This is a genomic window from Algoriphagus pacificus (genome assembly GCF_017254845.1).
In the GTDB taxonomy this organism is placed as follows: domain Bacteria; phylum Bacteroidota; class Bacteroidia; order Cytophagales; family Cyclobacteriaceae; genus Algoriphagus; species Algoriphagus pacificus.
The window spans coordinates 57,672-115,342 of the sequence record NZ_JAFKCU010000008.1; the positions used below are offsets into that span (position 1 = coordinate 57,672).

The following is a 57,671-nucleotide window of genomic DNA, read 5'->3' on the forward strand; positions in this document are numbered from 1 at the left end:
TAAAGACTATATCCGTATGACCTTAGCGATGTTTCGGGGAGATTTGGAGGAGCAAAGAGATTCCAAAATATGGAGGGGAGATAGCTGTGTGATTCATAATCTGGATAAAATCGAGTTCCAGATTGATGGAGAAATGATGGGGAAACCAGAAAAAATCTCAGCTGAAATTGAGAAGCATGCATTTCAGTTTATCACCTCAAAGACCTACGCTGCCTGTCAGTCAACTTAAATCCAATCCGTTTGTCATTCAAATGGTTTTTAGAACCTAGGATTTGCATATCTTACTTTTTTAATCCCAATAGCAAGATGAAAAAGTACCTCCAAGTTGCAATCCTAGGTTTATTATTTTATTCCTGTTCACCAAGTGAAAAATCAGAAATTACGAAAGTGGCAGAGCCTGAATCCGAATGGATAGAGATGTTCAATGGACAAAATCTCGAAGGCTGGATTCCTAAAATTCAACACCATGAAACAGGAGATAATTACGCCAATACTTTTCGCGTAGTTGATGGAATCATCGAGGTGAATTATGATGATTACAACGAGGGTTTCAATGATCGTTATGGCCATTTATTTTATGAAAAGCCCTTTTCATCTTTCCACATGACCTGGGAATATAGATTCACAGATCAATGGCTGGAAGATGCAGCAAGTTATACTTACAGAAACAGCGGGGTGATGTTCCATTCCCAAGATCCAAATACGATTCTGAAGGAGCAGGATTGGCCGATCTCAGTGGAGTGGCAAATGCTTGCAGAAGAGAAAGAAGGAGTTGCCAGACCAACAGGAAATATGTGTTCTCCCGGAACAGATGTGTTTTTTGAAGGAGAAAAAGATCCAAGACATTGCATCAATTCAACTTCCCCAACTTTCAAATGGGATGAGTGGGTTCGTGCAGATTTGATCGTTTTTCAGGATTCATTAGTGCTTCACTTGGTCAATGGCGATACAGTTTTGCGCTATACCAAACCTCAAATTGGTGGAGGTACGGCAACTCGATTTGATCCTGCAATTAAAATTGATGGAACTCCGCTAACGGAAGGATTCATCGGTCTTCAGAGTGAAGGGCAAGGAGTTTTATTCCGTGATCTAAGAATTAAAGAACTCTAAGAGTCAGATTTATTCCATTTGGTTTTTTCTCGTTAAATTGATGCCTGCGTCAATTTTTCAATTTAAAACACTGATTTCATGGAATCTAAAAATGGCTTTTTAAAAATGACAATGGCAGAGTTTGGAGCTTGGATCCAAACCCAGCGAATTGCCAGAACCATTCTCACTATTCAGCAGCATCACACCTGGAGTCCCAGCTATGTGCATTTCAATGGAAGAAACCATTTTGATAGGCAAGTAGCGATGAAAAACCATCATGTGCGAAACAATGGCTGGAGTGATATTGGACAGCATTTTACTACTTTCCCAGATGGAACAATTGTAACCGGAAGATCTTTGGAGGCTACGCCAGCTTGTATTTTCGGAGCTAATCGAGATTCTATTTGCATAGAACATTTGGGCAATTTTGACCATGGGGGAGACCAGATGACGAATGAGCATAGGGATACCATCGTAAAAATGACGGCCGCTTTGTGTCAGAAATTCAGATTACCAGTCAACAGCTTTAGCATCATTTACCACCATTGGTTTGAGTTAAGCACAGGAAAACGAAACAATGGCTCGGGTGGGAATAAAACTTGTCCGGGAACCAATTTCTTTGGAGGAAACAAGGTTACTGACTTTCAGACTTTTTTCCTTCCTCTGGTAAATCAGGAATTGGGTGGACAGGTAAATTCTCCTAGTCCTCCAGCGGCAATCCAAAAATACATGGCTGTTACAGCTGATTCTTTAAATATCCGGATGGATCCTTCAGGGTCAGCTCCGAAAACTCAAGATCGAGAACCAGCTCAATTGGGAGCAATTTTGAGAATCTATGATGAAGCCAATGGCTGGTTAAAAATTTCCAACAGCCAATCGCATTGGGTTTATGGAAAGTATACCGTTGAGGTATTTCGAGCCACTGTCAATGCGAATGTCCTAAGGGTAAGGAGTGGTCCGGGGACACAATATGAAATTGTAGATAATTTGATGCAATCCGAGGAAGTCTTTATTTCCAAGGAAAGCAATGGTTGGTGCAAGATAAGTCTTGAAGAAAAATGGCTTAGTAAATCCTTTTTGGATTTTGACTAATAAAAAAGCGGAGCATTTGCTCCGCTTTTCATTTAATCGTTATCCTAGTTTTGCCAGGCTTTCTTCCAAAGCCTTGATTTTAGCTTCGGCATCAGCTTGTTTCTTTCGTTCCATTTCTATCACTTTTTCGGGAGCTCCAGCCACAAATCGCTCGTTGCTGAGTTTCTTCATCACCGAGTTTAAGAAGCCTTTTGTGTAGTCCAGTTCTTTCTGGATATTCTCCTTTTCCTCTTCCACATTGATGGCATCTCCCATCGGAACAAAGCATTCGTCTGCTTTTACCACAAAGCTGATTGCATTTTCTACTTTATCTCCGAAACTCAAGGAAGACAAATTGGCTAGTTTGTTTAAAACTGTCTCAAATCGTTTATAGAGTTGGTTTTGAGAGGTTTTAATGGTGAGGTCCAGCGCTTCTTTTGGAGACATTCCCTTCGAAGCACGTAAGTTTCTTACCTGCGAAACCACTTCAAAAACTTGAGATGCTTCTTCAATTATTTTTGCATCAAAAGATTTTGCCTCTGGCCATGATGCCAAAATCAGCGATTCTTCAACTGATCTTTCTTTGATTTGATGCCAAAGTTCCTCGGAAATAAATGGCATAAACGGATGAAGGATCTTCAGAATATCTTCAAATAGCGCAATGGTCTTATCGTAAGTAGCCTGATCAATTGGATGCTGATATTCTGGCTTGATCATTTCAAGATACCAAGAACAGAAATCTCCCCAAACCAACTTATAAGTAGTCATCAAAGCATCTGATATCCTGAATTTGTCGAAGTGTTCATTGATCTCTACCAGCGCTTGATTAAATCGGTTTTCAAACCATTCTATACTTGAGGCATTTGCTGATCCGTCCAAAGTCGGGTCAATTTCCCAACCTTTTACCAGTCTGAATGCATTCCATATTTTATTGGCAAAGTTTCTTCCTTGTTCAACTAGTTTGTCATCGTAAGGAAGATCATTTCCAGCAGGAGAGGAGAAGAGCATGCCTGTTCTGACTCCATCTGCTCCATTTTGTGCGATCAAATCTAATGGATCGGGAGAATTGCCCAGAGATTTGGACATTTTTCTACCCAATTTATCACGGACAATCCCTGTGAGATACACATTTTTGAATGGCTTTTCACCCATGTATTCATATCCAGCGATGATCATTCTAGCTACCCAGAAGAATAGAATTTCAGGAGCAGTCACCAGATCATTGGTTGGGTAATAATACTTCAGATCTTCGTTTGGCTTACCAGTGGTAAATACATCGGTATCAAAAACCGAAATCGGCCACAACCAAGAGCTAAACCAGGTGTCCAAAACATCCTCTTCCTGATTCAGATCAGACAGTTGGTAATTTTGTCCATAAGTTTTGTTGGCGATTTCCAGTGCTTCTTCTGCAGTTTTAGCAACTACATATTCGCCATTTGGCAAGAAATAGGCAGGAATTCTATGTCCCCACCAAAGCTGACGGGAAATACACCAATCGCGTACATTTTCCATCCAAGAACGATACATGTTCTTGAATTTTGGTGGATATAGCTGAATCACATCATCCATTACCGAGCTTAAAGCTGGCTTAGTGATTTCATCCATTTTCAAGAACCACTGCATGGAAAGCTTAGGTTCGATCACTGCATCCGTTCTTTCGGAATGACCTACATTGGATTTATAATCTTCGATTTTTTCTAGTTGATCGATTTCATTCAGTTTTTTGCCAATCATTTTTCTGGCAACAAATCGATCTTCGCCAACTAGAATCTGGGCTTTTTCATTGAGCGTTCCGTCATCGTTTAAGATGTCGATTACCTCCAATTTATGTTTCAGCCCTAGTTCGTAGTCATTGATATCGTGAGCTGGAGTTACTTTGAGACAACCGGTACCGAATTCCATATCCACGTATTCATCTTCGATGATTGGAATAGGACGATTGATCAAAGGAACGATAGCTTTCTTTCCCTTTAGATGAGTAAATCGAGGGTCATTTGGATTGACACAAATCGCCACATCGGCCATGATTGTTTCAGGTCGTGTCGTAGCAATCGTCAAAAACTCATTTTCAGTTCCTTCGATTTGATACTTGATATAGTAGAGTTTGGATTGGATCTCTTTGGTAATTACCTCGTCATCAGACAAGGCTGTTTTACCTTGAGGATCCCAGTTGACCATACGGATTCCGCGATAAATTTTACCTTTTTTGTGCAAGTCCACAAAAACAGAGATCACGGCATCACTCAGACCTTCGTCCATGGTAAAGGCCGTACGATCCCAATCGCAGGAAGCTCCTAGCTTTTTCAGTTGCTCCAGGATGATTCCTCCGTATTTCTCTTTCCATTCCCAGGCATGCTTTAAAAACTCCTCACGGGTAATTGATTTCTTATCAATTCCCTGTTCCTTCAGCATATTTACAACTTTCGTTTCCGTAGCAATGGAAGCGTGGTCAGTTCCAGGTACCCAGCAGGCGTTTTTACCTTGCATTCTGGCGCGACGGATCAAAACATCCTGAATTGTATTGTTTAGCATATGTCCCATGTGCAAGACCCCTGTGACGTTTGGTGGAGGGATTACTATGGTGTAAGGCTCTTTATTCGGATCAACTTTCGAAGAAAAAAGCTTGTGCTCCATCCAGTAAGCGTACCACTTGGCTTCGGCTGAGGCTGGATCGTATTTACTTGCAATAGACATAATCGGGAAATTATTTGAGGGGCAAAAATAGTGGATTTATACCTTTTAGCCTGTTTAAAAATGAATAAATGTCAAGGCGAATTTCCAAGGTAGAACCAGAAATCACTGGTTGAGCCACTTTAATTCTAATTTTTTTTACTTCAAGAAAAAGATTCCTCTCGGCTTATAAGGATAAGGATATCAAAAGGATGAAGATCGGGAAAAACAATCCAAAAGGTTCATAGGTTTTAAAATCCTTTACATTTCATCATTAAACCCTAAATTTGCCCACTGAAAGATTTTTACACATGAGCGACAGCACAACCAACACCTTGAGTACTTGGGTGGAAGTTCCCAAAAATTCTGATTTCACTATTTACAATCTTCCTTTTGGGGTTTTCAAAAACAAGAGACTGAGTCCTAGAACTGGAATAGCGATAGGAGATAAGATTGTTGATCTAAGTGTTTTGGATCAGGAAGGCTTTTTCTCTGATTTGTTTTTGCCAGAGGGGATCTTCTTGAATGAAGCCCTCAATGAATTGATTTCTTTGGGAAAAGTCCAGACAAAAAAGATTCGGGAGAGGGTTCAGGATTTGCTTTTGGCAGATAATGAAAAGCTACGTGATCACTCTGCCCGAGGAAAGGTAATGGTCAATCGGAAGGAAGCAGAAATGCTTTTGCCAGTGAAAATCGGGGATTACACAGATTTTTATAGCTCTATGGAGCATGCCACCAACGTAGGCAAGATGTTTCGTGATCCGGAAAATGCCTTATTGCCAAACTGGAAACATTTACCTGTTGGCTATCATGGGAGAGCCTCCAGCATTATACCTTCAGGAGTACCCATCCACAGACCTAAAGGTCAATTCAAAACTCCTGATATGGAAACTCCTGGCTTTGGACCATCCAAAAAGATGGATTTTGAATTGGAACTTGCTTTCATAACCGGGAAATCTACCAAGCTGGGAGATTCAGTTTCAACTGCTGATGCAGAGGATTATATCTTCGGTTTTGTGCTTTTCAACGACTGGTCAGCAAGAGATATCCAAGCTTGGGAATACGTTCCTTTGGGACCTTTCCTTGGCAAAAGCTTTGCCTCATCTATTTCTCCATGGGTGGTGACTTTGGAAGCTTTGGAATATTTCAAAACAGAGGGTCCGGTTCAGGAACCTGAGGTTTTGCCGTATTTGCAATGTGAGAAAGCCTATAGTTTCGATATCAATTTAGAGGTTTATATTCAGCCTGAGGACAAAAAAGCATCCAAGGTTTGCCAGTCAAACTTTAAATACATGTACTGGAATGTGGCTCAGCAACTAGCCCATCATACTGTAAATGGCTGCAATATTAATGTGGGCGATTTGATGGCTTCCGGGACAATCTCTGGTAAAACGGAAGATTCATTTGGATCAATGCTTGAGCTTTCTTGGAACGGAAAGAATCTTGTAAAATTGGAGACAGGAGAGGAGCGAACTTTCTTGGAAGATGGAGATACCGTGATAATGAAAGGCTATTCAGAAAAGGATGGATTCCGTGTAGGATTTGGAGAAGTTAAAGGACAATTGCTTCCAGCGAAGTAAAATTTATAATTATAATTCAAAAAAGGCTTTCAATAATCATATTGGAAGCCTTTTCTGTTTTCATTATTATTTTTTTTATCTAATTATTATTACTTTGTAAGTAATTGATGATCAGATATTTGATCAATAGGTATCAGCTTATGCTTTTCGGTTCCCAAATCGGGATAGTAACCATTCTACTTTCATTTTTATCAGAGGACTCCTAATGCCCTCCAAATTTTTATTTACCCTTAATACCATGGCAAAACTTAGAAACTTGTCGATTACTACTCCATTGCTTTTTGCTTTTCCTTTGAAAAGTGAATGGGCAATGACACCCATCGATCCAGCAGCCTCAATTAATTCAGGTGCTTGGGAAGATGCAGGCTCACTCAAATTCTCCAGAGGATTTGTGATGGCAAAAAACGATGCAAATTTCCTTTATCTGGCACTTGATGTGGTCTATGATACTGGAAATGATTCCGGGACTAACGATTATTTTTGGTTGAGTTTTGATTCAAACAGGGATAGAGCTATCACCAGCAATGTTGATGTCAACTATGCCAATTTTGTAAATCAGCCAAACAAGCTTGGAATCCAAAAATACTTGGGTCCAGGGCAATGGACAGGAATCACTGTTCCTCCAAAATCAGAAGTGGTCCAGGAGTTTGGTCCCAGCCCAAATTCAGAAACCAGCCATAGGATCTGGAAACTCAAGATTGAATTGAAGGAAATCAATGTGGCTCTTTCTTGGCCACTCAGCACACCTTATACGTATTTTGGTTTTAGAGTTAGATCCAGTAATCCAGCATTTACGACAGATTTTCCAGTAAATTTTCACAAGGATTTTACTAAGCTTAGACAGCTGATTCTTTCTAGAAAACCAAGTATTCCAAGTGCGGATTTGGGACCTCTGGTTGGTAGTATAGGATTGATTCCTACTACCAAAATCAATGCTTCCGGACGTGCAAGTACAGATCCAGGCTACTATGTGCATGTTGAAAATGCAGCTTTTGGAGGAACCCTAAATCTGATTGGGAATCGGACAAAATTGCAACAACTTTGGGCAGCTGGAAATAAAAAGTACAAAGTGGAAATGGCGCCTCCTGGAGGCTCTTACTCCAAATTGATTAGTAATTGGTCAAATTACAGATGGACTGGAAGTACCTATGCTTTGGAGTCATTCGCAGCCTCGTCCTATGGGTATTACCAAATGGCCAATCCTGGAACAGACTATTCGATTGATGATTTGTTGATTCAATTTCCTACCACAGCTTTGCTTCCTGGTTTGTATAAAATTAAAGTGACTTTCTATGTTGGCTCGAGTTATACAAGTGTTGCGGCAACTCAAGAATTGGGAATTTATATCGATAATCATGTGCCAGCAACAAACATTGAAAGTGTGAAACATGGAAGTAGTGAAGTTTCTGCATGCGCTATTGAGACTATTGGGGCAGCTCCTGATGGATTGAATTTCAGGATTACTGCAAATGACCCTGAAGGAAACCTAAGAGGGATAAGCTTCTATGCCACTTATGGCGCAGGACTTTCAACTTCTATTTATTCTGAAGCATATGACTTGTCTAAAGGGAATTGGATGGGGTATACTAATAAACTGATTCCTATTTCAGGAAATTGGCGACCACCCCAATCTTGCGCTTTCAGCTTTATTCTTGTAGCGACAGCCCGGACAACCAATGGATATTCATACATAGGTAAAAATCAAATTCATAGAAATCTGACCTTGCTTTTAGGATAAAAAGCATTTTGCGAAAAGCCATTTCTGATTCAGAAATGGCTTTTTTTAATTATAAATTCGGCGGGAGTCTATGAAGCGTTCCCTGTTCGTAGCCGTAGGCTATTTTTATCAAAGTAGGTTCGCTGTACATCCTTCCCAAAAACTGAATCCCGGCTGGCAATCCTTCATAGCCAAAACCCATAGGGACAGTAAATGCAGGCTGGCCAGTATGTGGTGCGATCATCTGGTTGTTATCACCGCCATAATCTTCCATATAGTGGTTAATTCTTGCTGGCTTTTTATTCCAGCTAGGATAAATGATTGCATCCAGATTTAATGAATCCATCGCTGCTTCAATTGCCTCACGAAATGCGATTCTATTTGGATCTTCATAGGCGTTTAAGCAAGGATTTTGGATTTCAGCATTAGCAGAGGATTCCAGTCTAACTCTGGAAAAATCAGAATTTGTTCCAATCCTTATCACATCTTCCAAGGTTTGGAGCGTGTCTCGTTTTACGTAAGTAGCAAGAAATTCTTCTAAATCGGTTCGAAACATTGGACACCACTGATTTCGTCTCAGTTCTGCAAAGTTTGGAACGACAAATGGATCGATAATCTCTGCACCCAAAGAATCTAAATCAGCAATTGCCTTTTCAAAAAGTGACTTGATTTCTGGCTCAACTTCGAAATCACTGAGCTCTCTCAAAACCCCAATTCTCATTCCTTCAAGTCCATTTTTTTGTAAATACTGCTGATAGTTTTCAGTTGTTTTCCCTTCTGAATAAGCCGTAATTGGATCTTTTGGATCAACTCCGGCCATTACTTCCAGCATACGGGTAGCGTCTTCGACAGTTCGACACATTGGCCCCACCACATCATTTCTTAAATATAGAGGAACGATTCCTTCCCTGCTGATTAAACCTAAAGTCGTCCTGAAACCCACCAAAGAATTATGAGAAGAAGGACCGCGAATGGAATTTCCGGTGTCGGTTCCCAAACCTCCTAAACCGAAGTTTGCCGCAATAGCTGCACCTGTTCCACCACTGGATCCTGCTGGGACTCGGTCGAGATTGTATGGATTATGGGTGATTCCCCCCGTAGAACTCTCACTATGCATCGGTGAAAAAGCCCATTCAGCCATGTTAGATTTTGCCAAAACAATTGCTCCAGCTTCTTCAAGCTTTTTTATGATAAAGGCATTTTCCTCTGGGTAAAAATCCTGTAAAGCAAAAGAACCCGCTGTGGTAGGTAATCCTACGGTATTGATATTGTCTTTGACGATGATCGGAACACCATGAAGTGGCCTCAAAACTTTGGTGTTTTGGTATTCTTCATCCAGTTTTTTAGCGATAGCTATTGCTTCTGGATTGATAATCGTGATAGAATTGATCAGGCTATCATTTGCTCGAATTGAGGAAATATATGCCTCTACCAAGTCCTGACTGTTATATTTTCCTTTTTGATAGGCCTGGTGAAATTGAGCGATTGTCAACTCCTGCAAATCAATGGATTCCTTTGGTTTTGGCTTGTTACATGCCCAAAACAGCAATGCGAAAAGCAGGTAGGACAGGGATATGGCGGTATTTTTCATTGGTAGGGTGAATATTGAACCGAAATTATCGGAAGATACGATCTAAAGACCTTTGTGCCTATTGGAATTATCAGGTTTTTAATCCAAAAACAAGGGTTGGAACAGAATGTGGTTTATTGATAGTTTAAACAAATGCACTCTGAGGCGTTTATTATAATAGAACCAAAACAACCAACTATGGACTATACAGTAAAAATCAAATCGATAAAAGTTTTAACCCACGATGTGAAAAGCTATGTTGTTGAAAAACCAAAGGGCTATTCCTTTGTCCCTGGGCAAGCTACCGAGGTAGCAATCAATAAAAACGAATGGAGAGGAGAAAAGCGTCCTTTTACTTTTACGGCATTGCCTGACGCGGATCATTTGGAGTTTGTCATCAAATCCTACAGCGATCATGATGGCGTTACGAATCAATTAGATCAATTGGAAGAGGGAGACGAGCTTATTTTAGGGGATGCTTGGGGAGCAATTCAGTATCATGGCAAAGGTGCATTTATCGCAGGTGGAGCGGGAGTTACTCCATTTGTAGGGATTTTCAGACATTTGGAAGCCAAAGGTGAGGTGCCAGGAAACAAATTGTTTTTTGCAAATAAAACCAGCAAGGACGTGATTCTGGAGGATTATTTCCAACGAATCCTAGGGAATGAATTCGTTTCGATTTTGGAAAAAGAAGAGAAAGCCGGACATGAATATGGGAGAATAGACAAAGCTTTCTTAAAAGAGCATATTTCTGATTTCTCACAGGAATTCTATGTCTGCGGACCAGATCCTATGGTAAAAACAATCAGTAAAAGTCTTGAAGAACTGGGAGCAAATCCTGACGCAATCATTTTTGAGAAGTAAAAAACCAAAAAAGGGAGCTGATCAGATAGATCAACTCCCTTTTTTAGTTTTAGCAATCGGCTTATTTAAATCCGATTTCTTTTAAGCCATCGTGGCTGATTTTAATTGCTTCCATTGGGTCAAGACCGAAAGTCTGATCTTGTTCCACTAGGTAGAATTCCATTCCAGACTTTTCCTTTTCAGCAAGAATTCTTTTGAAATCAATGCTTCCAGTGTTTACTGGTGCAAAATTTCCCTCAGCATTCATGTCTTTAACGTGCCAAGCTTTGAATCTTCCTGGATATTTTTCGAAGTAAGTCAATGGATCAACTTCCGCTTTTGTTACCCAAAATAAATCCATTTGAAAGTTCACAAATTCAGGATTACACTTTTCAAGAAGAATATCTTCTATGATAGTACCATCAGCCATCGGCTTGAATTCAAAATCATGGTTATGATAAAGAAGTTTAATACCTGCGCTGTTACATTTTTCACCCAAAGTATCCATGATTGCTACTAACTCATCAGCGGTGCCTTTCATTCCCATGCCATCTTTACCAAAAGTAAACATGCCCATTGGAGGAACAGGGATTACAAAATATTCAATACCAGCAGCTTTTACATCAGCGATCAACTGATCTGCATTTTCCATGGTTACCATGCCCATGTGGGCACTTTTTGCGGTCATTCCCAAAGACTCTAAATAAGCTTTGAATTCAGCAGGTGTCATTCCATAGAATTTTCCGTCTTCATAATTTGCGGCTTCTACATAAGCATATCCTGCTTCAGCAACAGCTTGAAGGGTAGCTTTTGGATCGCTCGCCATAGAGTCCCGAACGGTGTAAAGCGCCAATCCACCAAATGATGAAGGCTCTACAACTGCTTCTTCTACCACCTCAACAGTTTCTTCAGTTTTGGTTCCGCAAGAGCTGAATCCAATACCAAGAAGGAGTAAAAGGGATAGATTTAATGTGATTTTTTTCATAGGGGTTGTATTAATTGAGTTTGAAAGATACCAATTCTTGAGATATTTTTAAGGAATGAATGATTATTGTGTCTTTTTGAAGTAATAGTTAAATGTTTCTAGGTTTTACCTTTTTATTTTTCCTGAAATACATAATCCAATTGCTGGACTTTTGGATCCTTTTCAGGAGTTAGAGTAAAGAAAACAAGTATGTCGCCTTTTTCTCCAATCAGCTTGAAGGTTCCTCTCAATTGATTTTGTGGTTCTAATTCCGTTGTGGAATTGATTTTTCCTGCCTGATCCAGAACTTTCATCAAACCTGCAGTCCGATGGTCTTTATCCTGATCCAAAAAGAAGTTTTCTGCGAAAATTCCTACCTCAAAACCTGCTGTTTCCTGCATGAAAATTTTCGCTACTTGCTCTTTTCTTGTTTCCAAAATAGTAGAAACAGGTAAAGTTCTCGGCTGGATTCCTAACTCGTTAAACAAGATTTTCTCTATTTCCTTAAGAGGCCAAGGTGTGGTATAGGTTAGGTTGCAAAACGCCATGATCCCAACTCCATATTCAGGATAAAAGACATAATTACTTCCAAATCCAGGGAGTGCACCTCCATGTGAAACCCATTTTCTATTATTACAGTCTTGATAAATACCCAATCCATAACCATATCCAGCCATTCTTGGACAGGGTTCGTCGTTATAGTTTGTAGCATTTGGATAAAGTCTTGGGAACTGAGGTGTGTGCATTTCCCTTAAAGAACTTCTTTTGATAGGGCCTGATTCTTCTTCACTTCTTGGAGGCCAGGCGGAAAGATGAAAGCTGACGTATTTGCTGAAATCTTCAATGCTTGTAATCAAACCTCCCATGGACCCGAAAGCTCCGTCATGCAGCATGGGTTCAAGTTTCCATTCCTCATCTTCCCATCGGTAACCAATCACAAGTTCGCCAGTTGGTACTTCATCAATTTCCCAATAACTATGCGTCATTCCCAGAGGGCTAAGGATCTCATCTTTGATATATGCTTGGTAGGGTTTTCCTGAAACTTGCTCGATAATGTATCCCAGCATAGCAAAGCCGGTATTGCTGTACTCATAATAAAGTGAGGGCGGATTGGAAAGTGAAAGTCCATCGCTCATCAAGTCCAGCAGCATTTGATTAGGTTCATCCAGCTGCCTGTCGCCCCAAGGATTATCCTCTGGAAACCCTGCTGTCATCGTGATCAAATTTTCAATGTCGATAATTGGGGAATCTTTTGTGAGATAGGTAGTTTGATCAAATTCTGGAATATATTTCGAAACCGGGTCATGAAGTGAAAGCTTTCCTTCATCCCTCAATTTTAGGATAGCCATGGCCGTAAAACTTTTGCTCATGGAAGCAATCCGATATGCAGCTGTAGTTGTGGCAGGTGTTTCACTTGATACCTCTAAAAACCCGACAGCATCCGAGACGACCAACTCGTTGTCAACAACGATCCCGTAGGCAATACCAGGAATGTTATTTTGCTTTGCATAATCTTCCATTAGTTTTTGAAGCTGCGGAGCAATTCCTTCAATTTTCTCCTTTCGCTGATCATTTTTGAAAATTGGAGGCTGATAAGTTGAAGAAAAAGAAGTTGTGCTTTTTTCCTCATACGAACTTTCTTCTGGTTTTGAAGTGCAGGAAAAAAGAATCAAAAAAATGAAAACAGGCCGAAGAAGTAGGGAAATGACTTTCATATAGTTGGAGTGGATGTTCAATGAATTTAAAACAAAAACCCTGATTTTATTTCCAAGAAAGAGAAACTCTAGGCTTAAGAATAACGGGCCAAAACTTTTTTGACCAAAGAGCCGATCGTCAAACCTTGTCCAATAATTGAGAAGACTACGATGACATAGGTTACAGTCAGGAATAATTCCCGCTCCATTTGTGGCTCCAGAGATAGTGCCAAAGCAATGGAAATTCCTCCTCTGATTCCGCCCCAGGTCATCAATAAATTGGTTTTCGGGATGAAGTCCAGCTTTTTCTCAAAGATAGTCACTGGTCCAGCCAAGGAAAGATACCTAGCGATCAGAGAAACCGGAATAGCGATCAAACCAAAAATCAGATATTCTTCCTTGGCAGAAATAATCAGAAGCTCCAAGCCAATTAAAACAAATAAAACCGCATTGAGGAGAACGTCAATCAGTTCCCAGAATTTGTCTACATAATTTTGGGTGGTTTCTGACCATGCGATTTTTGGCGATTTGTTTCCGATGAAAATCCCTGCTACCACTACCGCTAAGGGTCCGGAAACATGGATTTTGTGTGCCAAAATGGATAAGCCCATAACCAAGGCAAGAGTAATCATTACTTCTGTTTCGTAATGGTCGATTACCTTCATCAGTTGAAATGTCAACCAACCAGTAACTAACCCAAGTGTTATTCCACCCACGACCTCTTCTAGGAACAAAAGGCCAATTTCACCCGGACTAATGGCATCCAATCCCTGTTGGGCAATTTTGAAAATGACCAGAAAAACTACCACACCGACCCCATCATTGAAAAGGGATTCTCCTACGATTTTCACCTCCAATTTTTTGGGTGCATTCGCATCTTTCAAGATTCCTAAAACAGCAATTGGATCGGTTGGGGAAATCAAAGCACCAAACAAAAGGCAATAGATGTAATTGATTTCATGCCCAAAAGCCATAAATACCCCATACATCATCGATCCAACCAAAAAGGTGGACAAAACCACTCCAATGGTTGCAAAAGTTGCTATCGGAGCTTTTAAAGTCTTCAAGGTATCAAGCTTCGTGTGCAGTGCGCCTGCAAAAAGAAGAAAGCTCAGCATCACATCAAGCAAAGCCGTTTCAAAATCAATGGATTGAATCAATAGCTCAGCTTCTTCAATGAAAAAGGGATTGATCTTTCCGAGAATCGTTATTCCAACTGTGAAAGCGATTGCGATAATCATCAATCCAATCGTAAATGGCAGCTTCAAAAATTTGGTATTGATGAATGCAAAAGCTGCAGATAAAACAATAAGAATGGTGATAATGGTAAAAATATTCATTGCGGAATTTTAATATTCAGGACATGTTTTGAATCCAAATTTTTGCTTATTCCTCCTCAGGAATTGCCATGGTGTGATTTCCCACTAAGTAGCATTTGCCAGCTATCTCCACATAGGTTCTCATAAAATGATAGCGAGTAGGAGTGGGGCCTCTGTCCACGACAGTAAACCCTGTCACTATTGCTGTATTTCCGACAATAGCCACTTTTACCTCACTTTGAGTTCTTGACCTGGTATTGCTGCTTCCTTGTTCCTCCTGTCTTTTCATACGCTTTACCATATCTTCTTTAGAATCTATCATGGAAGCATGGTTGTGTACCCATACAAATTCCTCTGAAAGCAAATCTTCAAAGAAAGCTGCTTTAGGATGAAGATTTGTCTCTTCCCATTTTGCATCAAGGGCTTTGATGTTTTCAGCTGTCATACAAGATTGCTGTGCCTGGGAAGCAAGAGAGAAGGTCAGAAAGAAAAGAAATAAAAGGATGTAAGGTTTCATTTTAATCATGGGGATTTAAGCAATTATTGATCGTTTAATTTAAGGATTTAATAAAGATTGTAAGCCATCAAGTCTAAAAGCATCTGTCAAAAACTTGAATTTTCGATGAACCTGGAATTCGGAAAAGGCTTAAATTAAAAAATCCTGCCGCATCTGAGTTGCGACAGGAAATCTTCTGAGACGGGTTTAAAATTCTTCTTTTATTGAAAGCTAAAAGCTATTGGGAAAATGAAAATTACGATTAATCCCCAGATGAAATAGATTGGGATAAACTTGGCAACCGCCACACCGACTTCAGCCAAATCACTCTTTTTTGAAACTGTTTTAAACAACCGATATGTCACGAGTACCAGATGTATCAAGATCAAAATATTGGCAACCAACACAGCTAGTCGATTTGGTGTAAATCCCCATTCTGATATTCTGAAAATAATTGCAGATAGTGCGATTCCATTGACGATGATAGACACTAAGGAAAGAAAAAATAGAACCCAGATATCTAATGTGATTTTACCTTTCTCTGAATTTTCTGCAATTGAGAAGAAAATCAAAGCCATTACTCCTATCAAAAGCAGGTTGAAAATCAGTAAAAACTCACGGTCATTGTAAGGGTCTTTTCCGGAATAAATAATTGCTCCTATGTATAAAACCAACATGATCAATACTGCTGGGCTGAATAGCTTAGCAACGATAGGAGTGACTTTATTGACTAACTGAGGATTGGTCTGGGTCAGGAATGTTGCCAAAATTGGAACGGACGGCAGGCCAAAAACAAGGATGTACTTTTCGAAAATCGGTTCCATGTTGATTCCAATCAATTCAAATAATCCAAAGGTGATTGCCATCAACAGAGCACCAGCTATTCCAAGAACAACACACATCACAGCTGCATCCCCATTGAATCTCAAAAACTCCAAACGAGGGTTTAAGCTCCTGAAATTATTTCCCGAAAAAGAAATGCCTAAAATGGCCCAAAGAAGCAAAGGCAAGTGGATGCAAGCCAAAGCGATAGAGTCGCTGTCGGAATTATCAGGAAGCACATTGATATAGGTGATACAAATACTGATTATTCCTGCCAAGATTCCTATTGCTTGTCTTGAAAGAGCATTTTTCCAGGCGAAATAGGCGATAAGCACAGGGAAAACCACAAATCCTATGTTTCTGGGAAGAAAGAAATCTGGAGAAATGGAAAAAATATCTGGAATCTTGCCGATCATTCCGGCTATGAAGCAGCCAATTGCCACGTAGATCAATTCATTTTTTGAGCCCCAAGAAATGGATGGGCTTTCGTAGCTGAGTCTGGCATTCCAGAATTCAATGGCAGGGTTTGACGTTTGCTCCTTTTTGATCTCTAATAGAGATTCTTTGAACTGGGATTTATTGGATCGGTAAAGCTTTTCCAAAAAAGCAGGATCGTCTAAGTGGGTTAATATTTCTTCTTTCATGATGGAAGGGTTTAAGGATGTTTTATGGTTAATTTGAAGCTTGTGTATTGAGTTTTGAGTTTTCATAATCTTCCAAACAGTCGTCCAGAGAGCCGCCTTGGACGTGGATGCATTCGCAGAAAGTGAATCCCGCAGCTTCATTTTCTGTACCCACAAATTGCTTTTGGCAGGATTCAAGTGAATTTTGAGGCATTACCTCATGGCCGAAAAGGGAGTATAGAACAACAAATACCATGGTGGATAAAACCCCGCCAGCGAATAAAAAAGGGAATTTTAGGCTGTATTTCTCTGGCTTTGGCAAGCTTACCTCTTTGGAATAACGGTTAAAAGGTAAGATGTACCTCAGTTTGTCATAATGCCAAGAAAGGATGTAAAGGTTTGCCAAGACCATCAGAGGAGAAGTGATATAAGAACCCACAAATCTCACTGCAAAAGATAAGATCCAGATGTTAACAATGATAGGTAAATAGAGCAATGCTCCCATTAAAACAGTTCTTGGGAACAGCAATAAAATAGCTGCCAAAACCTGCGCAATGCCAATAAATGTGTAGTAGTATCCGGTATGGTGAAGTGCTTCCAGATAAGCGCCCATCGGGTGAATTACAGATAAGCCGCTGGCAAACCGTTCGCCTAAAATTTTCACCATTCCGGCCACGATAAACGCGTAGGCTAATAGTATCCTGCAAAAAAGCTGCAATAACCAATACCATCGGTTCTGCTTGATTGTGAAGTAATAGGCTTCTAATTTTTGTGTAAAGTTTGAAGTAGTCATGAGATTTGATTTGTAATAGCCTCAAATGGAATTTGCTTAATCCCAGAGCCCTATCAGGCTGAAGGCAAACACGGCACTAAGCCAGATCGCGACGAAGTATAAGAGTGTGCTGAAAAGGATAGCTCCAAATTTTTTGGAACCAGAGGGAAACCAAACAAATCCCATCAGGTAAAAAAACAAACCTCCAAATACACCGCCTAAAGGGATGAAAATCAATGGGACCCACATCCAGGATTCAAATAATTCGCTTTTGACTAGAATGAGAAACATCAACCAGGAAAAGGGAATACTCGCTCCAATAATCCCTGCGACTAATGCAGATTTGGCTTGGAAGCCTTTTAAGAATTCAATGTTTGTTTTCATGTTTATTTTAATTGAAAGTACTTTGAGATTCAAAGTAGATGCTTAAATTTTTTTAGGTCTTATTTTCTTTTATCAAATTTTCTAGGAATTCCAGATGGTTCTGAAAAGCTTTTTTACCCGTCGAAGTAGCAGAGTAAGTGGTCAATGGTTTTCTGCCCACAAAGCTTTTAATGACCTCTATGTATTCCTGCTTTTCAAGGTTTTTTAAATGCGAAGCCAAGTTCCCATCAGTCACATCGAGCATTTCTTTGAAGGAATTGAAATCATATTCCTCATTGACCATCAGGATGGACATGACCCGAAGTCGGACCACATTTTCAAACGCTTTGTCGTAATTCCCCTTCACCTTATCGGTCGTATTTATAGTACATCATGGATCCGTAGATGACATGTAGAATCCCAAATCCTCCAGCCCAAAACAGCAATCCGAACTGAGGGAAAAATGCTGCCAAAACCCCTAAGCCCAATTGTGAAAAGCCTAGTTTCTTAATTTCTCCCAAAGTGAAATGTGAGGCACTGACCAATCCCAAGCCGTAGAAACATAACATGGCTGCAGGAATTAATTGAAAAGTATGCTCATGAACCAATGCGAAACAAAATAAACCACCGAGTAGGACAGGAATAAATAATGCCTGCCAAAATCGCTTGCTTGCTGATGTCCAGAATTTTTGGGAGGCTTTTGCACTTTTTTGTTTGCTCATGGTCCAAGCTGAAATCAATGCCAGTCCAAGGATCACCAGTGCCAAAGCGAGAATTCGCCAAATCAATTGAGAATCCGATAATTCATTAGCAGGGTCTCCCCATTCAGAAAGAGGAAAATAAATCCAATACCAAGCGATACCCGCTCCAATGATGGCATAGATTCCCGCCAAAACTCCAGATAACCCACTCAATGATAGAAAGCGTGTGCTCCGCTCCATCATGGATTTGATCTCAGCTAATTCTTGTTCCGGTTTTTTCATTTTAAAAGTACTTTGAGATACAAAGTAAATTCAAAGAATCGAAATTGCCATACGAAGAAAAATATTTTTTAATCTTTCTAAGAAATCCAGCTCCATTCAAATTATTCGAGGCATTCCTTTCCACTTCCATTTTATCTCATTTAGAATTACCTAAATTGGAGCTTTAACAGGACGAATCACTCATTCAATATCCATGAACTCAAAGCCTCTTTTAGCCCTATTGCTTTTTTTACTTTTTAGTCTGACTGCATTTTCACAAAATAAAATAATAACAGGTGGTTGGGTTTATGACAGCTCAACAAAAAGCTTCAAAAAGAATACTGGAGTTTATTTAGTCAATGGACTTTTTGGGACAGGCTCAGAGAATGTCATGAATTGGGAAGTAATGTCTTTGACAGATGCCGACTATATTTTGCCAGGTTTGATTGATTTGCACGCACACTATCGGGTCAGTTATGATAACAAAGCCTATGATGATACTGTCGCGATGCCAAAAATATTCCTTGCGAATGGGGTAACTAGCACTTTTCCGGCAGGGGAAATTGAACCCGAGAAAATGTGGGATTTGCAACGGTCAATTGATTCAAACCAGCGTCCTGGCCCTAGGATTTTACATTCAGGACCATATTTCGGAACGGCCGCTCCTGATTGGAATCCAGATTTTACTGAACAGGATATCCGTAAACGAGTGGATGAGTGGGCAAGAAAAGGAGCTTATGGATTCAAAGCGAAGGGCATCACCAAAGAGCATTTGGAGGTTTTGATAGATCAAGCCCATAAACATGATTTGACTGTCACAGGTCATCTTAATTCAGGCTACCGAAATTCAGTAAATCCACAGGAAGCAATTGAAATGGGAATTGATAGGGTAGAGCATTTTTTGGGAGGAAGGTTGTTGGCCGATTCCATTGATGCCTACCAAAGTCTCAAGCAAATCGATCCAGCAGATCCAAGACTCGAGGAAATCATCCAATTGTACATAGAAAATGGGGTTTACTTTGACGCTACTTTAGCTACTTACGGTGCGATTGGGCAAGTCAAATCACTTGTTTTTATGGATTGGGCTTTTGAAGAGTTGTACTTTACTCCATTCACAGATAGAATCATCAAAAACATCAAACCTTCGGATTTCAATGCTTTATGTGCTTTGATTTATCCTGTTAAACAAGGGATTCTGAAGCGGTATTATGACGCTGGAGGATTGATTACTGTTGGCACTGATAGACCTTTTTTACTCGATAATTATTTGGGTGGAGGAATCGGTGGGTTTTTTATTCATAGAGAAATGGCAGCAATGGTGGAAGTTGGAATTCCTGCTGCAGAGGTGATTTATTTTGCCACTCAACAAAATGCAGAAGCATTGGGAATTGGTGATAAAGCTGGAAGTATCAGTCCGGGAAAATGGGGAGATATGATTATCGTTAAAGGAAATCCAATTGAAGATATCAACAGAACCAGAACGGTTCATACTGTGATCAAAGCCGGGAAAGTCTATTCCTCCATGGATTTGAAGAATTCTGCAAAAGGCAAATTGGGACCCGTGGAGTGATCCAATTACTTCTTTAGACTGTTCATGATAAACTCCAAAATAGGAGTGGGATCTTCCAAACTATGGGGGTGATGACCCACGCCTGGTTTGCCGATCAATTTAATGGTTCCTCCAGCTTTTCTAAACTCTTCGGCTAATAATGCGGTGTTTTCTTCAAAGGAAACTACCTCGTCTGCTTCTCCATAGACATGTATTACTGGGATTTTTGCTTTTGCTACTGCAATGCTGGTATAGATGGGGATGCCTTTGAAATCCAAGACTGATACAGAATCGAGTCCATAGGCTTTTAAACATTTCTCCCAATCAAACGGGCTGCCTTTTCCTGAATATAATCCTCCCGGCCAACTCTTAATGTCACAAACCGGTGCGTCGGCATAAATGGTAAAAACCTTGTCGGTGTTTTTCGCTGCCCAATTGTAGATGATCAGTCCACCTCTGCTCATTCCTTCCAAAACTACCTTTTGATTAAGATTAAATTCCTTTCGGCAATAGGCATAGAAATCATCCCAGATTTTAACCGCTTCCTCATTTCCAAAAAGATCAGCGACATCCACATACACTACATGAAACCCTTTTTCCAATAAGGCTTTGTCTAACTGCGGTTCGTGCCCCCAAAATCTAGCTCTCCAAACCCAATAGCCATTTTTATTTGGTTTGTTAGGGAAAACTAACTTAGCAGGATGACCTTGGAAAGAGAAATTCCGGATGGTGTATTCATCGAAAATCCTCTCTTGGGAAAAGCTGACAGTGCTTAGAAATAGGCAAAAGCAAAAAAGAAATAGGACTTTGGTTTGATACATTCGGGTTTCGGCTAATTGATTTGATAAGTTAGAAAAAACGGGAAATTCGAAGATCATTTTTTTTGGTTCAATTGATAATATTGGAGGTTTTTCCAACTAACTTACAAATACGATGAATTATCGTATTTTTGTTTAAATCCCTTACGTTATGAAAATCACTGCATTAATTGAGGATGAATTGATTCAAGAAGTAATCAACACTTCAGGAGCAAAAAATGTGACCGAGGCGCTACGAATAGCTTTAAAAGACTATTTGGCTCGAAGGAAATTGTTGGATTTGGCAAAAGAGGTGGCAGCTGAGCCTATAGAGTTTTATTATGGAGCGGATCAATTGCGTGACCAAAACCAGCGATGAGAAAAGTACTGGTAGATACCTCTGTATGGATTGAATTCCTAAAAGGAAATCCAGATTTTTTTCAACCTATGACTGAAATCATGGAAAACGGAGAGATTTACACGTTGGAATTGATTTTTGCCGAACTGCTTCAAGGCGTGAAAAATAACCGTGAAAGAACCTTGATTAATGATTTCTACCAACAAATGAGAGTTTTGGATTCTCCGGGAATGATCGTTAAGGCAGGGGAGTTTGCAGGTACAAACAAATTATTAGGAAGAGGGATAGGATTAATTGATGCGGTAATTATTTATGCTTCTATGCATTTTGGCCTTGAACTGTGGACTTTGGACCGAAAAATAATTGGTTTCATGAAAGATTTACCGGCATCATGAAAAGATGAATTTAGAAATGATTTTAAACAAAAAAGAAGCTGTCTCAAAATTATATGATATTGTCAGCCTGAGCGGAGTCGAAGGCTTTATACAGCGAATTAAGCTACATTTCGACTTCGCTCAATGTGACAAAAAGGAGTTATGAGACAGCCTCTTTTACAACTCTATTTGATATCGCTTAATTATCCAATTTCAACTGATTTTCTTTTTTAAGACTCTTATTGATTTTAGGAAGCGAACTCTTGATCACTTGCTCGCTTTCGCTTTTAAGTTTCGGAGCAACAGCTTGGAAATAGCTGTATTGCTCGTTTTGATCATGTGTCCAAGGCCCGATATAGTCTCCCACTTGAGAATACAGAGTTCTAATTCTACTGGTCAATTCTCCGTACTTACGGATCACTTCTTTGAGAGGAGCAGCACTTTGTGCATCGTATGTGATATTATCCTTTTCTAATTTCTCAAGCTGATCTTCGAGATTTTGGATAGTGCTGCGATCTTTTTCAACCATTCCGTATAAATCAAGTATTTGCTTTAAAGAGGCGGTCCATTCTTTCCTTACTCCAATTGAGATATCGAGTCTTGGGTCATCATTTACTTTGAATTTCTGCTCATAGCTTTTTCCATTCACTTCCAATTTGGCAGTGTATAATCCCGGAACCACATAAGGTCCACTCATTCTAGATCTACCTGTTCCTGCAGATTCAAATTGATAAGTAAGATCCCACATTACGCGATGAAGGCCAGCCTTATTATTGGTTTTTACTTCATTTACAAAGTTGCCTGTAGCATCCATCACTGTAAGTTTGATAGAATTATTAGCCACTGAATCTTTGAGGTAGTAATCAATGGCAGCTCCGAATTCTGGATTTTCACCTCTGTAATACATGTCTCCTGTATGAGCTCCGTCATTCGTGTAATTGATGATTTCGGCTGTTGCGATTGAGAACAAAGCGGCCTCTTGCTTCAGTACTTCTGGAGTCATTTCCTGAAGCACATTCACATGATCCAAAATCCAAACTCCTCTTCCATGAGTTCCCAAAACAAGGTCATTGTCTCTAGGGTGAATGACTAGGTCATTGAAAGGCAGAGTTGGCATGTTGCTTTTGAACTCCACCCAATGCTCGCCTGCATCATTGCTGATAAAAAGACCGAATTCAGTTCCCAAATAAAGTAGATTCGGGTTCTTTGGATCTTCCCGTAAAGTTCTTGCCACACGGTTTGAGGGTAAGTTTCCTTCTACAGATTCCCAGGTTTTACCATAATCTTTGGTGCGGTAGATGTAATTTTTGAAGTCGTCATTTCTGTAATTATTAATTGCGACGTAAGCAGTGCCTGCAAAGTGATGTGACGGTTCAAAGGTGTTGATCCATGTTTCTTTTGGCAAGCCATTCAATTTGTTGGTGACATCATTCCAAGTTTTTCCTTCATCCCAGGAAACCTGCAGCAAACCATCATCAGTTCCTGCATAGAGCATTCCAGGTGTAAACAAATCTTCAGCAATTGCTGTCAAAGTTGGGAAATAAGGAATACCATCATCCAAAGAGGCAGTATGCTCATCAGGTCTTTGTCCCATGATCAAAAGCTCTCTTCTATTTATTTTGGTAGTCAAATCTCCCAGAGAAACCCAAGTAGCGCCTTTATCTGTGCTTTTCCAAAATACATTTGTTCCAGCATATATGGTGTTATCATCATGATGGGATAAGAAAAAAGGTCCATCCCAGTTGGCAGGTGCCATAGCATTTCCCAACTCTGGTTCTGGAATTCCCGGTCCCCAAGCATCCCAGTTTCTTCGAGCACTTATATTCCCAGTTGGATCTCCTGGACGGATATCTTGTCTTTGCCCGGTTTTCATATTGAGTCTCGACAATCCCAAGTATTGAGATTCGGTATAGACTACATCAGGATCGGTTCTGTCTGGCAGGTTTAGAAATCCATCTCCTCCTCCTAATCGTTTCCAGTCTTCGTTTAAGATACCATCTCTACGATAAGTCTCACTTGGTCCAACCCAACTTCCATTGTCCTGAAGTCCTCCATAAATATTGTAAGGGGTGGCATTGTCCACAGCTACTCGGTAATATTGACTGACGGGGAGGTTGTTGACAAAAAGCCATTTAAGTCCTCTGTCATATGAAATCCCGATGCCACCATCATCTCCTTTGATGACATGTCTGGAATCATTCGGGTTAACCCATAGAATTCTATCATCTCCATGCAAGGATTGACGCGGAGCCGTAAAAGTTCTTCCGCTATCACTTGAATAGCTATACTGATTCATCATATAGATTCTAGACTCATCACTTGGATCAACCAAAGGCTGTGAAGCATACATCGGTCTTGGGTTCCAGTCACTCATTAATTCCCAAGTTTCTCCTTTGTCCTTGCTTCGATAGAGGCCAGCTCTTCTTTCATTATAGGCCGTGGAGGCATTGTATTGAAAGCCTTGTTCCAAAGAAATGAATACTACCTCTGGATTTTTTTGGTAGATAGAAATCCCGATTCTGCCATAATCTCCTTCCGGAAGGCCATTGCTCAGTTCTTTCCAAGTTTTACCGCCATCGGTGGATTTATGAATTCCACTTCCTGGACCTCCACCATGAAAACCATAGGGCTTTCTCATTCGCTGATAAGTGGCAGCATAAAGAATGTTCGGATCAGTAGGATCCATTGCTACATCGACTACACCGGTTTCCTCATCTACATAGATCAATCGCTCCCAGGTTTTTCCACTATCACTGGTTTTGTAAAGGCCACGCTCCTCATTTGGTCCCCATAAATGACCCATGGCAGCAACATAAGCCACTGCGGTGTCAGTAGGATGGAGGACGATTCTCCCGATATGATGAGAATCTTTCAAGCCCACATTTTTCCAGGTTTTACCTCCATTATGAGAAATGTAGACACCATCTCCCCAGGAATTACTCTGGCGATTTGCTCTTTCACCAGTTCCCACCCAAAGGATGTTTGGATGGCTTTGATTGAGTGCAATGGCTCCAATGGAATGGGTGTTTTCCTTTTCAAAAACAGGTTTGAAAGAGATGCCGTTGTCGGTTGTTTTCCAGATGCCTCCAGTCGCAGTTGCTGCATAAAAGGTGTAGGGATCTGACTCTTGGACAGCTAGGTCGACAATACGCCCACTCATGGTGGCAGGACCTATATTTCGAAGAGTTAATCCTTCTAAAAGTTCTGAGGTCAACTCTTGGCCAAAGCCAGGAAGAGTCATACCCAAGCTTAGCAAGAGTAGTAATAATTTGGATTTCATATTGGTGGTTTTCGGTACAGATTGGAATTTAATCAGTTGATCCGAGTCTTCCATTTATTTTTTGAGGAATGGTGGACTTATTTTGGATCTACATATAGGTAGAAATTGAAGGTAAAAGTATTAGAGACTCATATTTCTGAAAGGAAGGATAAGATTTTATTTTTTACGTTTCCTTTTATTCCACCACACTAAAAAGCCCGTAATTGGCAAAGAAGAACCAATCAGAGATGCTAAACATGCCAGGATTCTTCCGGGAAGACCCCAAACAGTTCCAAAATGGATGTCATAAACCAATCCATTGATTTTGCTGAAAGTGCTCCGGTTTTCCGCAAGCCCATTCTGGAAATTACCCTTAAGCAGCTCTCCAGTATATTGATCATGGTAATAAAAATTGACTGCATTAATCCCCGATTTTGGTTTGATAACGGATAACTGAACAGCTTCGTCCTCCTTATGAGGAATGTTGATTCGAACTTCCGCCTCAGGATAGGTTGTATGATATTTTTGGATCAAACTATTTAAAACCTCATCCTTGGAACCAGCTTGCCCTGTCGTCGGCACCATGGATTGGGGAGATTCCCAAGTCAAAGTATTCTCGCCACTGACCTCTTTTAAACTTTCCCTGACCACTGCAAAACCCCAGAAAATTCCTGTGCCAATGGTGAAAATAAGAATCCATGTGGCATAAAAGCCAAGGATGTTGTGCAAGTCATAGTTTAGCTTTTTTGGGGAAGCAGACCATTTGATCGAGAATTTATCTTTTCCAGGTTTTCCTCTTGCAGGCCACCATAGCACCAATCCCGTAATGAGCATTCCCATGGAAAGCAGAGTCACCCAGTGGACGATTTCCCGCCCGGGAGGTCCTAATAACAAATTTCTATGTAGGTTTTTCAGTTTACTGATCCAACCTTTGTTCATATCCTGTAAGTGGATCAGCTCTCCCGAATAGGGATTTAAATAGGCATGGAAATAGGTTCCGGGTACATAGATTAATACCTCGATGGCAGTTTCGGGATCACGGTAAAGTGCGGTACGGAAATCCCCTTCGGGAAACTTCTGTTGCAATGTGTTTTTAATATCCGATATGGAAATTAAAGGCTGGTTCTCTTTTTTTACCTTTTGATGGAAAGCAATTCGACTCAACTCTGGTTCCCAGGTATAAATAGCTCCAGATAGCGCAATTATAAAAAACAAGAAGCCTGTCACCAGGCCAACGATCAGATGAACCTGGCCAATAATTTTTTTCAGAGTCATAAGCAAACAGTTGAATTCCAAAAATTTAATAAAAAAATCGAAGCACTGTCCTGCTTTGTTGGAAGTGGGATTAATTAATAGGAATCTAGCATTTGGCACTCGCACGAATAGAATTCTATATGGAGATATAGGAACAATATTCAGAATCTCTATTTACAAAGGCTAAAAATACTTGGTTGTATAATCAGTTTCTGTTGAAGGAAGCATAAAAAAAGGACCTACTAAGGTCCTTTTTTTGGGTCAAAACATAGCTTAGTAAGCCTAAACTGCAACTGGCATAGAAACTACTACCGGCAAGAGGACGGTGTGTTTTTCTATTGCCACTTTTTGCATGACTTCGGGATCTCCCAAGACTTCCTGCATTTTAGCTAAATCATTCACTTCAGCCACCAAAACAATTGAATTGGCGTCATCTTTGTCTTGAAAAGTTTGGAAACTGCTTCCGAATTGAGAGAAGATTTCTACTCGGTCTTGATGACCTTTCATCCAGGTGTCAAAATCGCCCACCTTGTGGCGCATTACTACTGTTGGCATGGGTTTATGGGTTAAAAGTAATTCCTACTCATTTGGCTTTTCGGATTTCGCCCCCTGGAAACTCAGGCAGGGACTGTTCTGGTGTTGAAAAAATCTCGCTCCAGTATGCTTAAGTTACCCATTCTATTTGAGAAAAATCAAAATTAAATTATTGAAAATCAATAATTTGAAGGTGTCTTAAATGCTTTAATGATTCTTCAATCAAAAAATGATTTTAGGAATATGATGTAAACTAGAAAAGTTTAAAAATTAGAGTACTCCTTAAACTTGACTTCAATCCCAAACCCCATTAATTTCGGTCAGAATCAATGGTTCGTTTTCAGTTACCACAATGGTATGTTCGTGCTGAGCCATAAATCCGCCTCTGTTTCCAACCATAGTCCAGCCATCCGAAAGTGTATCGGCATAAGTAGAATCTGTGGAAATAAAAGTTTCGATCGCTACAACCGAGTTTTTCTTAAAACGAGTACGGTTGTACTTGTCCCGGTAATTGGCAATTTCTCCAGGCTCCTCATGCAGACTTCTACCTACACCATGACCTGTCAGGTTTTTAATGACTTTATAGCCCCGTTTTTTGGCTTCCATCTCTATCAGATGACCCACATCCGAAATCCTTATTCCTCCTTTAATCGCCAATATGGCTTTCTGTAAAATCTCTTTGGATGCGTTAACCAAATCCTGATGCCCGTGAATATCCGGACCCAAGACAAAGGAATTTCCATTGTCTGACCAAAATCCATCCAACTCGGCCGATACGTCAATATTCACCAAATCACCTTCCTTTAAAATCCTTTTCTGCGATGGAATCCCATGGCAAAACTCCTTATTCACACTGATGCAAGTATGTCCAGGAAAGCCATAGGTTAAAAAAGGTGCAGACTTCTCACCAAAATCCGCCAAGATTTTTGCACCAAATTCATCCAGTTCTTTTGTGGAAATACCTGGACGAGCAAAGGCTGTCATTTCTTTCAAAGTGCAGGCAACCGCCTCACTGGCTTTCTTAATTCCTGCTAATTCAAATTCATTGGTAATGGACATGGCGGATAGGTTTTGGTTTGTTAGAAGGTAAAGAACCGATAGAATGGATTTTTAGTTTGTGAGGATAAAAAAAATTTCGTTTAAAAGATTAGCGTGAAAGAAAGGAATTCATAGAGCTTTTTCAACGCTACTTTATAATCAAATTCAGATTGCATGAAAAATATTAAATCTTATCAGTAGCCTGTTGAGTTCCGGTTTTTATCTCGCCCTCTCGTTGATAATTTGTGATGATCACTCCAGTAGAACTTATAACTGTACCTATTAATCGAAATGAAGCAGGTATCAGATCTGGTGAAAATAGATTTTTACCCTTTCCCAGTATCAGTGGATGGATTTTAAGTCTTAGTTCGTCGATTAGGTCATATTGGAAAAGTAGTTTTGCCAATTCACTACTTCCCCAAACTTGTAGATTTTGACCTTTAGAATTTTTGAGTTCCCTGATATCCTCTGCCGAATGAATTACCTGACTATTTTTCCAAGCTACCACTCGAGGATCAGAGGACTTTAAGGACTTCGAAAGTAGAAATTTTGTTCCCTTTGAAATGTTTGGCCAAAAAGAATCATGATATGGCCAATAATCAGCCCAGATTTCCCAAGTTTTTCTACCCAAAAGATAATCTGAAGGCTCCTGAAGTTCTTTCATAACTTCCTGATGATAGATTTTGTCGCTAAAAGGAGCTGTCCAACCCCCATATAAAAATCCATTTGATGGGTCTTCTTCTGGATTTCCAGGTGCTTGCATTACCCCATCCAGGGAGATCATTGAATATAAAGTGATTTTTCTCATGCTTTATCAGACCAAAAGTAGTATTACCAATTCAAATCAAAATTACTCTCTAAGGAACAGTATAAAGAGGTATTTTACGACATTTTAGAGGTTGATTCCCACTTGTATGTAGGATTCTAATGATTTTAAATTAGCTATAACAGGGATGATTTTTGGCTCATGATTTCCATAGATTCACCACCTATCCTGACAATTTTCCCTTACCTTTTCTTTTCAAGGATCAAGAATCTATCTTGGAACAGTCAAACCCAAAATCATGAAGAAATTAATTTCATTTAACCTGCTTTTGTTTTCTTTTTTATCCCTGCAGGCGCAGCAAAAGCCTTGGATGCTTGGGCCTTTTGTCAGACCTGAAGATGCAAAACCTATTATCGTGCCTCAGGCTAACACTACTTTTCAAGATCCCATGACTGGTAAAACCGTTGCTTGGGAATCTATGGCAACTTTTAACCCAGCGGCTGTGGTGAAAGACAATCAAGTAAATGTGCTCTATCGTGCTGAGGAGAAACTAGGTGAAAAAGAGATAGGCGGACATACTTCCAGAATTGGTTTGGCAACTTCCCCTGATGGTTTGACTTTCGAACGGGAGTCTGAACCTATCTTTTACCCTAAAGAGGACAATCAAAAGGAATTTGAATGGACAGGAGGGACTGAAGATCCGCGAATCGTAGAAACATCAGATGGCTTGTTTGTTTTGACCTATACCCAGTGGAACAGGGATGTTCCGAGGCTTGCCGTTGCCACTTCCAGAGATCTTCGAAACTGGGAAAAGCATGGTCCCATTTTTAAGGATTGGAAAGATGGGAAATACCACTCTACCGAATCAAAATCAGGAGCCATTGTCACCGAAATAAAAGACGGCAAACTTACCGCTGCCAAAATAGATGGGAAATATTGGATGTATTATGGGGTGCCACATATCTGGTTAGCCACATCTGAGGATCTGATCCATTGGCAACCTGTGGAGAATCATGAAGGAAACCGTGTCCCTGTTTTGAGTCCGAGACCAGGATATTTTGATTCTTGGTTGGTGGAAGCTGGACCACCGCCAGTCCTGACGAAAGATGGAATTGTGGTGCTTTACAATGCAGGAAATTCACAGCAAGTAGGTGTGAAAAATCTAGGAAACCGTGTCTATACCGGTGGTCAGGCACTTTTTTCGGCAACAGAACCCTGGAAGCTTTTGGATCGAGTGGAAGAACCTTTTATCCAACCCACCTTGCCCTTTGAAAAGTCAGGCCAATATCCTGAAGGAACCACCTTTTTAGAAGGATTGGTTTACTTCCAGAACCAGTGGTTTCTGTATTATGGTACCGCAGATAGTATGGTTGGAGTGGTTTCTTGGGATCCGGAGAAGTAAGGGTTTTCAAGTCAATGATTCCTAAAATTGATGGGAAAACATAGTAATTAAAGCACTCCCAATTGGCTGAAAAGTATCTCTCAATTGAAGATTAAAAAGTGATGCGCCCAAACCACAAGATCAATCAAAAAGTACTTCTTTTTCCCCCGATTTCAATCGGGTATTTCTAATAGCTCCAGGCCCTTCAAAACGATATTGCACACCCACGATATCCACAGGATTATTTGGGATCTCAGCGGCAAAGGCTAGCTTTTCATTGATGAAAAAACTGATTTGTTTGTCAATACAGGTCACTTTTACCTTAACCCAATCATTCAGATCACTACCAAATCCACTCAGGTCTTCAGATTGACTGGATACGCCTATTCCAAAAGCTGCAAGAAACAATTCACCCACGCATTCGGGTCTGGAAATAGGCAGGATCAAAATATCCTCTTTGCCTTGCAGGTAAATATCCACCCGCTGACAAGCCGCCTTTCCATCCGAAAATCCGGATTTTATTTCTGTTTCAAACTCAAAATTGTCAGTAGTAAATCCGCTGATGTCTTTTTGATTATAAAACCTAACCTCTGGTAAATCAGGAAACAACTCGACTCCGTATTTTTCAAGTAGTTCCTTGGAAACTTCCACCTGTCCATCTTTCTCCGTTTCTTCTTTCTGAAAATATAGCGGCTTTTCACCCCATGGAGCAGTCACCACAGACAACCATCCGTCAGTAATAATTTGAATGTCGTGTTCCTTCAAAATCACATTCCCGGCCATCAACTTCGCCCGGAAATACCCGGGATAATAGTAAATGGAAGAATAATGTTTCCCGTTTTTATCCACTGGCACCTTTCTTCTGACATCCCAATTCTGGCTAATAAACACCGAATCCGGGGCTTCCGCTTTTGACGCATCGTAATCAAAAATAACCGAGTTGGGTAATCCGCTTGTCAGGATGGTTTTGGATGAAAATGAGAAATCTGAGGGATTGTATTTTGCTTGTGACTGGAAATAAAAGGTCGAAGCCACGATAAAAAGAAGAATTATTCCTGCGAAAATGTAATACAGTTTTGGCAAACCCGATTTGGCTTTGGGTGCTTTTTCTTTGGCCTCTGCTTTTACCTCTTGAATCGGTTCTTCCTTAGATTCAAAATCTCGCCAATCTTCAAAGCCTACAAAACGTGATAAAGTATTCAAGGTAGTCACAGAAGGACTGGAGCCATATTTCACTTTTCCGAAAAAACGCTTCAGTGTAGATACGCTAAGATTGACTCCTGTGGCCTTTAGGATTTCGTCGCTGAGTTTTTCAAAGTCATAGTTTGACCATTCCTCAGCTGATCCCCAGGCAAGGTGCGATTCAATGGATTCACGGAGTCTTTTAATTGCTGTCATTTCGTTTCTGAACCCGCTTTCTGAGGCTCATTCCTACAAATTTAATGTTTTTCAAAGGACTGCAAATCTATCATTTGACTCAGTTTCAAATGGACAAGAAATGCAATTGAAACCAATATGAACTGGATTTGAACAGGTTTTAGGCATGGAAACACGCGAATTTGCAATCCTAATCAAAATCAAAAATGAATAAATCAATTCTGTTTGTAACAAGCTTGCTCACCATCCTGTCCAGCCGTCCTTGCTTCAGCCAAACCCGAACCCCTGACCTTACAAAAGCTTCCAACTTTAGCGCTTCAAATAGGGAATTTGTACTGGGAAAAGACCAAGATAAAGGTCAGATCATCCAAGTAAAAAGTGCGGAAGGCCCCGGAGTGGTTTGGCTAGAGAATGTCCTGTTCTCTACCGGAACGCTGGAATTTGATGTGAAAGGTAAGGATGTTATGCAACGGAGTTTTGTAGGGTTGGCCTTTCATATTCAGAACGACAGTACCTACGAAGCCATCTATTTCCGTCCGTTCAACTTCAACAGCGCTGAAGAATTGCGACGCAGCCACTCGGTTCAATACATTTTCTTGCCGCAGTTTGACTGGTTTAATTTACGCGAGAGCCAACCGGGGAAATACGAAAACCCGCTTCCAAAGCCTGTAGATCCAAACGATTGGTTTCATGTCAAAATCACTATTAGCCATCAGCAGATTCAGGTTTATGTGAACGACTGGCCAACCAAGGTGCTGGATGTAAAACCCATTAATCCGAATGCCGACGGAAAATTAGGTTTCTGGGTGGGAAATGGGTCTGACGGCAGCTTTGCCAACCTCCGCATTCAACCTGATTAAAAAAATCTTAACTATTCAAAAACCAACTACTATGAAGAAAGCTATTTCACTTTTTGCCCTCTGTTTTTCCATGAATTGTTTTGCCCAGCAAGTGGAAATGAAAGCAGAAAATTTTGAGATCCCCAAACCTGAAAACGTCGAATTCCTAACCTACAAAGGAAAGGAAAGCATGAAGCTTTTGCCGGGTTCGGGGCCGGTAGAAATCAAGAATCTCAGTTTCAAGGACGGAACAATTGAGTTTGACCAGGAAGCAGGAACACCGGGTTTTGCGATCAGCCTTTATTTTCACCGAAAAGATAATCTGGAGCAGGAGATTGTTTACCTAAGGCTAAAAGATTTTGATGACCCGCTTTCCAACGAGACCATTCAATATACTACTTATCTGGATGGGGTGAATCTGTGGGATATGCATCCGCATTATCAAGCACCTGCTCCCGTGAATTTGAAGGATTGGAACCATCTGAAACTCGTGATAGCAGGAAAGCGGATGAAAGTATACTGCAACGGAAAGGAAGTATTGGATATCCCCGAGTTGGAAGGTAGAATCAGCGATGGAACCATTGCGTTTGAGGGGAATTCGTATGTGGCAAATCTCTCTGTCAAACCCAACGAGACAGAGGGTCTTCACCCTGAAGCCTTACCTGATCTGACAAAATTCCAGTCAAATTACATTCGGGAATGGTCCATGTCTTCACCTCAAAATCTTCCCATAGGCAAAGAAATAACGCGTGATGATTTTCCTGATGCAGGAGATTTTACAAAAACCATTTCTGCTGAAAGGCTGGGCCTTCTCAATATCACCCGTGAACATGGCATGAGTAAAGAACGTCGGGTGATCTGGCTCAAAGCTGAAGTGGAAAGCAAGGTGGCTCAGACTATTGATCTTCAATTGGGGTTCAGTGATGAAATCTGGCTTTTTCTGAATAATCAGATGACTTACGTGGATAAAAACCTCTATCTACAGGACATGCAAAAATATCCGCAAGGTCGCCTTTCCATTGAAAACGGAACAGTTCCTCTCCATCTGAAAGAAGGGAAAAACGTAATCACTGTTGCGCTGGCCAATGATTTTTATGGCTGGGGACTGATGGCCCGCCTCAGAGAAACGGACAACCTGATTTCCATTCAAAAATACACTCCGCCTCCTGTCGTGTCCATCGAAAATATCAACCAATACCTTGGCACCTACATCACTCAGGCATTTCCGATTACGATGACCTTTACTAATGTGGGAGGGAAGCTGTATACAAAAGCCTCAAACCAAGCTACAGATGCACTGGAAATAGCTTACCGAGGCAATCATCTATTTGAGCTGGAAAAGGAAAACCTGAAATTTCAATTTAAACCTGAGCAAAACCTCTTGATTTTCACACAGGGTGGGCAGGATTATAAGTTTGTGAAGAAGTGATTAAATGCAGAGTCTGCTAAGGCTTTAGATTTGCTTAACGCCAGAAAGCCGGGACAAAAGTTCCGGCTTTCTTATTTCAGTGTTCAACACGCTCCGTTAAGTCCTAAAGACATTAATTAATGTGTTCAACATATTCCGGAGAGTCTTTGAGACATTAATTAAAGTGTTCAACACATTCCGGAAAGTCTTTCAGACTATAATTAATGTGTTTAAGACATACCTGAAAGTCTTTGAGACGATAATTAATGTGATCAACACTCTACTTTAAGTCTTTAGAAGTAAAATTATAGTGATGAACACTCTCCGTTGAGTCTTCAGGAGTAAAAGTTAAGTGTTCAACACTTTCCTGAAAAGGCATTAATAATTAGAAAATTAAATCCCCAATTCTCTCTTCTTTTTCTTAATAAAGGAGCCCATGTCGCTCATGTCTTTTGTAAAACCTCCAGCCTGCATAAAATGATTGGAAGTGTTAAACCAATGAGTAGTTTCTTTTCCCTTTAACTTGATACTGTAAAGTGGAGGTGAAACAAATTGGATTTGGGAAATGGATTCAACATCCAACCAATTTACTTTTTCCTTGATTGAACCGGAATTAATTTCGATGGTTTGATCACCCATTTTAACCCAAACAAATTTATCCTTAATGGCAAAAAAGAGGATTAAGAAAAAGATACCGATCAAAGCAAAAATCAGAGTAATAAATAAATCTTTTTCCATTGGCTCCCCATTCATTATTATCAGATGGGGATAGAAGTACGAAATAATCGCACTTGTCAAAATTATGATTCCGATTCCTAAAGGAGCAAACTTGAAAAGAGTATAAGAAGTTTTATGGCTTTCCATTTGGGGAAATAATGGTCATTGGAATTTGAAAGATATAATTTCTTGAATTATAAAATCAAAAAAATAAAAGATCCAGCTCTTCGAGATTTGCAATCTCGAAGCTTTATAATTTTCTCTTTTTACTAGGATTAAAAATCCTATGAAATTGGTTCTGGATTACAAATCCTGAACTGGGTATCTGGTTGGTGAATTTAAATTCATCAAGAGGAACAGGTTCAGAATGAGCGGTTTATTATAAGGTATTTATTTTGGAGACTATTAAGTTCTACGCCTAGTTCCTTATTTGTTTTCTACTCCCAGATTGTTTAGGCTTTTTCTATAAACAAATTTCCCTTGTGGTTCTGAAAAAGTAATAGTGACTTCCAATTGGTTATTTATTATTTCAAAAGGGAATTCAATTCTATTTTCTTCATCAGGATCCTCTTGAAAAAAAGTGATTATATTCTTACCCTCAAAAACTAGGTATTTTCCAGTGGTTACTTCAGTTGGCCTAAATTGCCATTTATAATTTCCTTCTTGATCGAATTGAAATTTATTTTCGCTGTAGAGGAATTTAGACATAACCTTAATTTGAACTAGTTGACTAGAATCTAGGTCAGTTTCACCAAATTCTGGGAAAACCAATAAAGAATCGTTTTCAAAATTATAATAGAGTTCCCCATTATTTATGGAGACAATGTTCCAATCACCGTAAAGAGTACTTTGGGCAAAAAGGGAATAGGGAATTATAAAGTTTAAAAACAAGAATAGAAATCGGGTATTCATTTGGTTTGATGTATTATTATTTGGACTTTAAAAGTAAAAGGTTTTTAGGTTGAATGATAACAGTTTAGCCTTTATCAAATTTATTAGACCTGGGTTTTTATAATTTACTCAGAATGGGTTCAGTTTAAAACGATTGCCACGCTGCGCTCGCAATGACGGTTAGAAGGAAATGACTTTGGAAGAATGAATCATTTTTCTCCGATCCCCGTTATTCTGATCCTTCGCCAATTACCTTATCTGATTTCAAAAGCTGGATTTGGGATTGGCGGCAGGCAAAAGTATCTTTGTAACCTTAATCCTTAAAACCGATCAATAGTGGCAAATAAAACTGTAAAAGTGGGCTTGGTCCAATTGAGCTGTTCTGCTGATGTGGCAGCAAATCTCGAAAAAACCATCGCGGGAGTTCGAAAAGCGGCAGCTCAAGGCGCGCAAGTGGTGGTCCTTCAGGAGCTGTTCCGTTCCCTTTATTTTTGTGATGTAGAAGATTATGAAAACTTCAAGTTGGCCGAAGCCATCCCAGGTCCCTCTACGGATACCTTTGGAGCCTTAGCAAAAGAACTTGGAGTGGTTATCGTTGCATCTCTTTTTGAGAAAAGAGCAGAAGGCTTGTACCACAATACCACGGCAGTCTTAGATGCAGACGGTTCTTACCTTGGCAAGTACCGAAAAATGCATATTCCGGATGATCCGGGCTATTTTGAGAAGTTTTACTTTACGCCTGGAGATCTTGGTTATAAAGTATTCAATACCAAGTTTGGGAATATCGGAGTATTGATCTGCTGGGATCAGTGGTATCCGGAAGCAGCGAGAATTACGGCTTTGAAAGGAGCGGATTTCTTGGTGTATCCAACTGCGATCGGTTGGCACAAAGATCAGGATGGCCTGACTAATGAAGAACAATACGGTGCTTGGCAGACGATTCAACGATCCCATGCTGTTGCCAATGGCATTCCGGTAGTTTCAGTGAACCGTTGCGGGATCGAAGGAGATATGAAATTCTGGGGAGGATCTTTCGTTTCCAATCCTTTTGGAAGAGTGATCTTCAAAGCCAGCCACGAAGAGGAGCAAATCCACGTGGAGGAACTTGATTTTGAGGGTTCCGACCGATACAGAACACACTGGCCTTTCTTGAGAGACCGTAGAATTGATTCATATCAGCCGATTACCAAACGATTCCTCGACGAAGAATAGGACCATGTCAGATATTTTTGAACTTGCGAAAACAGGAGCTGTGACTCCCGCGGAACTGGGATACTATTTCCCTGCCGAATTCGCACCCCATACATCCACTTGGTTGAGCTGGCCACATAAGGAGGAATCCTGGCCTGGCAAAATCCATACGATTTATCCTGCCTACTGCGAATTTATCAAGATCGTCGCCAAAGGGGAAATCGTGAATATCAACGTGGCGGATGAAGCCATGAAAGCTTTTGCTTTGGCACAACTGGAAAAAGCCGGAGCAGATCTCAGTAAGATCCGATTCCATTTCTTCCCTACCAACGATGCCTGGTGCCGGGATCATGGACCAGCTTTTCTGATCAATCCGATTGCGGAAGAGAAGAAAGCTTTGGTGAAATGGAATTACAATGCCTGGGGGAATAAATATCCACCACATGATCTGGATAACCAGATTCCTTACCGCATTGCTGAGCATTTGGGGATTCCTTGCTTTACGCCTGGGATCGTCATGGAAGGCGGTTCGGTAGAGTTCAATGGCAAAGGAACACTTTTGACATCCCGCGCTTGTCTCTTAAATGAAAACAGAAACCCACATCTGATCCAGTCTCAGATTGAGAAATACCTCTGTGATTATTACGGAGTAAATCATATTCTCTGGGTAGGAGATGGAATCGTGGGAGATGATACTGATGGGCATATTGATGACATCACCCGCTTTGTGAATGCCGATACGGTAGTGACTGTGGTAGAAGAGAATAAGTTGGATGAAAACCACTTCTTACTCGAAGAAAACCTACAGGAACTGAAGCAAATGCGTTTGGAAGACGGCAAACAGTTGAATATTGTGGAGTTGCCAATGCCAGAAGCAAAATATTACGAAGACCAGCGATTACCTGCTTCCTATGCGAATTTCTACATCGCCAATGAAGCTGTGGTTGTACCGACCTTCCGTGATAAAAATGACCAAAAAGCATTGGATATTTTGACAGATTGCTTCCCTGACCGCAAGGTTGTAGGAGTGGATTCACTGGATATCATCTGGGGCTTGGGTAGTTTCCATTGCCTGAGTCAGCAGGAACCGGCTGTTTAGTACTTATGGTTTAGTACCGTCATTGCGAGCGCAGCGTGGCAATCCAGATTAAAAGTTCGAGATTGCCACGTCGGCTTTTGGCCTCCTCGCAATGACGTCTAAATAGCGATTTCACTATTTTATTCCTTGTAAAAGCACCGTCACTGCGAGCGAAGCTTGCGGAGCGAGGCAGTCTCGTTAAATAGCTGAAGATTACCACTTCTGCTTTTGGCCTATTCGCAAGTGAGTATTAAAATACGAGATTGCTTCGTCGTACCTCCTCGCAATGACGGTCCGAATCGGTTTGTTTTCGTCATTGCGAGCGTAGCGTGGCAATCCAGATAAATAGTTCGTGATTGCCACGTCGGCTTTTGGCCTCCTCGCAATGACGTCTAAATAGCGATTTCACTATTTTATTCCTTGTAAAAGCACCGTCACTGCGAGCGAAGCTTGCGGAGCGTGGCAGTCTCGTTAAATAGCTGAAGATTACCACTTCTGCTTTTGGCCTCCTCGCAAGTGAGTACTAAAATACGAGATTGCTTCGTCCTACCTCCTCGCTATGACGGTCCAAATCGGTTTGTTTTCGTCATTGCAAGCGCAGCGTGGCAATCCAGATAAATTTATCGAGATTGCTTTGTCATTCCTCTTCGCTATGAGGTACTAAAACTTGAGATTGCTTCTTCGTTCCTCCTCGCAAATACGTTTCAAAATTTATTTTTTTAGGAGCGGGATTAAAATATTGCCGTCACTGCGAGTGGAGCTTGCGGAACTTGGCAGTCTAGTTAAAATAACTCGAGATTCCTTCGGTCGTTCCTCCCTCTCAATGACGTAATAATATTGGATTATTTTCATCAATACCTACCACTCTTTTATTTCATCCCACAAATCTTTCCATTCTGGATTAATGGAATTGATGAGTTCTTCCTTCTTTTTGCGGCTTCTTCCTTTGATTTGTTTTTCACGATCTATTGCCTCTTCAATTGAATTGAAAGACTCGTAATAGACCAGTTTATTTAAATTGTATTGAAATGTAAATGAGTTTGGGTTGAGTCTGTTTTTATGTTCTTGGACTCTTCTAATCAGGTCATTTGTAACTCCTGTGTATAAGACAGTATTCCTAGCATTTGACATAATATAAACAGCCCCACCTTTTTGCATTATTTGAATTTAGAAAAATTTAAATTTTAAATGATTTTGGTAAAACGAAGTCACTCCATCTTTATAACGAGATTGCCACGTCGGCTTTTGGCCTCCTCGCAATGACGTCCTAAAACATGAGATTGCTTCGTCGTACCTCCTCGCAATGACGGTCCAAATCGGTTTGTTTTCGTCATTGCGAGCGAAGCGTCTCAATCCAGATAAATTTATCGAGATTGCTTTGTCATTCCTCCTCGCAATGAAGTCCTAAATGCGAGATTGCCACGTCGGCTTTTGGCCTCCTCGCAATGACGGTTCTAAAACGTTCCTGCCTACTGCAACTGCCTACTGACCAACAATCCTTCCATCCTCCATCTCGATTATCCGATCTGTTCCGGCGGCGAACTCGGGATCGTGGGTCACAATCAACATGGTTTGACCAAATTCCTGAGCCAGCTCTTTGAACTTGTTGTAAACGATATCTGAATTTTTCTTGTCCAGATTTCCTGTCGGCTCATCCCCCATAATTAACAAGGGGTCATTAATTAAGGCCCTAGCAATTGCCACACGTTGCTTTTGCCCACCTGAGAGTTGGTAGGCTTTTTTCAGGGCATGATCCTCCATTTCAAAAATCTTCAACTTCTCAATGGCTCGATGCTCCAGCTCTTCTCTAGAATACTTACCCAGTTTTAAACCAGGAATCATGATATTTTCCAGTACAGAGAATTCATTGAGCAGGTAGTGGAATTGGAAAACAAAGCCGATTTTTTCATTTCGGAGTTTGGCTAGGTAGTTGGCAGGTTTGCCGGAAATCAACTCTTTATCCATCCACAACTCACCAGTGAATGCCGTATCCATGGTAGATAAAATGTACAACAAAGTGGATTTTCCGCACCCGGATTTTCCTACAACGGAAACAAATTCTCCTCTAGGGATTTGAAAAGTAATTTCCTTAAGTACTTGCGTCTCTTTCGGATTATAAAAAAACTTATCAATGTTTCGGGCTTCCAAAACAGTTTCATTTCCCTGCTTCATTTTCCTCTGATTATATCTACAGGATCCACGGAACTCGCTTTTCTGGCAGGAAAATACCCTGCGAAATAGGTTGTGATCACGCTAAAAACCCCGCCGATTAAATAGTATTTCACATTAAAATCCACCGGGAAAGTCTTGATTGTGGGAAGCGCCTCCGTCTCAAAAGGAATCCGCTCGATTCCAAGGCAGGCAAAATATCCCAGCAGTAAACCGATACTTCCACCGATCACTCCGATGGCTAAGGCAATGGTGATAAAAATTCTTTTGACATCACTGGAGTTAAAACCGATGGCTTTGAGAATCGCAATGGTGTCTAATTTCTCATAAATCATCATGTTCAGGATATTGTAAATCCCGAAGCCTGAAACTACCAAAAGCGTAATTCCCACAGCATAACTGATTAAAGTTCGGATGTAAGTACCCGTCTCAAACTGGGCATTTACTGTTTGAATGTCATCCGCATCAATTCCAAAAATCCCTGCGTATTCCTTGGCCATAGCAGGAGCGAGGTCCAGATCAGTCAATTTCACCTGAATGTCTGTGATGTAGGAAGCGGGTTCTCCCAGCATTTTTTGTACTGTTTCTATCGAAGCAAAACTATTTGCATTATCATAATCTCCGAGTCCAGATTGATAATAGCCCACCACTTTCAACTGTATTTTATTCCCTTGAGCAGAAGTAGCCTGAATCACATCTCCGATATCTGCCAACATACGGTCAGCTGCACCTTTGCCTAAAATGATGCTATTGGTTTGCTTTAGTTCCTCGAAATTGCCTGTGGTAACATAGTCCTGAAAAGCAAAAAGTGAAGCTTCTTTGTCCACGTCTATTCCATTGACCACTCCCGTGATGTCGATGGTGCCAACATTGAAAAAAACCTGCGCAGCAATTTTCGGACTGAGTCCAATAACTCTTTTGTCCTCCTCCAGCGTCTTCATAATGGATTCACTGTTGTAAATCGAAAGTCTGCTGGTACTAGGTCGAATGGAGCGGATGATGTTGATGGAATTGGAGAAATCATCACTCAGATCAATTGGCTGATCAGGATTTGGCTTGATTTCATTGTAAAAGCGGATGTGTGGAGTTCTGTTTAGGACCAATCCATCCAGCATTTCATTTAAGCCATTCATAAATCCCAGTAATGTCACAAACATGGTGATGCTAAAGGTCACACCGATGGCGGCAATCAAGGTTTGCTTGAGTCGGGCTGTCATCAAAGCCTGTGAAATCTCTATGAGTAGTTTCCAATTCATAGGGAAGGTTTGAGGAGCTTAGTTTGATTATCTATTCCTTCCAAAATCTCAGCGAATTGGTAGTTTTTGATGCCAACTTTCACTGGTATCGTGTCTTCATTTTCATTGATGACCAGAGAATCAGCGATGAGGTACGAACGTGGAATGATCAAAGCTTTGGTACGGACATCCGTGATAATATTAGCCTCAAGGCTTAAGTTGGGATAAAGTTGGGGAGGAGCTTTGGTAAATCTCGCTTCCACTTTAAAACTTTTGGTCTGGGTATCCATGATCGGATAGATTTTTTCCACCACCGCTTCAAAAGCCTCCCCTTTGTAACTATCCATGGATACCATGACCACCTGCCCCAATTTTACTTTTGAGATATCATATTCATCAACTTGCAGCTCCAATAGAAAATCATCTACGCTTCCTAAAACAGCCAAAGCAACCTGTGGAGTTACCATTTCACCTTTTTCTTTGAGCAGCGCGTAGACTTTGCCATTGATTTTGCTTTTTAGCACATAATCACTTTCCAGAACTTTGCTGATCGCGAGATTTTTTGATGCGCTACTTGAGTTGAATTCTATTTCTCTTTTCAAATCCTTATATCTGATCAGAGCAGACTCATAGGCAGTTTTGGAATTTTCCCAGTTCAGCTTTTTCTGTTCAAATTCTACTTCTGTCCCAATGTTTTGATCGCGGAGATTTTTCTGGCGAACGTACAACAAAGAATCATTCTGCATTTTGCTTTTAGCAAGATCAATCGTAAGCTGAAGGTCTCGAAGTCTGGATTGATTTGCCTGTAAATCAGCATAGGATTTGGCTATTTCTGCATTTTCCCGGCTCAGTTTTTCTCTTTCACTGAAAACTGCCAAAAGGGGTGTACCAATGGAAACTGTATCCCCTTCCTTGACAAAAATCTCTTGGATTGGGCCGCTAGCATTTGTGAAAGCATCATATTGGTCCGCGGCTTTGATATTTCCAGAGGCATAGACCGATTCGGTTATTCCACTGATTTCTGGTTGGATGGTTTCATGTGAGTCTGAGCCACAACTGAAAAAAATGATGCAGAGGATGAAAGAACCAACTATCGAAAATCGAACAGGGTACTCAGAATTGAGTTTTTCCATAGGTATTCTTTGTGTTAAAGAATGAGATTAATCCTTCAAATTAAGGACAATAACTAGATTAGTCCAGTAATTTTAAGCAAAGACGGATTTTACTTCGTATTTACTCCAAACCTTGAACCTATTGATGTATTCTAATTTTGAATTTGTATGAATCTTTTCTCGTCTCGCATTCTAATAATGCTTGTTTTTGCCTGTTTTTTAAGCTCTTGTGCTTTTCAACCTATCCGAAGAACAAAAGATATCACCTTTGTTGAAGCGAATAGTTCCGAAGAAATCCCAATGGAACAGTTGAATGTCTTTTCGCCCAAAAAGTCCGAAAATCTGCCTGTGATGGTCTTTTTTTACGGAGGAAGCTGGGAAAGTGGAAGAAAAGAGATTTATGATTTTTTGGGATCAAGAATGGCCCGAAAAGAAGTGGTCACGGTCATTGTAGATTATCCACTTTCTCCAGAATATCAAATCGAATCCATGGTTGAAGTGGCTGCAAAAGCTGTTGTTTGGACCAAGAAAAATATCCAGCAATACGGAGGCGATCCCAATCAGATTTTTGTTTCAGGGCATTCGGCTGGAGGACATTTGGCTTCTTTGCTAGCCACCAAAGACGAATACTTTGAGGAATCTGGATATTCAAATCCAATCAAAGGGGCGATTTTGATAGATCCAGCAGGGTTGGACATGCATTGGTTTCTCTCGGATTATCCAAAAGAAGGAAGAAAGTACCTGAAGACATTTACAGAAGATCCCGCCATTTGGAAAGAATTTTCACCAATCTATTTCCTAGAGGATCAAGAAATACCTATGCTGATTTTGGAAGGGGAAAGAACCTATCCTAGCATTCAAGAAAGCATCAAGCGGTTTAAGAAAAAAGCCGAAGAGGAGGATGCAAAAATAGTCTACAAGTTTTATGAACATAAAAAACACATTCCGATGATTACCCAGTTCCTGTGGACGGGAGGCAAAGCTTATGAAGATGTGTTGCAGTTTATAGAAAATGAAAGCAGCGAATTCAAAAATGCGACTAGCTTTTAATCCTAATTCGGATCTACATCCACAATAAACCGAACCGATCGAAATTCAGGTTTGGCAGTAATGGTTTCTTGAATGACCGCTAAATGATTTTTAAAATCTGATTGCGTACTACCTGTCCGATCCAATTTGATCAAACTTTCGAATTGATAGAGGTTTTTGATCCTCCCGATAATTGCTTTTTCAGGTCCCAAGACTATTTTTTTGACAGCAATTTTTGCCATGTGTTGATGCAATTCCAAAGCAGCTCGCTCGGCTGTTTTATAGTCAGAATGGCGTGTAGTTATTTTGATCAGCTTAACAAAAGGTGGATAGTAAAACTTTCTGCGTTCATGCATTTCCTGCCGATAAAATTCAAAATAATCTCCTTTAATCACTCGATCATAAATGGCTTCATCAGGCCTTCTAGTCTGAATGATGACGTTTCCTTTTGCTTCCCTGCGACCGGCTCTTCCAGCGACTTGGGTGATTTGCTGATAGGCTCTCTCGCCTGAGCGGAAATCAGGGAAATTCAAAATTCTATCTCCGTCCCAAACTCCCACAACCGTGACATTACCAAAATCCAATCCCTTGGTGATCATTTGCGTTCCCACCAATATATCGATGTGTCTAGCACCAAATTCGTCGAGAAGTTTTTGATAACCATACTTGCTTCGGGTAGTGTCCAAGTCCATTCTGCCTATTCTAGCTTCAGGGAAAAGCAAACTCAGGGATTCCTCAATTCGCTCGGTTCCCATGCCCATAGTTGCCAATTGTGTGCTGCCACAGGCCGGACAAGCGGTAGGAACTTTCTCTTTGTAGCCACAATAATGACATCTCATTTCCTCAGCAAATTGATGGTAAGTCAAACTCACATCACATTGGATGCATTGACCTGTCCAACCGCAATCCTCGCATTGGATATAAGGAGAATAGCCTCTTCTGTTTTGGAAGATCAATACCTGCTCATTTTTACTTAGGGCATCCTGGATTTTCTCTCGCATCATGCGTGTAGTGTCCACTTTCAGGAGGTTTTTTCTTTTGTCTGCACTCAAATCAGCCAAATGGAATTCAGGCAAATTGGAATTGCCATAGCGCTCTGGGAGCTCAACCAAACCATACTTTTCACCTTCAGTGGCGTTGAAATACGATTCGAAGGAAGGCGTAGCAGAACCTAAGAGTGTTTTAGCCTGATGAAAGTAAGAAAGCATTATCGCTGCATCTCTGGCCTGAAATCTTGGCGCCGGATCAAATTGCTTGTAGCTGGATTCATGCTCCTCATCCACGATGATCATTCCTAGACTATCAAAAGGCAAAAAAATGGAAGATCGAACTCCTACTACGAAAGGAAATCTTCCCGAAATCACTCCGTTCCAAACTTCTACGCGTTCATTGTCTGAGTATTTGGAATGATAAACCCCCATTTGACCACCGAAAACCTGTTTGAGTCTCGCCACAATTTGTGTTGTCAAAGCAATTTCAGGAAGTAGCATCAAGACCTGAGAACCGGATTCTAAAACTTCTTTGATCAGTTGGATGTAGATTTCGGTTTTTCCACTTCCCGTGATTCCATGAAGGAGAACCGTTTGTTTGCTTTCAAAATGAGTTTTGATTTCAGAAACAGCAGCCTCTTGCTTTTCGGAAAGAATCAATTCTCCCGCTGTGATTTCTGTTTCATCAATGCGGTTGATCACTTGCTTGAAAGACTCGAAAATTCCGTTTTTAATCAGGGTTTTTAAGGAACTTTCGGAGTCTCCTTCTTCCAAAAGTTTAGCTTTATCCAGCCCCTTTTCATTCAAAGCCGGATTGTTGAAAACAGGAAGATCACGTAAAAATTTCAGAAGAATCGATTCCTGTTTTACTTTGCCTGAAAGCTCTTCAAAAACAGCCTCCAAAGCTTTTTTATCCTGTGCGATTTCAGGTTTGAGTCGGATTCTGGTTTCTACTTTCGGAGTGTATTTATCCTGGATCCGTTCAAAAATTAAGATTGCTTCCTTGATCACCAAACTTTTCAGGATAGGGTGAATGGTTTTTACGCCTAGGATCTTTTCGCAGTCATCATAACTAAGCTCCGGAGAATTCTCTAGTGCCTCCAGGATTTTTTCCTCCCTCTCGTCCAAGGGATATTGGCTTTCTTCTGGGTCGAAATTCGGATTTAATTGGACTTTGCTCTCACTACTGAGACGAAGACCGGAAGGCAAAGCTGCCAGCATGACCTCTCCGATATGGCAGCAGTAATATTCTGCCATCCAAACCCAAAATCGAATCTGCAAAGGATTGACCGTAGGCTGATCATCCAAAATGTCCAAAATTGGTTTGGCATCGTATGCTTGGGGAGGCTTGTTGTGAACTTTGCCGATAATTCCCGTCAGAACCTTCTTTTTTCCAAATTGGACGATGACTCTGGCTCCGATTTGAACTTGGTTTTCAAGACTGTGAGGAATGCGATAAGTAAACATGCGCGGTATTGGCACCGGCAGGATTATATCTGCAAATGAGTTGCTCCCTTCTTCAGGGAATAAATCTTGATTTCCAAACAAACTTTCCAAGGAATCAGGCGAGATAGGGGAGTTGAGAAATAGCTTCTTCAAAAGTACTTACCGGTTTCTGGCAAGCATGATCAAAGCAAACATAAATTAAGGCATTTCCCTTGGAATCGGGAGTTTTTCCCTGAAGTATCGGGGCAGTTTCTGTCAATTCTTCCGAATAAGCCAATACCAAATTGGGTAAATAGCTAGCCTTGAATTTTCTCGCAAGTTCATTTGCTCCCTTTCCTACAATAGCAATTTCAGCGGTTGGAACCAGACTCTCCAAGTACAGATTAGCCCAATTACAGAGAAATCCAGGATCTCTCAAAATCAGATCCTTCATGCCTCCAAGCATCTTTTTGGCTACCTCTTCATATTTTTCATCATAGGTAAATAAGGAAAGTTTGTGCAGATTTCTAGCCATGATGGAATTGGAGGCAGGAATGACATTGTCAAAAAGCTCCTTTTTATTGGCGATGAGTTTTTCAGAGGTTGGATTGTTGAAAAAGAAAAAGCCATCTGATTCATCGTAAAATTCATGAAGGCAGATTTCTGTCAAATCCTTTGCTGAATTTAAGTAAGAAGCTTCGGCAGTTGCCTCAAAAAGCATTAAATCTGCTTTAATCAAAGAAGCATAATCTTCCAAAAATGCCGGGGTATAAGCTTTTCCGTTTTTATAGGATCGGAATAACTTTCTGGATTCCATCATTCTAGATTCTATGAATTTTCTGTTTGAAACGGCAAGATCAAGAATCGTTTTATCTTCCGTTGCGAAGTAGGCCTGTACCAATCCTGCGATCATCAGAGCATTCCAACCACTCAAGATCTTATCGTCTTTTCCAGGAGCAATCCGTTGATTTCTGATAGATAGTAGCTGTTGCTTGACTTTGTTTAGTTTGGAAATAAATACCTCTTCGGTTAATTGATAAGCTTTGGCAACCTCCGAATAGCTTTTGGTTTGGAAAAGGATATTGACGCCATCTTCCCAGTTGCCATTGGATTTGATAGAATAGAGCTCCGAAAACCAAGAGATGTCCTCAGGAATTAATTGCTCCAATTCCTCGTAGGTCCAAGTGTAAAACTTGCCTTCTACACCTTCACTGTCCGCATCCTGGGCTGCATGAAATCCACCTTCTTCCTGAAGCATTTCTGATCGTAGCCAGGCTATGGTTTCAGTGACTTTTTCTAAGTAAAATTCATCTTGGGTAACCTGATAAGCTTTTGCATAAAGCTCCAAAAGTTGCCCGTTGTCGTAGAGCATTTTTTCAAAGTGAGGAGCAAACCATTCTCCATCTACTGAATAGCGTGAAAAACCACCTCGAAGCTGATCATAAATTCCTCCCATTCCGATTTTTCGAAGAGTAAATGAGACCTTTTCAGTAAGATTTTGGCTCTTGCTCAGCAGGGCATAATCCAACACAAAGTCCCAAATAGTGGGCATTGGAAATTTTGGGATGCGATTCATTCCTCCCCATTCGGAGTCGATTTGGCTACTTAATTTTGAAATGGCTTCGGCCAAGTCATCCGGGTCAAGTTCTATTTCACCCGATTTGATTCCATACTTATCAGTTTCATTTCTGGCGATGCTGTTTCCAAAGCTTTCTGCACTTTCAGCTAACTGATCTTCATGCTTTGCAAAAGCATCTGCAATGTTGGTAAGCAAGTTTTTCCATTGGTTGTTGGGAAAATAAGTGCCTCCGTAAAAAGGCTTTTGATTTGGCATCAAAAACACATTCAAAGGCCAACCTCCCTGAAGTCCCATGGCTTGGACTGCATCCATGTAGATATTGTCGATGTCTGGTCTTTCTTCCCGGTCAATCTTGATGCAGATGAAATTTTCATTCATCAGATCTGCGGTAACCTGATCTTCAAAACTTTCTCGCTCCATCACATGACACCAATGACAGGCAGAATACCCTATGGAAACTATCATGGGTTTATTTTCTGCCTCAGCCCTTTTTAGTGCTTCCGGTCCCCAAGGGTGCCAATCCACAGGATTGTGGGCATGTTGAAGTAAATAGGGACTTTGGCTATCGATTAGTCTATTAGGATTTTGACTCATGGTTTTCTTAAAAATCGGAAAGTTCAGCGTTTACTTTTTCCAGTTCACTTGAAAAATCAAATTGCGTGTTTAATCGTTCCAGCTTTTCCTTCAAGTTTCTGAGAAACTTCTGATGCGATTCACTTTTGGGATTGAATGGTCGATGTGAAAGCTCGGTTTTGATTTTTTCAATTTGCTCGGCTAGCTTATAAGTTTCTTCCGAAAGAACAGACTTTTTCCATTTTTTCCAGATGTAATCTTCAGCCTGAGTTGTAGGATGGATCAAATCTGGCTTGTAAAACCGATAATCTCTCAACTCATCAACCATGATTTCATAGGAAGGAAAGTAGGAGACCTTATCGAATTGGCTGGATAAGTCAGCACAAAGCACACGAAGGATACTTTTGCTTAATTGATTTTCGGGAATTCCGTCTTTCGTATGTCGAACAGGACTAAGGGTTAAAATTATGTTGAGCTGAGGATTGAATTCAAACAATTCCGAAAAAGTTGAAGCCAAAGTATCTGACATTTCTGTCAAGGAAAGTAGACGCTTTTTAAATAGGTTTCCAGGTTGTTTATGACAATTAGCCACTTGCTCACCGGATTCTGCTAGTTCGTAAATCCATGCTGTTCCTAAAGTGAGAATCAGCAAATTCCCGTTTTCCAGATAATCTTTTGTCAGACTTAATTCCCCGGCTAGTTTTCCTCTGAGTTCCTCCAGAGAAAAGCCCATCACTTGCGAATGTGCTAAATAATGGAAATGCAAATCCTCTCTTTCTAGATATAGATCCCCTGGAAATGCAGATGATTCCAAGGCCATTTTGAGAAGTTTTTGGAGTGAAATTGGATTGAAAATTGTCCCAAAAGGATTGATTAGGATGTCAAACTTAGAATCTAGCATCCGCTTGCCCATGCTTTCCGCAAAGCAAGACCCCATACTTAAGATCTTATCTTCGTGTGTAACGAGATTTGGAAAAGAGGGTATTTCGAAACTTGTGGTCCATTGCATCCTCGAAAATAAGCAATTGGTATCTTAGAAGGTAAGATGCTTCCAAGAAGATGAGTGATTCCCTATTTTGAGGGCCATTTGAAAGAAATTTGAAAATTTTTTCAGGGTAACTGTGATTTTTTTGGAAAAGGAGAGACTAATAGAGAAAACCAAGTAAATGAGCAAAGAGGAGGAATTCATTCATTTAATCCAGGAAAATCAGGGCTTGATCTATAAGATCACTTTGATTTATTCCAAAGAAAAAGATGAACAGGATGATCTATATCAGGAAATAGTCTATCAGACTTGGAAGTCTTTTGATCAGTTTAAAAAAGCTTCCAAACCTTCTACCTGGATATATCGGGTAGGGATGAATACGGCTATTACCCATCTGAATAAGTCAAAAAAGAAGCCTTTGATGGTTTCCATGGATCAGACACTGTTTAACTATTCGGAACCTTTGGACAGTGAAAAAGATGAGAAGATCCAATGGCTTTATGCTCAGATCCGAAAATTGAATCTGCTTGATCGTGGGATTATGTTTTTGTTTCTCGAGGGCAAAAACTATGAAGAGATCGCGCAGATTACGGGGATCACAACGAGTAATGTGGGAACGAGAATGTCCCGCATCAAACAAAAATTAAAGTCTGAGGCCAGTCCTAAACCAACAAAAGTATGGAACTAGAAGAAATGCAAACCCTTTGGGCTGATTTGAGTCAGAAGATTGAAAAGCAGGATAAAATTCAAAAAGAACTATTAATGGAAATCACGAAACAAAAATTCAAGAAAAAGCTTGACGGCATCCGCTTACCGGAAATGATCGGGTCCGTAGTATGTTATATATATGCCATGTATTTACTTTCAAAATTCCCAGAGTTGGACTTATGGTACAATCAGGTCTTTGCTATGATCACGATCCTGATTTTGACATTGCTTCCTCTTGCCAGTTTGTCTGCCTTAAAAGGCATGCGAAATGTGAAAATAGAGGAAGATGCACCTGCTCAGATGCTTGAAAAATTTGCAAAAAGCAAAATCAGGTTTTTGAATGTACAACGCTACGGGATGATTTTTGGAGGATTAATATTGGTAACTATTTTGCCCCCTATTTCGGAAATTCAAGGAAACACAGACCTCATATCCAAGCCGCTTTTTTGGGCGATTTATTTGCCAGCCGGAGTTTTGTCGATGTTCTTTTTCAGTAAATGGGCACTAGGCAAATACAAAAAGGTCATCGCATCCTCCGAACAGTTGCTTTCGGAATTGTAACAAAAAAAGAAGCTGTCACACAGCTTCTTTTTTTATTTCGTCATAAAGTCTTTTGACTTGGTCATCTCCGAATCCATAGATTGGAACACGATTTCGAAACTCTCTGAAAATCTTTCCAAAATCATCCGTGTTCAGTTCATTCATAATCTGAATAATTGTAGCCTTTGGTTTGCCTGGATAATCCCCATGAGGAATACTGTCTTTCCAAGCCTGGACCGCTGGTAGCAAAAATGGGAGTTCGATGGAAACCTGCTTCGAAAGAGTCATTGCTTCATCGATATGATGTTGTTGAAACATCTTCCAAAGATTGGCTAAAATCTCGCATTGGTTTCTAGTCAAAAGTTTTGCATCCCGGAAATGTTCTTCCATCTGTCTTTCATTCTGTTCTGCAAAACCCAATCGTAGGTCTGCCTTTTCAGGTAAGACAAGGTAGGTCTCACCTTTATGCTTTTCCAATAGATGCATCACAAACCACAAGTTTACTTGGCAAAACAAATCAAGTTCGAACCAGCAATAAACTTTGGTTTCAGGAGATACAGTCAGTATTTTCTCAAATTCGGGAACAGTTTTTCGGAAATAATTCTCCTCGGAATCATTACTTGTATCAGGAGTTAAAAACTGATTTCTGATAACCCATAATTCTTCTAAAGAATGAGCTTCCACAGGACCGTCTACTAAACATTCTCTTGCGATTGCTTTCTCGCCATGGATATCTGAAGGAAAGGAAGAAGCTAAGGCGTCGCCATTTAAAATATGTAACATGCTAGGTTGATTTTTGGTACAATTCTAAAATTCATTTCTAAAAGGCACTCTGATCATTTTTCAGTACCATTTACTCAAATCAGAGTGTTCATTGAAATTTAAACAGCTTTTGGAAAAGCGGTGTTCCTTAAGTTTTGTTAAAACTCCTTTAATCTCGGAAAATCCAAGCAGGATTTAAACACCTCAGCCATGTTTTCTTTCAGAAAATCCCAAGCTAGACCAGCTTTCCTTGCCTTAAAATTCCTTGGAAAAAGCTTTCCTCAAACTGGTCTTTTGAATTTGTTTTTAATTCTGTGTTTTTAATAAAAAGTTATCTTTTATACTAAAATATAAAATAATTATAGTATTAAATATTTTAAAATATAAATATAGGTTAATAAAAGACTTATATGTATAGACAATTGTTATTATATAGAGATGATAATTATTATCTTTTTAAATTTTATATTATTTTAATAGTTATACTAAAAAAGTATTACATTTTTAATGCAATATAGAATCCAATTTTGTTCGATATTGGCATAACTGTCTCAAAAACAGACAGTTTTGAGAATTGTATTAAAACAGCTCATTATTACTTTCAAATGGTTTTTTTACCGTTTTTATAAACTTTTTAATATAACTAGGATTAAAATTTGGTTAAGTTATATTTCAGTTTGTTCTTGTTTAATTAATTTTAACACCTTGAACCCATTGTAGCTAAATTCAAATTATTTCTTAACTAACCAACAAAATTTATGAGAAAAGCATTACTGAGCTTATTCTTCGGATTGGTTATTACTGCTTCCGCATTTGCGCAGAGTCGCACAGTGCAAGGAAGGGTAGTTTCTACCGAAGAACCAGAGGGACTCATTGGAGTCAATGTACTGGTGAAAGGAACCACTGTTGGGGTGGTAACTGATCTAGATGGGAACTATATTTTGCAAGTTCCAGACGGGGCCACAACTTTGGTCTTCAGTTATATCGGATACCTAACCAAAGAAGAGGTTATCGGAAACCGATCTACAATTGATGTAACGTTAAATCCAGATGCTCAAAATCTGGAAGAAGTAGTGATCACTGCTTATGGTGGAACAGTGGACAAAGGAAACTTTACCGGTTCTGCTATTGCTTTGAAAGCTGATAAAATCGCTAACAGACCTATCAACAACGTAGTAAATGCCATTGAAGGACAAGCTCCAGGTGTTATTACTACTTCAGCTTCTGGTCAGCCGGGTTCTACTCCAGCTGTTAGAATCAGAGGTGTAGGTTCTGTTAACTCATCTTCGTCTCCTCTTTATGTGGTGGATGGTGTTCCTTATGATGGAGACCTTTCCAACTTGAACCCAGAGGATATTGCTGACATGACCATTTTGAAAGATGCTTCTTCATCTGCTCTTTATGGTTCTAGAGCTGCAAACGGTGTGATCATGATCACCACCAAAACTGGTAAGAAAAATCAGCCAACTTTCAACTTGAGAGTACAGCAAGGTGTTTCTGGAAGAGCGCTTCCAGAATATGACCGTGTAAATGCTGATGAGTATTATCCATTGGTTTGGGAATCATTGAAAAACAGCCGAATCGGAAATGGCGAATCTGCTACTGACGCAGCACAATACGCGTCTGATAACTTGATCAATGTTTTGAGATACAATATCTACAATGTGCCAGATGATCAAATCGTAGGTACTAATGGATTATTGAATCCAAACGCTGTCAACAATTTCCAAGGTTTGGATTGGTTTGACGAATTGGAAAGAATGGGTGATAGAAAAGAATACAACATCACTTATTCTGGTGGATCAGATAGAACAGACTTTTATACCTCTTTCAACTATTTGAATGAAAAAGGTTTCGTAATCAAGTCTGACATTGAAAGATTCACTGGACGTTTGAACGTGAATACTCAAGCAACCAAGTGGTTGAAGACAGGTATCAACCTTTCTGCTACTATGAGTGAAGGAAATAATGCAAGAGATGGCGGTAGCTCCAGTTATGTAAACCCATTCTTCTTTGCAAGAAATATTGGTCCAATCTATCCTGTCTATGCACAAAACATGATGACTGGTGGATACATCTTGGATGAATTTGGAGATAAAATCTTCGATACAGGTAACCTTTCTGAATTAGGCCTTCCAAGTAGAGGTGCTGATGGTTCAGCAGGTAGACATGTGGTTCAAGAGACACTTTTGAATATCGATAGATTTGACAGAGATGTGATTTCTTCTAGAGCTTATGTAGAGGCTACTTTCTTGAAGAACTTCAACTTCAGAACAAATATCTCTACTGATATGACTTCTCTTTTGGATATCGGATATGATAACCAAATCGTAGGTGATGGAGCTCCCGCTGGTAGAACAAGAAGAGGCAATATCAGAACTAATTCTTTGACCTTTAACCAATTGCTTTCTTACTCTAATACTTTCAGAGAGAAGCACTTTGTAGAGGCATTATTTGGTCACGAAAATTATGATTTGCAAATCAACCGTCAGAATATCTCTAAGCAAGATCAGATTCTTGCAGGAAACATCGAGCCTGACAACTTTGTAACAACTAACTCAGCAACAGGTAGATTGGATAGAGATAGAATCGAATCTTATTTCTCTAGACTGAACTATGTATATGATGACAAGTATTCTTTCTCTGCTTCTTGGAGAACAGATGGGTCTTCTAGATTCTTCGAAGATGTTAGATGGGGTACTTTCTATTCTGTAGGTGCGGCTTGGACAATTGACAGAGAGAATTTCTTCAATTCAGCATTCTTCCAATTATTGAAGCTTAGAGTTTCTTATGGTGAAGTTGGTAACAACAACGTAAGTGGATTCTATCCTTGGCAAGCACTTTATGACTTAGGCTTTAACAATGCATCTGAGCCAGGTATTCTTCAGGCTTCTTTGGCAGCTAGAGATCTACAGTGGGAGTCTAACAATACTTTTGACATAGGTGTTGACTTCGCTTTTTTGAACAGATTCTCAGGTACTATTGAATATTTCAACAGAAGTTCTGAAAACCTATTGTTTGAAGTACCATTGTCTTTGACTACTGGTCTTTCTTCTAAGTTCCAGAACATCGGTACTATGGCTAACACTGGTATTGAATTCAATATCGCAGGTGACATCGTGAGAACTGGTGATTTCAAGTGGAACTTGGGATTAAACGTTTCTACTTTCAAAAATGAGTTCAAGAAACTTCCATTTGATGAGCAAGTTGTTGGAACCAAAAAGTATGTAGTTGGTAGATCAATCTATGATTTCTGGTTGAGAGACTGGTATGGTGTTGACCCAGAAACTGGTGATGGTCTATTCAGAGCAGATGAGTATGATGCTGCTGATGAAGATATCAGAATCGTTGGGGCAGATACTTTGACAGTAGATGCTAACAATGCAAGATATCATTTCGCAGGTAATGCAATTCCTGATTTCTTTGGTGGTATCACTAATACCTTCACATACAAAGGGTTCTCTTTGAATGTCTTGATGAGTTTCGCAGTAGGTGGAGATATCTATGATGGAATCTACGGTGGATTGATGGATTCTGGTACTGAAGGTGGTGCATTGCATAGAGATATTTTGAATAGATGGCAACAGCCAGGTGATATCACTGACGTTCCTAAAATGGACGTTTCAGGTGCTGCAGACACCAATGTTGCTTCAGACAGATGGTTGACATCTTCTTCTTACCTCAACTTGAGATCAGTGAACCTTTCTTATACACTTCCAAGAGCATTCTTGGAAAGAATCAAAGTTAAGGCTGCTACTGTATACCTAGCTGGTGAAAACCTTGGCTGGTTGTCTTCTAGAAGTGGTATGTATGTATCCGGAACATTCAGTGGTACTACTTCCAATACCTTTACTCCAGCAAGAACATTTACGCTGGGTGTTAATGTGAACCTGTAATTGAAAATGACGATGAAAAATATATTAAGTAAACTATTTATCGCAGGCGCACTATTAATCACAACTAGTTGTGCTGATGATTATTTGGATACGCTTCCTACAGACGCTGTATCAGAAGAGGCGGTTTTTACAACCACTCAAAATGCTATGACTGCCTTGAATGGTATTCATAGAATGATGTTTATCCGTTTTGATAGCCAAGGCCAACCAGCTGAGGGTGGCGTGATGATCATGCGTGAAGTAATGGGAGAAGATGTGGTCATGACTACTACTGGTAACGGCTGGTTCGTTTCAATCTCCAGATGGTTGAACCATGTCAATGAATCAAGCGGTGACGTGAGATTCGTTTGGAGATTCTATTACAAAGTGATCGGTAATGCAAATATGATTATTGCTAATATCGACAATGCAGATGGACCTCAGGCTGAAAAGGATGAAATCAAAGGTCAGGCTTTAGCTTACAGAGCTTGGGCTCATTTCAACTTAGTTCAGATGTTTGCAAAAAGATATGATGCAGGTGGAGACAACTCAGGACCTGGTGTTCCAATCGTATTGGAGCCAATCACTGAAGGTGGTCCAAGAAATTCTGTAGCTGAAGTTTATGCTCAGATCAACACAGACATCGATGCAGCAATCGGGTTATTGACTACTTCAAGAAATGCAAAGTCTCACTTGAACATTAATGTAGCTAAAGGTATTAAAGCAAGAGTTGCCTTGGTTCAGGAAAATTTCTCAGTAGCTGCACAAATGGCTAGAGAGGCAAGAGAAGGATTCTCTTTGATGAGTACTGATCAATTGTATGAAGGTTTCAACAACGTGGAGAATCCAGAGTGGATTTGGGGTAGTAAGCAAGTAGATGATCAGCAGACATTCTTTGCTTCCTTCTTTGCTTACATGTCTTTGAATTTCTCTTCTACAAACATCAGATCTAATCCAAAAGCAATCAACAGTGCGCTTTATGATATGATCCCTGATACAGATGCAAGAAAAGGCCTTTGGGATCCAAATGCATCTGATCCAGCTTTGAGAGATCCATACATTGACGAAATGACTTTGACAAGTTTCAGTAAAAGGGATTACATGAACCGTAAGTTTATTGCGCAAGGAAATGCATCTTCTGTAGGTGATGTTCCTTACATGAGAGCTGCGGAAATGTACTTGCTAGAGGCTGAAGCTTTGGTTAGATCTGGAAATGATGCTCAGGCAGCTCAGGTTCTTTTTGACTTGGTTTCTACGAGAGATTCAGGTTATACACTTTCTTCTAATACTGGAGATGCTTTGTTTGATGAGATCATGATTCAGAGAAGAATTGAACTTTGGGGTGAAGGTTTCAGATGGTATGATTTGAAGCGTTTGAATCTTCCATTGGACAGAACTGGTGCTAACCACGTAGAATCTGTAATCAATTCTAAGTTTACAGAGCCTGCAGGTTCAAATGCTTGGCAGTGGCAAATCCCAAGAGATGAGTTGAATGCTAACCCAAATATGGAGCAGAATCCATCTTAAGGATTTATCAATAAAACGAAAGCCCGAGGATTTTTCCTCGGGCTTTTTTTTGTTCATTTTGTCATCTCAGGCTTCGTAAAATTCTAATGGAAGCCCATCTGGATCAGCAATAAATGTGAATTTCTTTCCTGTAAATTCATCCACTCGAATGGGTTCGGCTTTGACCCCTTTGGATGTTAAATCCTCGACACAGGCTTCTAAATCTGCTGTGGCAAAAGCCAAATGTCTCAATCCAACTGCCTCTGGTCTAGAGGGTCTTTTGGGAGAATTGGGAAACGAAAATAATTCGATGATGTAGTTACCATTGAGCGCTAGATCCAATTTATAAGAATCTCTTTCCTCACGGTAAACTTCACGGATCACTTCCAAACCTATTACCTCTAGATAAAATTTTTTGGATTGCTCATAATCCGAGCAAATGATCGCAATATGGTGAACTCCTGCTAGTTTCATTTATCCATCAAATGCTTTTTGAGGAAATCAGCTGTAGCCTGATCCACTTTGATCATGTTTGACCATTTCATCCAATGGTGCGTATCTCCAGGGATTAAAATCGACTCATAGGGTTTATTCATTTCTTCAAATCTGCGGATCAGGTCTACCGTTTGGGATACCGCAACATTTCTATCATCATCCGCATGAATAAATAATACTGGTGATGTCCAAGTGGATAAATCTGCAATAGGAGAGGATTCCCAAGCGGTTTTTCTTGCCAAATCTAAATCAGGAGCCTGCTCATAATCGGGAGATAAATCATAGCGACCGTCCAGATCATGTACCCCATGAATATCCACTCCAACTTTAAATAATCCAGAATCTCTGGCTAGTGCCAAAGCAGTTAAATAACCTCCATAAGATCCCCCATAGATTCCAATTTTTTCTCCATTCACCTGTGGCAAGGATGCTAAAAATTCTCCTCCAGCTTTCACATCTTGGTATTCAACAGCTCCTTGGTAATAGGCCCCTGCTGGTTTGTGGAATTCATAACCATAGCCAATTCCTAATCTATAATTCACAGAAAGAACCACGAAACCTAAGTTTGCCAAATATTGGTTGATCGAATAAGTATTGGAGTAATAATCCATGTAGCTCCAGCCAAGAAGCATTTGTCTTTGCGGACCTCCATGAACAAAAACTACTCCTGGCTTTTTTGCAGCTCCACCTTCTTTTTCAAAAAGTTGCCCATAAACTGTGGTTCCATCTGGAGCGGTGAATTTGACCTGCTTTGGAATCACCAATTGATTTTGAGGGAAATCAGAAGGAATCAAATTCTCACCCAAAAGTTGGGTATTTCTTCCTTTTTTCACAGCGACAAGATGAGAGCGCTGAGCAGTAGCACTAAAATAAGCTAGCGTTTCATTACCAATCCAAACCGGGTAGGCTTCAATTCCCGAGCCAGCAGTTTCCCATGTAAGTTTCCCACCTTGGATATCTACTGTTCCAATATGTCTTCTGTCCAGATCTTCCGGTTCTGAACCTGTATTGGCTGAAAATGCCAATTTCATTCCGTCGGGGCTCTGTTTGATTTGTTCCACCATGTAATTTCCCGGTGTCAAAAGCTTTGTTTTTTTACTTGGGATATTCAGAGCATAGAGGTGCTGCCAGCCATCTTCGTAAGAAAGGTAAACCAGGTCATTGTTGCCTGAGAAAGCAAAAAATGGATACACATAAGAAGCGGCGAGCGTTTCTGGAGCTTTCCAGAGTTTTTCAGCATTTCCTTTTTCAGCATCTGCAACCCAGATTTCCCAAGCACTATGTCTTGGTTCCAATACAGGAAAAGCGGCTCCGCTTCCTCCA

The 57,671-nt window shown here is 40.3% G+C and carries 49 protein-coding genes (2 of these 49 cut by a window edge); 19 read left to right on the forward strand and 30 right to left on the reverse strand.

The features are described 5' to 3' along the window. The 3 genes from J0A69_RS21150 to J0A69_RS21160 form a co-directional block, all read left to right on the forward strand. Positions 1–229, forward strand: the 3' portion of a protein-coding gene (locus J0A69_RS21150) for a diacylglycerol/lipid kinase family protein (RefSeq protein WP_206588627.1). Its footprint begins 671 nt before the window's first position; the window shows 229 of its 900 coding nt (coding positions 672–900); its start codon lies off the left edge, out of view; the stop codon is at positions 227–229. Between the two features lie 188 nt (positions 230–417). Beyond that, positions 418–1,110: a 3-keto-disaccharide hydrolase gene (locus tag J0A69_RS21155; protein WP_394369898.1), complete on the forward strand. Its 693-nt coding sequence runs from the start codon at positions 418–420 to the stop codon at positions 1,108–1,110. Between the two features lie 78 nt (positions 1,111–1,188). Continuing rightward, on the forward strand, positions 1,189–2,181 hold the full coding sequence (locus tag J0A69_RS21160) for an N-acetylmuramoyl-L-alanine amidase (protein WP_206588629.1): 993 nt from the start codon (positions 1,189–1,191) through the stop codon (positions 2,179–2,181). A 39-nt stretch (positions 2,182–2,220) separates the two neighbouring features. On the opposite strand, the gene J0A69_RS21165 is transcribed toward J0A69_RS21160, so the two are convergent. Then, complete coding sequence (locus tag J0A69_RS21165) at positions 2,221–4,854, reverse strand: valine--tRNA ligase (RefSeq protein ID WP_206588630.1); 2,634 nt, start codon at positions 4,852–4,854, stop codon at positions 2,221–2,223. A gap of 287 nt (positions 4,855–5,141) precedes the next feature. Here J0A69_RS21165 and fahA point away from each other — a divergent pair, with 287 nt between their 5' ends. Both fahA and J0A69_RS21175 read left to right on the forward strand, forming a co-directional pair. Beyond that, complete coding sequence (gene fahA / locus J0A69_RS21170) at positions 5,142–6,410, forward strand: fumarylacetoacetase (RefSeq protein WP_206588631.1); 1,269 nt, start codon at positions 5,142–5,144, stop codon at positions 6,408–6,410. Positions 6,411–6,648: 238 nt separating this feature from the next. Continuing rightward, complete coding sequence (locus tag J0A69_RS21175) at positions 6,649–8,148, forward strand: hypothetical protein (protein WP_206588632.1); 1,500 nt, start codon at positions 6,649–6,651, stop codon at positions 8,146–8,148. A gap of 49 nt (positions 8,149–8,197) precedes the next feature. Here J0A69_RS21175 and J0A69_RS21180 read toward each other — a convergent pair whose 3' ends face one another. Next, positions 8,198–9,718 (reverse strand): amidase, encoded by a 1,521-nt coding sequence (locus tag J0A69_RS21180; RefSeq protein WP_206588633.1) that lies wholly within the window; start codon positions 9,716–9,718, stop codon positions 8,198–8,200. 177 nt (positions 9,719–9,895) lie between these two features. On the opposite strand from J0A69_RS21180, the gene J0A69_RS21185 reads away from it, so the two are divergent. Then, positions 9,896–10,561, forward strand: coding sequence for an FAD-binding oxidoreductase (locus J0A69_RS21185; RefSeq protein ID WP_206588634.1), 666 nt, complete (start codon positions 9,896–9,898; stop codon positions 10,559–10,561). A 61-nt stretch (positions 10,562–10,622) separates the two neighbouring features. Here J0A69_RS21185 and J0A69_RS21190 read toward each other — a convergent pair whose 3' ends face one another. The 9 genes from J0A69_RS21190 to J0A69_RS21230 form a co-directional block, all read right to left on the reverse strand. After that, positions 10,623–11,525, reverse strand: a complete 903-nt coding sequence (locus J0A69_RS21190; protein WP_206588635.1) for a sugar phosphate isomerase/epimerase family protein — start codon at positions 11,523–11,525, stop codon at positions 10,623–10,625. 113 nt (positions 11,526–11,638) lie between these two features. Further along, positions 11,639–13,219, reverse strand: a complete 1,581-nt coding sequence (locus J0A69_RS21195; RefSeq protein WP_206588636.1) for a serine hydrolase domain-containing protein — start codon at positions 13,217–13,219, stop codon at positions 11,639–11,641. Positions 13,220–13,293: 74 nt separating this feature from the next. Beyond that, the gene (locus tag J0A69_RS21200; RefSeq protein WP_206588637.1) at positions 13,294–14,538 is read right to left on the reverse strand and encodes a cation:proton antiporter; all 1,245 of its coding nucleotides are present in this window, start codon (positions 14,536–14,538) and stop codon (positions 13,294–13,296) included. A 46-nt stretch (positions 14,539–14,584) separates the two neighbouring features. Then, positions 14,585–15,034, reverse strand: a complete 450-nt coding sequence (locus J0A69_RS21205; protein WP_206588638.1) for a nuclear transport factor 2 family protein — start codon at positions 15,032–15,034, stop codon at positions 14,585–14,587. Positions 15,035–15,234: 200 nt separating this feature from the next. Beyond that, positions 15,235–16,479 (reverse strand): DUF4153 domain-containing protein, encoded by a 1,245-nt coding sequence (locus J0A69_RS21210; RefSeq protein WP_206588639.1) that lies wholly within the window; start codon positions 16,477–16,479, stop codon positions 15,235–15,237. Positions 16,480–16,507: 28 nt separating this feature from the next. Further along, positions 16,508–17,251 carry a DoxX family protein gene (locus J0A69_RS21215; protein ID WP_206588640.1) on the reverse strand — a complete coding sequence of 248 codons (744 nt, stop codon included), beginning with the start codon at positions 17,249–17,251 and terminating at the stop codon, positions 16,508–16,510. 36 nt (positions 17,252–17,287) lie between these two features. Continuing rightward, entirely contained in the window at positions 17,288–17,614 is a 327-nt protein-coding gene (locus J0A69_RS21220; RefSeq protein WP_206588641.1) for a hypothetical protein, read from the reverse strand. 52 nt (positions 17,615–17,666) lie between these two features. Beyond that, entirely contained in the window at positions 17,667–17,960 is a 294-nt protein-coding gene (locus J0A69_RS21225) for a winged helix-turn-helix domain-containing protein (protein WP_206588642.1), read from the reverse strand. A 1-nt stretch (position 17,961) separates the two neighbouring features. Next, a complete protein-coding gene (locus tag J0A69_RS21230) occupies positions 17,962–18,576 on the reverse strand; it encodes a hypothetical protein (protein ID WP_206588643.1) in 615 nt (204 codons plus the stop codon). Between the two features lie 193 nt (positions 18,577–18,769). On the opposite strand from J0A69_RS21230, the gene J0A69_RS21235 reads away from it, so the two are divergent. Beyond that, positions 18,770–20,125, forward strand: a complete 1,356-nt coding sequence (locus tag J0A69_RS21235) for an amidohydrolase family protein (RefSeq protein WP_206588644.1) — start codon at positions 18,770–18,772, stop codon at positions 20,123–20,125. Positions 20,126–20,130: 5 nt separating this feature from the next. Here the strand turns inward: J0A69_RS21235 and J0A69_RS21240 are convergent, their stop codons facing one another. Beyond that, positions 20,131–20,982, reverse strand: coding sequence for an alpha/beta hydrolase family protein (locus J0A69_RS21240; protein WP_236033065.1), 852 nt, complete (start codon positions 20,980–20,982; stop codon positions 20,131–20,133). 91 nt (positions 20,983–21,073) lie between these two features. Between J0A69_RS21240 and J0A69_RS21245 the strand changes: the two genes are divergently transcribed. Both J0A69_RS21245 and J0A69_RS21250 read left to right on the forward strand, forming a co-directional pair. Then, on the forward strand, positions 21,074–21,280 hold the full coding sequence (locus J0A69_RS21245) for a type II toxin-antitoxin system VapB family antitoxin (RefSeq protein ID WP_206588645.1): 207 nt from the start codon (positions 21,074–21,076) through the stop codon (positions 21,278–21,280). After that, entirely contained in the window at positions 21,277–21,654 is a 378-nt protein-coding gene (locus tag J0A69_RS21250) for a PIN domain-containing protein (protein ID WP_206588646.1), read from the forward strand. Before J0A69_RS21245 ends, J0A69_RS21250 begins: the two co-directional genes overlap by 4 nt. Positions 21,655–21,832: 178 nt before the next feature. Here the strand turns inward: J0A69_RS21250 and J0A69_RS21255 are convergent, their stop codons facing one another. The 5 genes from J0A69_RS21255 to J0A69_RS21275 form a co-directional block, all read right to left on the reverse strand. Beyond that, complete coding sequence (locus J0A69_RS21255; protein WP_206588647.1) at positions 21,833–24,913, reverse strand: WD40/YVTN/BNR-like repeat-containing protein; 3,081 nt, start codon at positions 24,911–24,913, stop codon at positions 21,833–21,835. 156 nt (positions 24,914–25,069) lie between these two features. Continuing rightward, positions 25,070–26,167 (reverse strand): PepSY-associated TM helix domain-containing protein, encoded by a 1,098-nt coding sequence (locus J0A69_RS21260; protein ID WP_206588648.1) that lies wholly within the window; start codon positions 26,165–26,167, stop codon positions 25,070–25,072. A gap of 261 nt (positions 26,168–26,428) precedes the next feature. Beyond that, positions 26,429–26,701 carry a hypothetical protein gene (locus tag J0A69_RS21265; protein ID WP_206588649.1) on the reverse strand — a complete coding sequence of 91 codons (273 nt, stop codon included), beginning with the start codon at positions 26,699–26,701 and terminating at the stop codon, positions 26,429–26,431. A 273-nt stretch (positions 26,702–26,974) separates the two neighbouring features. Then, a complete protein-coding gene (gene map, locus J0A69_RS21270; RefSeq protein WP_206588650.1) occupies positions 26,975–27,739 on the reverse strand; it encodes a type I methionyl aminopeptidase in 765 nt (254 codons plus the stop codon). A gap of 163 nt (positions 27,740–27,902) precedes the next feature. Then, on the reverse strand, positions 27,903–28,526 hold the full coding sequence (locus J0A69_RS21275; protein ID WP_206588651.1) for a dihydrofolate reductase family protein: 624 nt from the start codon (positions 28,524–28,526) through the stop codon (positions 27,903–27,905). A 256-nt stretch (positions 28,527–28,782) separates the two neighbouring features. Between J0A69_RS21275 and J0A69_RS21280 the strand changes: the two genes are divergently transcribed. Then, positions 28,783–29,886 (forward strand): glycoside hydrolase family 130 protein, encoded by a 1,104-nt coding sequence (locus J0A69_RS21280; protein WP_206588652.1) that lies wholly within the window; start codon positions 28,783–28,785, stop codon positions 29,884–29,886. Between the two features lie 120 nt (positions 29,887–30,006). Here J0A69_RS21280 and J0A69_RS21285 read toward each other — a convergent pair whose 3' ends face one another. Continuing rightward, complete coding sequence (locus tag J0A69_RS21285; RefSeq protein ID WP_206588653.1) at positions 30,007–31,263, reverse strand: hypothetical protein; 1,257 nt, start codon at positions 31,261–31,263, stop codon at positions 30,007–30,009. A gap of 185 nt (positions 31,264–31,448) precedes the next feature. On the opposite strand from J0A69_RS21285, the gene J0A69_RS21290 reads away from it, so the two are divergent. Further along, the gene (locus tag J0A69_RS21290) at positions 31,449–32,102 is read left to right on the forward strand and encodes a hypothetical protein (RefSeq protein ID WP_206588654.1); all 654 of its coding nucleotides are present in this window, start codon (positions 31,449–31,451) and stop codon (positions 32,100–32,102) included. 31 nt (positions 32,103–32,133) lie between these two features. Then, positions 32,134–33,510: a LamG domain-containing protein gene (locus tag J0A69_RS21295; RefSeq protein WP_206588655.1), complete on the forward strand. Its 1,377-nt coding sequence runs from the start codon at positions 32,134–32,136 to the stop codon at positions 33,508–33,510. Positions 33,511–33,882: 372 nt separating this feature from the next. On the opposite strand, the gene J0A69_RS21300 is transcribed toward J0A69_RS21295, so the two are convergent. Continuing rightward, positions 33,883–34,353 carry a hypothetical protein gene (locus J0A69_RS21300; protein WP_206588656.1) on the reverse strand — a complete coding sequence of 157 codons (471 nt, stop codon included), beginning with the start codon at positions 34,351–34,353 and terminating at the stop codon, positions 33,883–33,885. Between the two features lie 279 nt (positions 34,354–34,632). Continuing rightward, positions 34,633–35,118, reverse strand: coding sequence for a hypothetical protein (locus tag J0A69_RS21305; RefSeq protein WP_206588657.1), 486 nt, complete (start codon positions 35,116–35,118; stop codon positions 34,633–34,635). 315 nt (positions 35,119–35,433) lie between these two features. Here J0A69_RS21305 and J0A69_RS21310 point away from each other — a divergent pair, with 315 nt between their 5' ends. Both J0A69_RS21310 and J0A69_RS21315 read left to right on the forward strand, forming a co-directional pair. Further along, positions 35,434–36,309 carry a carbon-nitrogen hydrolase gene (locus tag J0A69_RS21310; RefSeq protein WP_317194894.1) on the forward strand — a complete coding sequence of 292 codons (876 nt, stop codon included), beginning with the start codon at positions 35,434–35,436 and terminating at the stop codon, positions 36,307–36,309. 4 nt (positions 36,310–36,313) lie between these two features. Then, positions 36,314–37,387 (forward strand): agmatine deiminase family protein, encoded by a 1,074-nt coding sequence (locus tag J0A69_RS21315; RefSeq protein ID WP_206588658.1) that lies wholly within the window; start codon positions 36,314–36,316, stop codon positions 37,385–37,387. 837 nt (positions 37,388–38,224) lie between these two features. Here J0A69_RS21315 and J0A69_RS21320 read toward each other — a convergent pair. The 4 genes from J0A69_RS21320 to J0A69_RS21335 form a co-directional block, all read right to left on the reverse strand. Next, positions 38,225–38,524: a GIY-YIG nuclease family protein gene (locus tag J0A69_RS21320; RefSeq protein ID WP_206588659.1), complete on the reverse strand. Its 300-nt coding sequence runs from the start codon at positions 38,522–38,524 to the stop codon at positions 38,225–38,227. Between the two features lie 324 nt (positions 38,525–38,848). After that, the gene (locus tag J0A69_RS21325; RefSeq protein WP_206588660.1) at positions 38,849–39,538 is read right to left on the reverse strand and encodes an ABC transporter ATP-binding protein; all 690 of its coding nucleotides are present in this window, start codon (positions 39,536–39,538) and stop codon (positions 38,849–38,851) included. After that, on the reverse strand, positions 39,535–40,791 hold the full coding sequence (locus J0A69_RS21330) for an ABC transporter permease (RefSeq protein WP_206588661.1): 1,257 nt from the start codon (positions 40,789–40,791) through the stop codon (positions 39,535–39,537). The genes J0A69_RS21325 and J0A69_RS21330 overlap by 4 nt, the downstream gene beginning before the upstream one ends. Next, positions 40,788–41,903: an efflux RND transporter periplasmic adaptor subunit gene (locus J0A69_RS21335; RefSeq protein ID WP_206588662.1), complete on the reverse strand. Its 1,116-nt coding sequence runs from the start codon at positions 41,901–41,903 to the stop codon at positions 40,788–40,790. Before J0A69_RS21335 ends, J0A69_RS21330 begins: the two co-directional genes overlap by 4 nt. 147 nt (positions 41,904–42,050) lie before the next feature. On the opposite strand from J0A69_RS21335, the gene J0A69_RS21340 reads away from it, so the two are divergent. Beyond that, positions 42,051–42,932, forward strand: coding sequence for an alpha/beta hydrolase (locus tag J0A69_RS21340; RefSeq protein ID WP_206588663.1), 882 nt, complete (start codon positions 42,051–42,053; stop codon positions 42,930–42,932). 2 nt (positions 42,933–42,934) lie between these two features. Here the strand turns inward: J0A69_RS21340 and priA are convergent, their stop codons facing one another. Genes priA through J0A69_RS21355 form a run of 3 tightly spaced genes read right to left on the reverse strand, consistent with a single transcriptional unit; the run spans position 42,935 to position 48,486 of the window. Further along, the gene (gene priA / locus J0A69_RS21345; RefSeq protein WP_206588738.1) at positions 42,935–45,457 is read right to left on the reverse strand and encodes a replication restart helicase PriA; all 2,523 of its coding nucleotides are present in this window, start codon (positions 45,455–45,457) and stop codon (positions 42,935–42,937) included. Between the two features lie 4 nt (positions 45,458–45,461). Then, positions 45,462–47,498 (reverse strand): thioredoxin domain-containing protein, encoded by a 2,037-nt coding sequence (locus J0A69_RS21350; protein WP_206588664.1) that lies wholly within the window; start codon positions 47,496–47,498, stop codon positions 45,462–45,464. Between the two features lie 7 nt (positions 47,499–47,505). Further along, positions 47,506–48,486 carry a GSCFA domain-containing protein gene (locus J0A69_RS21355; protein ID WP_206588665.1) on the reverse strand — a complete coding sequence of 327 codons (981 nt, stop codon included), beginning with the start codon at positions 48,484–48,486 and terminating at the stop codon, positions 47,506–47,508. A 157-nt stretch (positions 48,487–48,643) separates the two neighbouring features. Between J0A69_RS21355 and J0A69_RS21360 the strand changes: the two genes are divergently transcribed. Both J0A69_RS21360 and J0A69_RS21365 read left to right on the forward strand, forming a co-directional pair. After that, positions 48,644–49,150 (forward strand): sigma-70 family RNA polymerase sigma factor, encoded by a 507-nt coding sequence (locus tag J0A69_RS21360; protein ID WP_206588666.1) that lies wholly within the window; start codon positions 48,644–48,646, stop codon positions 49,148–49,150. Beyond that, complete coding sequence (locus tag J0A69_RS21365; RefSeq protein ID WP_206588667.1) at positions 49,141–49,731, forward strand: hypothetical protein; 591 nt, start codon at positions 49,141–49,143, stop codon at positions 49,729–49,731. The genes J0A69_RS21360 and J0A69_RS21365 overlap by 10 nt, the downstream gene beginning before the upstream one ends. 15 nt (positions 49,732–49,746) lie before the next feature. On the opposite strand, the gene J0A69_RS21370 is transcribed toward J0A69_RS21365, so the two are convergent. Continuing rightward, complete coding sequence (locus J0A69_RS21370; RefSeq protein ID WP_206588668.1) at positions 49,747–50,493, reverse strand: DUF1835 domain-containing protein; 747 nt, start codon at positions 50,491–50,493, stop codon at positions 49,747–49,749. A gap of 737 nt (positions 50,494–51,230) precedes the next feature. On the opposite strand from J0A69_RS21370, the gene J0A69_RS21375 reads away from it, so the two are divergent. Next, positions 51,231–54,368, forward strand: a complete 3,138-nt coding sequence (locus tag J0A69_RS21375) for a SusC/RagA family TonB-linked outer membrane protein (RefSeq protein WP_206588669.1) — start codon at positions 51,231–51,233, stop codon at positions 54,366–54,368. Between the two features lie 12 nt (positions 54,369–54,380). Further along, positions 54,381–55,874: a RagB/SusD family nutrient uptake outer membrane protein gene (locus J0A69_RS21380; protein WP_206588670.1), complete on the forward strand. Its 1,494-nt coding sequence runs from the start codon at positions 54,381–54,383 to the stop codon at positions 55,872–55,874. 66 nt (positions 55,875–55,940) lie between these two features. Here J0A69_RS21380 and gloA2 read toward each other — a convergent pair whose 3' ends face one another. Together gloA2 and J0A69_RS21390 are read right to left on the reverse strand one after the other, a co-directional pair. Further along, positions 55,941–56,327: an SMU1112c/YaeR family gloxylase I-like metalloprotein gene (gene gloA2, locus J0A69_RS21385; RefSeq protein ID WP_206588671.1), complete on the reverse strand. Its 387-nt coding sequence runs from the start codon at positions 56,325–56,327 to the stop codon at positions 55,941–55,943. After that, positions 56,324–57,671, reverse strand: the 3' portion of a protein-coding gene (locus tag J0A69_RS21390; protein ID WP_206588672.1) for a S9 family peptidase. Its footprint extends 725 nt past the window's final position; 1,348 of the gene's 2,073 nt are visible here — the last part of the coding sequence; its start codon lies beyond the right edge, outside the window; its stop codon occupies positions 56,324–56,326. Before J0A69_RS21390 ends, gloA2 begins: the two co-directional genes overlap by 4 nt.

Bases quoted from the DNA above. Each gene is read 5' to 3' on its own strand.
- J0A69_RS21155 (WP_394369898.1), top strand. From the start codon at position 418: ATGTTCAATGGACAAAATCTCGAAGGCTGGATTCCTAAAATTCAACAC.
- J0A69_RS21160 (WP_206588629.1), top strand. From the start codon at position 1,189: ATGGAATCTAAAAATGGCTTTTTAAAAATGACAATGGCAGAGTTTGGA.
- J0A69_RS21165 (WP_206588630.1), bottom strand. From the start codon at position 4,854: ATGTCTATTGCAAGTAAATACGATCCAGCCTCAGCCGAAGCCAAGTGG.
- fahA (WP_206588631.1), top strand. From the start codon at position 5,142: ATGAGCGACAGCACAACCAACACCTTGAGTACTTGGGTGGAAGTTCCC.
- J0A69_RS21175 (WP_206588632.1), top strand. From the start codon at position 6,649: ATGGCAAAACTTAGAAACTTGTCGATTACTACTCCATTGCTTTTTGCT.
- J0A69_RS21180 (WP_206588633.1), bottom strand. From the start codon at position 9,718: ATGAAAAATACCGCCATATCCCTGTCCTACCTGCTTTTCGCATTGCTG.
- J0A69_RS21185 (WP_206588634.1), top strand. From the start codon at position 9,896: ATGGACTATACAGTAAAAATCAAATCGATAAAAGTTTTAACCCACGAT.
- J0A69_RS21190 (WP_206588635.1), bottom strand. From the start codon at position 11,525: ATGAAAAAAATCACATTAAATCTATCCCTTTTACTCCTTCTTGGTATT.
- J0A69_RS21195 (WP_206588636.1), bottom strand. From the start codon at position 13,219: ATGAAAGTCATTTCCCTACTTCTTCGGCCTGTTTTCATTTTTTTGATT.
- J0A69_RS21200 (WP_206588637.1), bottom strand. From the start codon at position 14,538: ATGAATATTTTTACCATTATCACCATTCTTATTGTTTTATCTGCAGCT.
- J0A69_RS21205 (WP_206588638.1), bottom strand. From the start codon at position 15,034: ATGAAACCTTACATCCTTTTATTTCTTTTCTTTCTGACCTTCTCTCTT.
- J0A69_RS21210 (WP_206588639.1), bottom strand. From the start codon at position 16,479: ATGAAAGAAGAAATATTAACCCACTTAGACGATCCTGCTTTTTTGGAA.
- J0A69_RS21215 (WP_206588640.1), bottom strand. From the start codon at position 17,251: ATGACTACTTCAAACTTTACACAAAAATTAGAAGCCTATTACTTCACA.
- J0A69_RS21220 (WP_206588641.1), bottom strand. From the start codon at position 17,614: ATGAAAACAAACATTGAATTCTTAAAAGGCTTCCAAGCCAAATCTGCA.
- J0A69_RS21230 (WP_206588643.1), bottom strand. From the start codon at position 18,576: ATGAAAAAACCGGAACAAGAATTAGCTGAGATCAAATCCATGATGGAG.
- J0A69_RS21235 (WP_206588644.1), top strand. From the start codon at position 18,770: ATGAACTCAAAGCCTCTTTTAGCCCTATTGCTTTTTTTACTTTTTAGT.
- J0A69_RS21240 (WP_236033065.1), bottom strand. From the start codon at position 20,982: ATGATCTTCGAATTTCCCGTTTTTTCTAACTTATCAAATCAATTAGCC.
- J0A69_RS21245 (WP_206588645.1), top strand. From the start codon at position 21,074: ATGAAAATCACTGCATTAATTGAGGATGAATTGATTCAAGAAGTAATC.
- J0A69_RS21250 (WP_206588646.1), top strand. From the start codon at position 21,277: ATGAGAAAAGTACTGGTAGATACCTCTGTATGGATTGAATTCCTAAAA.
- J0A69_RS21255 (WP_206588647.1), bottom strand. From the start codon at position 24,913: ATGAAATCCAAATTATTACTACTCTTGCTAAGCTTGGGTATGACTCTT.
- J0A69_RS21260 (WP_206588648.1), bottom strand. From the start codon at position 26,167: ATGACTCTGAAAAAAATTATTGGCCAGGTTCATCTGATCGTTGGCCTG.
- J0A69_RS21265 (WP_206588649.1), bottom strand. From the start codon at position 26,701: ATGCCAACAGTAGTAATGCGCCACAAGGTGGGCGATTTTGACACCTGG.
- map (WP_206588650.1), bottom strand. From the start codon at position 27,739: ATGTCCATTACCAATGAATTTGAATTAGCAGGAATTAAGAAAGCCAGT.
- J0A69_RS21275 (WP_206588651.1), bottom strand. From the start codon at position 28,526: ATGAGAAAAATCACTTTATATTCAATGATCTCCCTGGATGGGGTAATG.
- J0A69_RS21280 (WP_206588652.1), top strand. From the start codon at position 28,783: ATGAAGAAATTAATTTCATTTAACCTGCTTTTGTTTTCTTTTTTATCC.
- J0A69_RS21285 (WP_206588653.1), bottom strand. From the start codon at position 31,263: ATGACAGCAATTAAAAGACTCCGTGAATCCATTGAATCGCACCTTGCC.
- J0A69_RS21290 (WP_206588654.1), top strand. From the start codon at position 31,449: ATGAATAAATCAATTCTGTTTGTAACAAGCTTGCTCACCATCCTGTCC.
- J0A69_RS21295 (WP_206588655.1), top strand. From the start codon at position 32,134: ATGAAGAAAGCTATTTCACTTTTTGCCCTCTGTTTTTCCATGAATTGT.
- J0A69_RS21300 (WP_206588656.1), bottom strand. From the start codon at position 34,353: ATGGAAAGCCATAAAACTTCTTATACTCTTTTCAAGTTTGCTCCTTTA.
- J0A69_RS21305 (WP_206588657.1), bottom strand. From the start codon at position 35,118: ATGAATACCCGATTTCTATTCTTGTTTTTAAACTTTATAATTCCCTAT.
- J0A69_RS21315 (WP_206588658.1), top strand. From the start codon at position 36,314: ATGTCAGATATTTTTGAACTTGCGAAAACAGGAGCTGTGACTCCCGCG.
- J0A69_RS21320 (WP_206588659.1), bottom strand. From the start codon at position 38,524: ATGCAAAAAGGTGGGGCTGTTTATATTATGTCAAATGCTAGGAATACT.
- J0A69_RS21325 (WP_206588660.1), bottom strand. From the start codon at position 39,538: ATGAAGCAGGGAAATGAAACTGTTTTGGAAGCCCGAAACATTGATAAG.
- J0A69_RS21330 (WP_206588661.1), bottom strand. From the start codon at position 40,791: ATGAATTGGAAACTACTCATAGAGATTTCACAGGCTTTGATGACAGCC.
- J0A69_RS21335 (WP_206588662.1), bottom strand. From the start codon at position 41,903: ATGGAAAAACTCAATTCTGAGTACCCTGTTCGATTTTCGATAGTTGGT.
- J0A69_RS21340 (WP_206588663.1), top strand. From the start codon at position 42,051: ATGAATCTTTTCTCGTCTCGCATTCTAATAATGCTTGTTTTTGCCTGT.
- J0A69_RS21350 (WP_206588664.1), bottom strand. From the start codon at position 47,498: ATGAGTCAAAATCCTAATAGACTAATCGATAGCCAAAGTCCCTATTTA.
- J0A69_RS21355 (WP_206588665.1), bottom strand. From the start codon at position 48,486: ATGCAATGGACCACAAGTTTCGAAATACCCTCTTTTCCAAATCTCGTT.
- J0A69_RS21360 (WP_206588666.1), top strand. From the start codon at position 48,644: ATGAGCAAAGAGGAGGAATTCATTCATTTAATCCAGGAAAATCAGGGC.
- J0A69_RS21365 (WP_206588667.1), top strand. From the start codon at position 49,141: ATGGAACTAGAAGAAATGCAAACCCTTTGGGCTGATTTGAGTCAGAAG.
- J0A69_RS21370 (WP_206588668.1), bottom strand. From the start codon at position 50,493: ATGTTACATATTTTAAATGGCGACGCCTTAGCTTCTTCCTTTCCTTCA.
- J0A69_RS21375 (WP_206588669.1), top strand. From the start codon at position 51,231: ATGAGAAAAGCATTACTGAGCTTATTCTTCGGATTGGTTATTACTGCT.
- J0A69_RS21380 (WP_206588670.1), top strand. From the start codon at position 54,381: ATGAAAAATATATTAAGTAAACTATTTATCGCAGGCGCACTATTAATC.
- gloA2 (WP_206588671.1), bottom strand. From the start codon at position 56,327: ATGAAACTAGCAGGAGTTCACCATATTGCGATCATTTGCTCGGATTAT.